Source organism: Psychromonas sp. B3M02, from assembly GCF_003318165.1.
Lineage (GTDB): Bacteria > Pseudomonadota > Gammaproteobacteria > Enterobacterales > Psychromonadaceae > Psychromonas.
This window is the reverse complement of sequence record NZ_QOCB01000030.1, coordinates 1-44,998: the sequence shown is the minus strand read 5'-3', so window position 1 is coordinate 44,998 and position 44,998 is coordinate 1. Positions and strand designations below refer to the sequence as shown.

28 protein-coding genes, 1 tRNA gene and 1 pseudogene are annotated in these 44,998 nt (G+C 38.9%); 9 read left to right on the top strand and 21 right to left on the bottom strand.

The window, feature by feature from the left end; translation table 11 throughout:
- Positions 1-429 precede the first annotated feature (429 nt).
- The 4 genes from DS885_RS04370 to rpmE form a co-directional block, all read right to left on the bottom strand.
- The gene (locus DS885_RS04370; protein ID WP_113818187.1) at positions 430-1,182 is read right to left on the bottom strand and encodes a class I SAM-dependent methyltransferase; all 753 of its coding nucleotides are present in this window, start codon (positions 1,180-1,182) and stop codon (positions 430-432) included.
- Positions 1,182-4,331, bottom strand: coding sequence for a bifunctional diguanylate cyclase/phosphodiesterase (locus tag DS885_RS04365; protein ID WP_181817693.1), 3,150 nt, complete (start codon positions 4,329-4,331; stop codon positions 1,182-1,184). Before DS885_RS04365 ends, DS885_RS04370 begins: the two co-directional genes overlap by 1 nt.
- 162 nt (positions 4,332-4,493) lie before the next feature.
- On the bottom strand, positions 4,494-9,062 hold the full coding sequence (locus DS885_RS04360) for an ATP-binding protein (protein WP_113818185.1): 4,569 nt from the start codon (positions 9,060-9,062) through the stop codon (positions 4,494-4,496).
- A 556-nt stretch (positions 9,063-9,618) separates the two neighbouring features.
- Positions 9,619-9,834: a 50S ribosomal protein L31 gene (gene rpmE / locus DS885_RS04355; RefSeq protein WP_113818184.1), complete on the bottom strand. Its 216-nt coding sequence runs from the start codon at positions 9,832-9,834 to the stop codon at positions 9,619-9,621.
- Positions 9,835-10,168: 334 nt separating this feature from the next.
- On the opposite strand from rpmE, the gene priA reads away from it, so the two are divergent.
- The gene (gene priA / locus DS885_RS04350; protein WP_113818183.1) at positions 10,169-12,403 is read left to right on the top strand and encodes a primosomal protein N'; all 2,235 of its coding nucleotides are present in this window, start codon (positions 10,169-10,171) and stop codon (positions 12,401-12,403) included.
- Between the two features lie 78 nt (positions 12,404-12,481).
- On the opposite strand, the gene relA is transcribed toward priA, so the two are convergent.
- Positions 12,482-14,695: a GTP diphosphokinase gene (gene relA / locus DS885_RS04345; protein ID WP_113818182.1), complete on the bottom strand. Its 2,214-nt coding sequence runs from the start codon at positions 14,693-14,695 to the stop codon at positions 12,482-12,484.
- Between the two features lie 244 nt (positions 14,696-14,939).
- Complete coding sequence (rlmD, locus tag DS885_RS04340; RefSeq protein WP_113818181.1) at positions 14,940-16,274, bottom strand: 23S rRNA (uracil(1939)-C(5))-methyltransferase RlmD; 1,335 nt, start codon at positions 16,272-16,274, stop codon at positions 14,940-14,942.
- A gap of 115 nt (positions 16,275-16,389) precedes the next feature.
- Here rlmD and barA point away from each other — a divergent pair, with 115 nt between their 5' ends.
- Positions 16,390-19,179: a two-component sensor histidine kinase BarA gene (gene barA, locus DS885_RS04335; protein ID WP_113818180.1), complete on the top strand. Its 2,790-nt coding sequence runs from the start codon at positions 16,390-16,392 to the stop codon at positions 19,177-19,179.
- Between the two features lie 93 nt (positions 19,180-19,272).
- Here the strand turns inward: barA and DS885_RS04330 are convergent, their stop codons facing one another.
- From DS885_RS04330 to rplU, 5 genes are all read right to left on the bottom strand, one after another.
- Positions 19,273-20,382 (bottom strand): mechanosensitive ion channel family protein, encoded by a 1,110-nt coding sequence (locus tag DS885_RS04330; RefSeq protein ID WP_113818179.1) that lies wholly within the window; start codon positions 20,380-20,382, stop codon positions 19,273-19,275.
- A 255-nt stretch (positions 20,383-20,637) separates the two neighbouring features.
- Positions 20,638-21,504 carry a mechanosensitive ion channel domain-containing protein gene (locus DS885_RS04325; protein WP_113818178.1) on the bottom strand — a complete coding sequence of 289 codons (867 nt, stop codon included), beginning with the start codon at positions 21,502-21,504 and terminating at the stop codon, positions 20,638-20,640.
- 186 nt (positions 21,505-21,690) lie between these two features.
- Complete coding sequence (gene cgtA, locus DS885_RS04320) at positions 21,691-22,860, bottom strand: Obg family GTPase CgtA (protein WP_113818177.1); 1,170 nt, start codon at positions 22,858-22,860, stop codon at positions 21,691-21,693.
- 152 nt (positions 22,861-23,012) lie between these two features.
- Entirely contained in the window at positions 23,013-23,270 is a 258-nt protein-coding gene (rpmA, locus tag DS885_RS04315; protein WP_113818176.1) for a 50S ribosomal protein L27, read from the bottom strand.
- A gap of 16 nt (positions 23,271-23,286) precedes the next feature.
- The gene (rplU, locus tag DS885_RS04310; protein WP_113818175.1) at positions 23,287-23,598 is read right to left on the bottom strand and encodes a 50S ribosomal protein L21; all 312 of its coding nucleotides are present in this window, start codon (positions 23,596-23,598) and stop codon (positions 23,287-23,289) included.
- A 561-nt stretch (positions 23,599-24,159) separates the two neighbouring features.
- On the opposite strand from rplU, the gene ispB reads away from it, so the two are divergent.
- Positions 24,160-25,131 carry an octaprenyl diphosphate synthase gene (gene ispB / locus DS885_RS04300; protein ID WP_113818173.1) on the top strand — a complete coding sequence of 324 codons (972 nt, stop codon included), beginning with the start codon at positions 24,160-24,162 and terminating at the stop codon, positions 25,129-25,131.
- A gap of 373 nt (positions 25,132-25,504) precedes the next feature.
- Here the strand turns inward: ispB and DS885_RS04295 are convergent, their stop codons facing one another.
- The 9 genes and pseudogenes from DS885_RS04295 to tsaE all read right to left on the bottom strand — a co-directional run bounded on the left by DS885_RS04295 (position 25,505) and on the right by tsaE (position 37,003).
- Entirely contained in the window at positions 25,505-26,821 is a 1,317-nt protein-coding gene (locus tag DS885_RS04295; protein ID WP_113818172.1) for an adenylosuccinate synthase, read from the bottom strand.
- Positions 26,822-26,994: 173 nt separating this feature from the next.
- Entirely contained in the window at positions 26,995-27,861 is an 867-nt protein-coding gene (hflC, locus tag DS885_RS04290) for a protease modulator HflC (protein WP_113818171.1), read from the bottom strand.
- Positions 27,861-29,048, bottom strand: a complete 1,188-nt coding sequence (gene hflK, locus DS885_RS04285) for an FtsH protease activity modulator HflK (protein WP_113818170.1) — start codon at positions 29,046-29,048, stop codon at positions 27,861-27,863. The genes hflC and hflK overlap by 1 nt, the downstream gene beginning before the upstream one ends.
- Before the next feature lie 138 nt (positions 29,049-29,186).
- Positions 29,187-30,518 (bottom strand): ribosome rescue GTPase HflX, encoded by a 1,332-nt coding sequence (gene hflX, locus DS885_RS04280; RefSeq protein ID WP_113818169.1) that lies wholly within the window; start codon positions 30,516-30,518, stop codon positions 29,187-29,189.
- 181 nt (positions 30,519-30,699) lie between these two features.
- Positions 30,700-30,927: an RNA chaperone Hfq gene (gene hfq / locus DS885_RS04275; RefSeq protein WP_113818168.1), complete on the bottom strand. Its 228-nt coding sequence runs from the start codon at positions 30,925-30,927 to the stop codon at positions 30,700-30,702.
- 154 nt (positions 30,928-31,081) lie between these two features.
- Complete coding sequence (miaA, locus tag DS885_RS04270; RefSeq protein ID WP_113818167.1) at positions 31,082-32,017, bottom strand: tRNA (adenosine(37)-N6)-dimethylallyltransferase MiaA; 936 nt, start codon at positions 32,015-32,017, stop codon at positions 31,082-31,084.
- 1 nt (position 32,018) lies between these two features.
- Entirely contained in the window at positions 32,019-33,899 is a 1,881-nt protein-coding gene (mutL, locus tag DS885_RS04265; RefSeq protein ID WP_113818166.1) for a DNA mismatch repair endonuclease MutL, read from the bottom strand.
- A gap of 1,296 nt (positions 33,900-35,195) precedes the next feature.
- A pseudogene (locus DS885_RS04250) lies at positions 35,196-36,467 on the bottom strand (N-acetylmuramoyl-L-alanine amidase); the annotation flags it as partial.
- 77 nt (positions 36,468-36,544) lie between these two features.
- Positions 36,545-37,003 carry a tRNA (adenosine(37)-N6)-threonylcarbamoyltransferase complex ATPase subunit type 1 TsaE gene (gene tsaE / locus DS885_RS04245; RefSeq protein ID WP_113818165.1) on the bottom strand — a complete coding sequence of 153 codons (459 nt, stop codon included), beginning with the start codon at positions 37,001-37,003 and terminating at the stop codon, positions 36,545-36,547.
- 284 nt (positions 37,004-37,287) lie between these two features.
- Here tsaE and queG point away from each other — a divergent pair, with 284 nt between their 5' ends.
- Positions 37,288-38,466, top strand: a complete 1,179-nt coding sequence (gene queG / locus DS885_RS04240; RefSeq protein WP_113818164.1) for a tRNA epoxyqueuosine(34) reductase QueG — start codon at positions 37,288-37,290, stop codon at positions 38,464-38,466.
- 90 nt (positions 38,467-38,556) lie between these two features.
- On the opposite strand, the gene tsaD is transcribed toward queG, so the two are convergent.
- Positions 38,557-39,576, bottom strand: a complete 1,020-nt coding sequence (tsaD, locus tag DS885_RS04235) for a tRNA (adenosine(37)-N6)-threonylcarbamoyltransferase complex transferase subunit TsaD (RefSeq protein WP_113818163.1) — start codon at positions 39,574-39,576, stop codon at positions 38,557-38,559.
- 289 nt (positions 39,577-39,865) lie between these two features.
- On the opposite strand from tsaD, the gene rpsU reads away from it, so the two are divergent.
- From rpsU to DS885_RS04210, 5 genes are all read left to right on the top strand, one after another.
- Positions 39,866-40,081 carry a 30S ribosomal protein S21 gene (gene rpsU / locus DS885_RS04230; RefSeq protein ID WP_025563760.1) on the top strand — a complete coding sequence of 72 codons (216 nt, stop codon included), beginning with the start codon at positions 39,866-39,868 and terminating at the stop codon, positions 40,079-40,081.
- Between the two features lie 18 nt (positions 40,082-40,099).
- Entirely contained in the window at positions 40,100-40,543 is a 444-nt protein-coding gene (locus tag DS885_RS04225) for a GatB/YqeY domain-containing protein (protein ID WP_113818162.1), read from the top strand.
- A gap of 217 nt (positions 40,544-40,760) precedes the next feature.
- A complete protein-coding gene (gene dnaG, locus DS885_RS04220; protein WP_113818161.1) occupies positions 40,761-42,509 on the top strand; it encodes a DNA primase in 1,749 nt (582 codons plus the stop codon).
- 97 nt (positions 42,510-42,606) lie between these two features.
- Positions 42,607-44,451: an RNA polymerase sigma factor RpoD gene (gene rpoD / locus DS885_RS04215; protein ID WP_113818160.1), complete on the top strand. Its 1,845-nt coding sequence runs from the start codon at positions 42,607-42,609 to the stop codon at positions 44,449-44,451.
- Between the two features lie 232 nt (positions 44,452-44,683).
- Positions 44,684-44,760, top strand: a tRNA-Ile gene (locus DS885_RS04210).
- Positions 44,761-44,998: the final 238 nt, after the last annotated feature.

Sequence of the window (44,998 nt, the reverse complement as noted above, 5' to 3'; positions counted from 1 at the left end):
GTTGAATAATACCAATCATAGTAAGTAACTGATCTATTTTACTTGTTAAAACAACTTATTTTTTCGTTGTAAGTTTCGTATAGGGAACAACCATTTACATCAACTTACGCCTCAAACTAAGCCATTTTTCCGGCGCAAAATTTAGATCAGTTATTTAATACAATTGGTATGATACGATGCACATATTTACCCAATCAATTGTACAATAGATAAAACAAGTCCAACTAACTACTAGAACGTGTGCAATAGAACGTACATGTTATATCTTTGCAAAAACTAACAGTATTATTAAATGAAGCTATTACGTATTTTCAATGTGTATATATTAAGTTACCTATCTGAACATATATATTTACTGGTTTCAGCTAAAGTTTAAGGGTTCGCAGGTTGTAGAGATAAACATAAACCCTATAATATCAACAACTTAACCTAAACTCCAATCGCCTGTTTGACGTATACGTCAAAACGATTTTTCTTTGTCTTAATACTCATAGAAGGTTTTTTATCGTTTAGGAATGGGGCGTAATCTGGGCGCTTTACCACGACTCTATATTTCGCGGCATTTAATGCAACATCTAATAAATCATCGGCATCGAGATCGGCTCCTACCACACCTTGGAATACACGCATCTCTTTTTTTACTAATGCGGATTTCTTTTTATGCGGGAACATTGGGTCTAAATACACAACATCAGCTTGATGCTGTTGCAGATAATCATAGCCACTGGCATGGGTTAAGCGCATGCGTTGTTGCATCCAATCACCGATTTCAGCATCTAAATAAGCACGCTCTAGGCCATCTTCTAATAATGCGGCGGCAACAGGGGAACGTTCTACCATATCGACGTTACAACCTAGTGAGGCTAATACAAAGGCGTCTCGACCTAAACCTGCTGTTGCATCAATAACATGTAATTCTACGCCGGCTTTCATTCCCACAGCTTTAGCGATCGATTGGCCTTTACCACCACCAAACTTTCGGCGGTGTGCGACGGCACCAGAAGCAAAATCAACAAACACTAAACCTTGTTGTTTATCATCTAGTTGTTCTAGCGCTAAATGTTCAGGCAACAGGCGTAATTGAAACTGTTCACTTTTTTGAGCGGTAAAGCCCCATTTCTCGCGTAATTTTTTAGCTTTTGGCGCTAGAATATTTTCATTACAAACTAATGCGATATCCATTACATATCCTCGGTTAATGAAGTGGATAATAATGCCATCATATCTATCGGCATAGGCTTACCTAAGTGGTAACCCTGCGCAAAATCGACACCAATTTCATTTAACTTTTCAATTATCGCTTCGTTTTCTACATATTCTGCAATGGTCTTTTTACCAAACAGATGGCTTAGTTCATGGATTGTTTTCACAATACCAAAGTCTTGCTCGTCGGTGGCCATATCTTTTACAAAAACACCGTCAATTTTTAAGTAATCAACATTAAGTCGTTTTAAGTAACCAAATGACGATAACCCAGTACCAAAGTCGTCTAGGGCTAATTGGCACCCCAGCTGTTTTAATGAGTTAATTAATTTAGAAGCATTACTGAAGTTACCAATGGCGACGGTTTCGGTTATCTCAAAACATAACTTCTCAAGTGGTAACGATGAGTGCATTAACAGCTCTACCAGATCTTCAATAAACTGCGGGTCACCTAATGACTGACCAGACAAATTAATAGAGCACATATTGAGTTGTAACACATGCTCAGGGTGATTTTTCAGCCAGTTTAAGGTCTTAGTGATGATGATCATATCTATCTTATCCGCAAGATTATAACTTTCTGCGATTGGGATAAATTTAGCAGGCGGCGCTAGCTCACCGTTTTCATCAATCATGCGGGTTAATATTTCGTAATGTAGGTAGTTTTCATCGCCATCAACAGGTTTTATAACTTGTGCGTACAAGCAGAAACGCGTTTCATCACGCAGTGCATCTTGTACTTTATTCACCCATACCACTTCTTCTCGGCGTAACTCTTCTTGGATGTCTTCTTCGTAGATATGAATGCGGTTTCGACCTGACTGCTTAGCCGTATAACACGCACTATCCACACAACTTAATGCATGTACACCATCACGGAAGAAGTTGGATAATTCGGTTAAACCAATACTAATACCTAGAGAGAAGTGATGACCTTCCCATAAGAAGTAATGTTTGGCGATGGCAGCAATGATTCTTTCTGCCGCTTGTTTTGCTTCTTCCAGTTTTGTATTAGGTAAAATAATAGCAAACTCATCCCCCCCTAATCGTGCCACCATGGCTCTTGCTGAAACACTTTCCGTTAAGATAGTGGCAATTTGGCGTAATACTTCATCGCCCGCATGGTGACCGCAGGTATCATTGATGATTTTAAATTTATCCATGTCCAGATACATCAAACAACAGGGTAAGTTCTGCTGTTTAACTTCATCTAAATTTTTATCTAACTGGCTTTCAAAGAATAATCTATTTTTCAATCCCGTTAAGTAATCATGTGATGCGCGATAATTTAACTCTTTGGAGAGTTCATAACGCTCAGTGATATTTTCACAAACCAGGAAGTATTGATCATGCCCTTCTATTTTACGTACTCTTTCATTGATCCATACTTTTCTACCATTCTTGGTCGAATATGATATTTCACGGGTACGCAACATGTCCTCTTGATCGGCACATTCAGCTAAGTAGCTTTTTAGGTCTTCAATGTTAACTAACTGCGAATACAGAGTAACTAGGTTACGCCCTACTAATTCACCGTCGCCATAACCTAGCAAGTTACAACCAAACTTATTACATGACAGAATCAAGCCTTGCACGTTTAACATTAATAGCATGGAAGGACTTTCATCCAACAACAAGTTAGAACGCTTATTGGCTTTTTGAATCTCTTCCTCAACCGCTTTAATAGAGCTTATATCCCTTGCTTCAACGATGATTGAGGTGATCTCATGACGTGGGTTATTAACACTACGCTCATTTTTAACAGGTTGAATAAATACATCAAAGGCATTGCTCTGATGGTTTTTGTCGATTAAACGACATTCAAAGCGCGCGGTTTTACCCACTCTCGCTTGTCCCATGGCAGATTTTAATTTTTTCTTACTGGCCGCGTCATGTTGCCACCAAGGGGTTTCCCATAAGATCTCACCATTGATGTCATTTTCATGCATATTGATAAAGTCTAAAGCGGTTTGATTCGCCATCTTTATTTCACCTACTAGGTCCAAAATAAAGATGAAATCGTAGGAAACATTAAAGATGTTATTTACACGCTCATGCTGTGCTTTTAAGGAAGTATTTGATGTTGAAAGGTGACTATATTTACGCCATATTAAGATAATAATTAAACTTAAAACCGATAACATAAAAAACAAAATCATGGTTCTGAAATCGGTTTCTGTCTCTAAACTAGGCTCATTAATGATCTCATAACCATTAGGTAAATCTGTGCCTTTTAGTCCCCATCTAAGGAGCTCTGTATATTGTATAAGGTGCTTATTGGTTAAGCTTAATTCTGCAGGTAAATCCTCTAAAGGAACACCCTGTAATAATTTTAATACTTTTGCACCTGCTGCTTCCCCTTGAGAAAAACCACTGGTTACCACACCACCTAATACCCCTTCAATTAAGTCATGTTGATGAATAACAAGCAGCGGGATCCTAGCAATAGCGGTTAGTGACTTTAAGACTTCGTCACGGTTAACTGCAGAGCCACTATTGTCTTTTGAAAAATCACTAAAAACTAACAAACCATTACTAGGCGATTGACTGATGGTTTTCTTTAACGATGCTTCATTTTCATTGTTTAAAATGATGAAGCTTTGTTGGTCATATTCTAATAACCCACGTTTATCGTGGTCAGTAAGCTGACTACTGATTTCATTACCGGTCACGATATACACATCGATGGTATTCGGGAAAAGCTTTAAACCTAATGAGACAGTATCTAGAATATTTTCAGGCTCAACCACCGCTGAAATAGCATGGCTAAACTGAGAAAGTTGGGGGCTTTTTAATTGAGTACCCGTGAAAATAACCGGAATATCAGCAAATAGTCGTTGTCCATATTGCCTTACCAGTTGCAGTGCGTGTTCACCACTAACAATGATCGCATCAAAGCTTTTAATATCATACTTGCGCGATAAAAAATCGACCTGGCGAGTTAACGCTTGGTCTGACATCAGTTGATTGCTGTCTAAATAGGACACATACAAGGCGATATTGCTATCGGTAAAAGCATGCTCAATCCCCTTTTGTATTTGTCGTGTTTCTTGATCCCCTTGATATTCAGAATGCAGCACTAACACATCAGCAGCGAGCACATTAAAAGAGACCAAACAGGACAACAAAATATAGCACTTTACTATAGTCTTTCGAAAGGTGGATTGTAAAAGCGTAGACAAGATAATTTCCATATAAAAACAAATGCTAATCGAGCTATCATATACTTTATTAAGGATAAAAAAAAGCCAGTCAATAGACTGGCTTTCGCTTCTCTTAAGGTAACAAGCCTATAGAGGAGTTATGATGTATAACAAGTCACCACTTGACACTTGTTGTCCATTTGTATTGATAATACGCTCAATACGGAACTTAGTATTTGCATCATATAACACGGCATCTTTACGGTTAAAGCTACCTAGTGTTACTGGTGAGAACATCTTCATCGCTTCCATTAAACCTAATGTTTGCTCAGTACCAACGATATCACCTTCTAATACAAAATCAGGTTCAGCTGGAGATGAAGCACGGTAGAAGATACCTGCACTTTGTGCAATTACTTTCAGCTCGTTACTGCCATCAACTTGAATTGATTCAGCTACGCCTTCAAGACCAGATGCAGCAGACGCTTCCATCTCATCAATCATTACTTGCTGATCAAGTTTAGCCATAAACTTAGGTAAGTAAGTTGTATCGTAATCACCATTTAAGAAAGTCTCATCTTTTAAGATACGTTGTAATAATGGAATGTTTGTTGCAATTCCTTTAATACTTACTTTTTCTAAGAAAGCTAACAGCTTCTGAACAGTATCGTTACGGTCTTTACCGTGACAAATAAACTGTGCTACTAAGCTATCGTAGTAAGGCGATACTTCTTTACCCGTTGCAATCATAGACATTACTTCAACATCATCTTGCTCAGGAATAATGCATTCAACTACTTTACCAGGATGTGGTAATAACTGCATTACACCATCAGAATCGATCCCCGCTTTCTCAGCTGTTACACGAACTTCAATTGCATAACCTTCTTTCTTAGGTGTTAGCTCAGAAATATCTGCGCCTGATGCAATGTCATATTGTGCTTTAACGATATCGATACAAGAAGTTGCTTCAGTTACTGGATGCTCTACTTGTAGACGAGTATTCATCTCCATAAAGTAGATATCATCAGCATCTAGGTCGTAAATGAACTCAACCGTACCTGCGCCCATGTAATCAACAGCATTAGCTAAAGCAGCTGTGTGTTTTAATGCTTCTTGCTCTAGTTTCTCAGGCAGCATAGTTGATGCTGATTCTTCAACCACTTTTTGGTTGTTACGTTGTACAGAACAATCACGAATACCCAATACTTTTGTATTACCGAATTTATCACGTAATAACTGTACTTCGATGTGACGAAGAGATGTAATGTATTTCTCTAGGTATAAATCACCGTTACCAAATGCGCTACGTGCTTCAGCAGATACCTGGTTGAAACCAGCGAACATATCTTCAGCTTTATTGATAACTAAGATACCTTTACCGCCACCACCATTTACCGCTTTAAGCAGCACTGGGTAACCCATTTCATTTGCAATATCTAACGCTTGCTCTGCACCACTTAAGATACCGTGAGAGCCAGGTACTACTGGTACACCGTTCGCTTGTGCTGTTTTGATTGCGTTCGATTTGTTACCCATAGTTAACATACTGTTCATGCTTGGACCAACGAAGTTAACGTTATGGCTAATACATAAATCAGCAAATTGTGGGCTTTCTGATAAGAAACCAATACCAGGGTGTAATGCGTCTACTTGCTCGTATTCAGCAACTTTTAATACTGAACTTGCGTTTAAGTAACTTTCATCAGATGTGTTACCACCTAAACAAACAAGTTTATCGCCTTCACCTAACATATCTGCTGGTACAGCTGTCATATCAGGGTCAGATGCTACTAACACTACGTTGATGTTGTTTTGTTTAGCGATACGAATCAATTTAACCGCAGTACAACCACGTGCGTGAATCAGTACCTTCTTCACTGGATGCATTAATTGACGTGGATCTGACTTAGTGAAGTTATCTTCATCAGCTAGGTTACAAACTGGCACAAAACCAGACAGTGCACGTTGAATAGTTTCTTCAACCGTTGCAACAGGCATTGGCATGTTTTCATCAATTTCACGTAACTTACTATTTAAATCGTCAGAGAATGGGTTGATAACTAAACCATCCATTGCACCTGGTACACGAGATAAGTAGTTAGACAGTGTTGATGTCGATGGTAAGTACGCAGGTACAACCATTTGACCAGCAAACGGCATATTAGTACCTGATAGGTAATAAGTTTGTGCCATTGGGTGTGTTACAAAACTCGCTTGTGCACCACCAGTACAGTCACCGTAACCAAACATAACAACTGGTAAGTCGTTATCACGGATGAAACGTGTAATACGGTCATTCACTACCGACATTGAGAATAGTGCAGCAGCACCCTCTTTAGTTTGCATACCACCAGAGCTGATGAACGCAATAACCGGTAAATGTTGTTTTGCACATTTAACTAATAACGCACAGAATTTCTCAGCACTTGCCATATCGAAGGCACCTGCTTGGAAAGATAGGTTAGATACCGCAACACCAACACGTTGAACTTCACCACTTTGTAACGTGAAGTCACCAGTACCAGTGATTAAACCACAAGGTTTGATATTTTTATCTAATGCATCTTCAACAGATAAACGGAAACCAGGGAATTCTAGTAGGTTAGCTGTCATCAAGTCTGCACGAGACTCTTTGAAGTTAGCAAAGAATTTTTCAATGATTGCTTGATGTGAATTGTTCTTTTTGTTTTTCTCAGAACGTAATACAGCTTGAATCAATAGATCTTGGTAACCCATAGTTAAACGGTTCCAGAAGTCTTTACGACGACCGATACGCACTGGGTTAATCGCACCATTGTATGAGCTTTCATCTTCACGGCTGTTGTAGTATTCAGGCAACAGTTTTTCGAATAGGTAAGTCAGGATCACAAATAAACTAGAGTTCATTTGTGGTGCACCGATACTCTTCCACTCTTCAACTTTTGCTAGGATTTCACCACGCTCAGATTGTTCAGTGAAGTATTGTAACCATGCATTGAAAGTCACTTTCAATTGTTCGTAATCATCATCACTTACTTTGCTTAATGCTGCTTTAAGTGAACTACGAACTAGAGAAGATACTGATTCACGAGATAGCTCTTTAGTTGCCATCGCTTCTTTAGCAATAGATGCTAAGTTACCCATTGTATTGTCGTATAGTGCGTTAAACACTAACATGTGACGACAATGTAGAATAAAGCTTTCACGAGTTTCAACGTGAGAAACAGCATCAATAATGTTCAGGTCAGCAAGTTCAGGCCAAGAATCCGTTAGCGGTGCTTTCTCTTCATTCTCTAAATGTTTGATTAGTGAATGAAAATTATTTTCAGCACTGGTTTTCCAACGATTGTATAAAGACCATGTTAGGTTGATCATTAAGGTACTACGTGCATTATCGTAGTTTGCTTTTGGCTCACCTAGGATAAGTTTAGTCAGTACATTACGCTCAACGCTTTTATCTTCACGTTTTTGTAGGAATGATTTCCAGTTTTTGTTTAGTGTGTCATCGTAGATTAACTTATCTGGGTTTTCTAACCAGTTTAAGAAGATCTGTTTACGATCAGCTTCAATACGTGCTTTTAAATCACCTTCAGGTACAGTCAGTTTTGATAAACGACCGTATTCGTTCTTCTGAATCGCTTTGATACGAGAACGTAATGTTAAATAACGCATATAACGGTAAGTAGTACCGAATGCATTGTTATGTGATGTTGGGTTTTTAGCAAGTAGACGTGCTTCAGTTGCATTCTCGATTGCAGCTAGTTTGCTTGATGGCTCAAGGTAACGAGATAAACTGCGGTTGTAATGCTCAAGTAATGCTGGGTAATCACGAACGAAATCTACAGATTTAGCTTCGATAGATAAAATACCAGATACAATTGCTTTTTGAAGGTTATGTTGACGCTCATCTTGGTCTACAGGAGAGTAATCAACAATACCATCGATACAGCCCATCGTTAGTAGCTCTTCAGGAGAAACACCTACAGATTGAGCACATTCCTGCCATGATAGGTTGTACTTACGCGCAATGCTTTGTAAACCTTTAGGCTGGATTGTATTAAAGATACCGTCACGAACAGACAGTAGAATGTTAGCTGTTGCTAATGGGATTGCACCACCAGAGTAACCAACACCCACAACGATACCGATCGTAGGGACATCAACGTTCGCACTTTCAGTGATCATTTGAGAAATGGTATGCGCTTGATTTTGGCTATTCGCTTCTTCACCAGCGTCAGCCCCTGGCGTGTCAATTAAGTACACAATAGGAAGTGATAAATCAGCAAATTTACGAATCGCTTTACTTGCTGCTAGGTGATGTTCTGGCATCCACGCGCCATTGTTTGAGCTACGCTCTTGCGCAATAAAACCAACACGACGGCTGTAGCCGCCGAAATCTAGTTCCATTTCTGCAGAGTAGAAAGCACCGTTAACTTGCTCAGTAACGATTTTACCATTGAAGCCTTCAACAATGCTCTTAGCACCTGGACGTTTGTTACTTTCAGCCGGCGTGACTGTACGTGCAATATAAGCATCTACATCTAGCTTTTTGATTGTCGCTAAATTTGATTTAATTCGCTTACTTTCAATAAGACCTTCTACACCATCTGTTTTCGATGGTAATGAATTGTCTGGAAATAAAGAAAAATCTTTTGCGATATGCTCAGCATGAATAAATAGCGGATCTGCAATATTATTCACTTCAAACTGAGAAGATGAAGGTTTTCCTGTCATATAATTACCCTTGCAAGAAAGTGATGGAAAAAATAAATGCCGTAATTTACAACTTATTAGCAGATGATTCCAGTATTCAACTCTATTCAACATGAATCATTTGTTAATAAATTGTATATTTTTCAGCTTGGGGGCAATAGTAGCCCAAATATACAACTATTCTGATCTATTAAGATTAAAAAAACAACAAAATAGCAATAGTTCCACTAAGTTGTGAAGTCAACCCGATATCAGATAGCTTTTAATGGTCTGCTATAAAATTTAACGAGCCTGTTAGACCAACCAAGCTTGGAAAAGTTTATGATGCAAATACATTATTTAATGACTTAATACAGTTCATCTCTATAAACCGATCTCTAAACCATTTATTTAATAATTTTTATTAAAATTATGTTTATTAAATAAGCAGTTTTTAAATGTTATCACTAAATCATGACTTATTATGCCACATAGCAAATTAAATTATGAATTTGATTAGCTCACATAATCGCTATTACTTACTTTTAGAAACAAAAAAAGCACCCTAAGGTGCTTTTTAAAAACGGGGTAATTTATCTTATTTAGAAGATAAAGCACCGAAACGTTTTTTGAACTTGTCGATACGACCGCCAGTATCAACAACACGTTGAGTACCAGTGTAGAACGGGTGACAAGATGAACAGATATCTAAAGTTAACTCTTCTTTACCAAGAGTAGAACCAACTTTGATCACGTTACCACATGAACAAGTAGCAGTAACTAATTTGTATTCTGGATGAATTTCGTTTTTCATTGGGAAAACCTCATATTAGGCCGTGTCGCTGCTCAGCTTGAATGAATTATTTCATTCAACAAAGTACCACACGTATTTATCATTAAATTTCAGGTTGCGAATTGTATAGTAAGGTTTAATAAAAGTACAACTGTAAATCATTTAAATATTGAGCTTTATTTTTAAAGCAATTATCTCCTATCCAACCCTGCTATAAAAGGGCTTAGCCTAATCAACAACTCTCTATATAAAACAACTACTAACGCACATTTTAAAAATAATAAAGGAGAACAAAGCAGTTACGCTATAAACAGGATACAATACCATTTTTCATTCTCATGCATCAACTTCACTTATGGCTAACGCATTAATTTGTAGAATTGCACTGGCAATTCCACTACATAAACAATTTGATTACCTGTTAAACGATGATTTAGTGCCTGATGATCCACGCACATTAATTGGTCGACGTGTTGTCGTCCCTTTTGGTGGTGGTTATCGTAAACAGGTTGGTGTCATAACCGAACTACCTGAAACATCGGATTATGCGATAGAAAAGCTGAAAGGTATAACTGAACTGCTCGACCACCAGCCATTATTAAGTGATTCCCTTTACAAATTACTGCAATGGGCCAGTGTTTATTACCAACACCCTTTTGGTGATGTATTTCAACAAGCCATCCCAACATTATTACGTAAAAGTAAACCCGCTACCTTTAATAGTAAGGAGTATTGGAAATGTACAGATAAAGAGATGGATACTGCACCTTTAGTTAGAGCTAAAAAGCAACTAGCAGCATTTAACTTATTAATAGAGCAAGACTTATCTTACGAAGCTTTAAAGCAACAAGGCGTTAGTCGAGCAACACTTAATAGTTTACAAGAAAAGCACTTCATTAACAGTTATCAACAATTACCGAGCAGCAACTTATCTTGGACAGAATCAACACAAACGATAGAAGAAACGCCACAACTGAGTACTGAACAAGCATTAGCCGTGACCAGCGTGACACAACAATTAAACCACTTTAAATGCTTTTTATTAGAGGGGATCACGGGCAGCGGTAAAACCGAAGTGTATTTAAATATACTTAAAGCGGTATTGGCTGAAGGGCAACAAGCATTAGTGGTGGTGCCTGAAATTGGTTTAACCCCACAAACCATAAAACGCTTTCAAGCACGCTTTAACGTGCCTATTTATTTAAAACATTCTGCATTAAACGACCAACAACAATTAGAAACTTGGTTACATGCACAACAAGGCTCTGCCGCTATCATCATAGGTACACGCAGTGCTATTTTTAGTGATTTTAAAAACTTAGGTGTGATTATTTTAGATGAAGAGCATGATGCTTCTTTTAAACAGCAAGATAGCTTCCGCTACCATGCTAGAGACTTTGCTATCAAACGTGCGTCGCAATTAAATATTCCGATTTTATTAGGCTCCGCAACACCAGCTTTTGAATCATTAAATAATGCCTTAAGTGGACGCTACCATCACCTACGTTTAACGCATCGCCCAGGGAATGCACGACCACCTAAAAATGACTTGATCAATTTAACAGGCTTACCACTTAAATCGGGGTTATCACCGCAACTGATTACATTAATGCAACAACATTTAGCCAAAAATAACCAAGTGATTTTGTTTCTTAATCGTCGAGGTTATGCCCCTGTATTAATGTGCCATGAATGTGGTTGGCTAGCTAAATGTCAACGATGTGATGCTTTTTACACTTATCATAAAAGTGCTAACTACCTTCATTGTCATCATTGTACTGCGACTCACCCTGTACCAGAGCAATGTCATGATTGTGGTTCAACCAACTTACACTCCACAGGTGTCGGTACTGAGCAACTTGAGGAAACGCTGCAACAACTTTTCCCAGATCACCCAACCGTGAGAATCGACCGCGACAATACAAGAAAAAAAGACAGTTTTAATACCTATTTAAATGATATTAATAGCGGGAAATATAAAATTTTACTCGGGACACAAATGCTAGCAAAAGGCCACCACTTTCCCGATGTGACTTTGGTAGCCTTGATTGATGTTGATGGCGCACTATTTAGTAATGACTTTAGAGCCAGTGAACGTTTAGGACAGTTATTTACTCAAGTTGCGGGGCGAGCAGGACGAGCTGAGAAAAAAGGACAGGTTGTTTTGCAAACTTTCCACCCAGAGCACAATTTATTACAAGAGCTAGTGAATAATGGTTACGCAGACTTTTCACGTAGCGCTTTAACGGAAAGGCGTCTAGCACAATTACCGCCCTTCTCTTATCAAGCCTTGATTAGGGCTGAGTCATTAAATGCCACACAAGCAGAAAACTTTCTTACCTTGTGTAAGCAAACATTACAACAGATAGCCGATAACAATAAAGTCAATGAACGTGTACTTATATTGGGCCCTATTCCAGCCTCGATGGAACGAAGAGCTGGCAAGTACCGCTTCCAACTTTTATTACAAAGCGAGCAAAGAATACTAGTAACCAAAATGCTAAATACCGCTTTAGCGCACTTCGATAAGATGCCAGAAAGTAGGAAAGTGCGTTGGTCAATTGATGTTGACCCTATCGACTTTATTTAAGAAAGGTTAATTAAAAAATATAATGTCACACCTTTTCCCCCCGCCACCTGAATATTTGATTCAGGTGGCGGGAAAAAGTTAAAGTCGATGCGCGTCAGACACATCTTTTAACTGTTTTAACTTAGCTAACAGCTTTTTAATCTCTTTATTACTATCCACTTCCAGAGAAAGGTCAATGGTTGCAGTTAAGGTTTTGGTATTGGTTTGGCTGTTCACCCCTAACAAGTTGACCTTCTCATTAGATAACAAGGTAGTGATATCTTTTAGTAAACCATTTCGATCATCAGCAATTAAACGTAAGGTTAATGCGTAACCAGAAGATTGAGAATCCCCCCAGTTAGCAGTGATAATACGCTCTGGATGTGCATCTTCTAAATCAGCTAGTTGCTCACAATTTTTTCGGTGAATAGAGATACCGCGTCCTTGTGTAATATAGCCAACAATATTCTCACCTGGTACTGGCTGACAACAACGAGCAATGTGATGCATCAAGTCAACCACACCATCGATAATAATATCTTTACCGGTATTTTTAGGAGCAGCTTGGACTTTACGGTTTTGTAACTCTAATAAAGCTGCGGCATCTTGTTGCTCAAGTGTTTGTTTATGATAGAAACCATCTAGAAAATGGACTAACTGATTAATACGTAAGTCACCATTACCTATGCCTGCATAGATATCATCAGCCGTGCCCACATTAAAGCGGGTAATCGCTGGTGTTACGTCGGTTAGCTTCAGCTCTACTTTGGCTAACTCGATTTCTAACAGTTCACGTCCTGCAATAATATTCTTATCGCGGTCTTGTTTTCTAAACCAAGTTGCCACTTTATGCCTTGCGCGTGGTGCATTGATATAACCCATCTGTGGGTTTAACCAATCTCGACTTGGATTAGGCTCTTTCTGAGTTAATATTTCAATCTGGTCACCGGTTTTTAATTGGTAGGTAAAAGGCACAATATGATCCGCGACTTTTGCACCAATACAACGATGGCCAATTTGACTATGGATATAATAAGCAAAGTCTAACGGTGTTGAGCCAGCTGGCATGTCTATGACTTCACCTTTAGGTGTAAATACATAAACACGGTCATCGAATACCTGGCTGCGGATCTCTTCTACTAGATCATCGCCTTCACTCATATCTTCTTGCCAAGCAAGCAGTTTACGTAACCAAGCTATTTTCTCTTCATAGTTACTTGCGGCCTTACCACCAGCACTGCCCTCTTTATACTTCCAGTGTGCAGCCACACCCAGTTCAGAGTCTTCATGCATCTGCTGAGTACGAATTTGTACTTCAACAGGTTTACCACTATCCCCTAAAACAACCGTATGAATAGATTGGTAACCATTAGGCTTAGGATTAGCAATATAGTCGTCAAACTCACGAGGGATATGGTGCCATTTAGTATGAATAGCACCTAACGCGGCATAACAGTCCTGTAATTTTTCAACCACAACTCGCACTGCGCGCACATCGTAGAGCTCATCAAACTTTAGATCTTTGTTTTGCATTTTACGGTAGATACTATAAATATGTTTCGGACGACCATATGCCGTGCCTTCAATATTCATCTCTTTTAAAGAGGACTTAACCGTATCAACAAAGTCTTGGATATAGTTTTCACGGTCAATACGCTTTTCATCAAGCTGTTTGGCAATGTTCTTGTACGTTTCCGCTTGTAGGTAACGAAAAGAGAGGTCTTCTAGCTCCCATTTTAATTGCCCAATGCCTAAACGGTTCGCTAATGGTGCATAAATAGTAGAGATTTCATGTGCTAGTTTTACTTTTGTTTCTTCGTCGGCAATTTTAACCTGGCGCAAATAACATATTCTTTCAGCAAGCTTAATAACCACTGCTCGCACATCTTCTACCATGGCTAATAACATATGACGTAGGTTATCAACCTGAGATTCTGCACCTTTTTTGCTTCCTCGGCTTTGTAGAGCACGAATACCTTCCATCTCCATCGCGCCTTTGGCCAATTTAGCAATACGTTTTGGCCATAATTCGTCAACTTTCTCGGTACTTAAGACTTCTTGCGCTAACAAAGGGAAGATTAATGCGGCATTTAAGGTATCCATATCCATGTTTAAAGTCACTAGGATCTCTACCATCTCACAGCCTAACTGCAAGGCTGCTACCTGTTGCTCTGAGTCGCACAGGCCACTTACTTTATTATAATTTTCGAACAGATTATTTTGATCTTGCTTACTTAAACCAAATGTTGTCACCCACTTATCTGGGTCGTTTAATGCACTTTGGTAAAAGTGTGTATCACGAACTGAAACCATCTAACACTCCAAAAATGAGCTAACGATAAAAAGTGATAAAACAACAATTCATCCTATACATTACTGAACTGAGTCATAGGAAAAATCTCATTGCTACTTTATCCTTTTTAACTGGGAAACTACCCACCCACTATCAATATTGTGAATTTTAAATCACCTGATTAAAAACTAATAATACTTAAAATTACTAACTTATAAAGTGATAGTCTAGTTATTCTTAGGAAACTCTAGACTAGTAATCACTTCATCGCGTAAACAATGCCATTGACTCCATATGTGCTGTCTGAGGGAACATATCAATCAAACCCAACTTGCTTACTTTATAGCCTGTACTTAATAACTGCTCACTGTCACGCGCTAAGGTCACAGGATCACAGGAAACATAAACAATATGAGATGGTTGCTTGTTGATGACATAACTCATGCATTCAGCAGCACCAGCTCGTGCAGGGTCTAATAACACCTTATCAAAACCTTCCTGAGCCCATTCAGCTTTTAACGCATTTAAATCACTTAAGTCTGCTTGATAAAATTGCACGTTATTAAGCCCACAACGTGCAGCATTATCGGTACCGCGATCGACCATTTTTTGCACACCTTCCACGGCAACCACTTGTTGAGATAGCTTGGCCATCGGTAAACTGAAGTTACCTAAACCACAAAATAGATCCAACACACGATCCGTGGACTTCAATGCAAGCCACTCGATAGCCTGTGCCACCATCTTCTCATTCACACTGGCATTAACTTGTACAAAGTCATTGATATTAAAATCATATTGGCAATCTTGTTCAGTTAATGCATAACTTAATCGAGCATTATTTGTTAAACATTCAATATCTGTCGGGCTGCTTTGTGCATAAAACTGGATATTTTGCGTTGCAGAAAAGTCGATAATTAACTGTTTATCCTGTGTCGATAAGGGTTTTAGATGACGCAACAATAGGGCAACCGTATTATCTGCCTCTACCATTTCAACATGTCCTAGCGCCATTTTCCCCTGTAACTGATTAAGCAAACCTTTAACCGGTAAAATCAAATCTGCTAAAGCTGGTTTTAATACCGGACAAGTTTGCTGATTAATTAGCTCACTGCTTCCAGAGCGACGAAAGCCCATCTGCACTTTTTTACTTTTTTTATCGTAAATCACACCAAATCGAGCACAACGACGATATGCCCAAGGAGAAGAGGTAATAGTCGGTGCCAGTTGTTGTGGTGTGTATTTTGCAAATCGCTCAAATAAACTAATCAAACCTTGTTGTTTTACTTCAATCTGGCTGGCTTGCTCAATATGTTGTAAATGACATCCACCACACTCTTGATAATGTTGGCAGCTTGGTTCAACACGTAATTCACTGGCTTGATGTATCTTAGTAATACTGGCTTTTTTATAGCGTTTTTTGTCTTCATCAACACAAACATCAAGAACTTCCCCCACTAATCCACCTTCCACGAACATGGCTTTATTTTGGTGGAAAAGCATGCCTCTTCCTTGATGATCAAGCTTTTCAACCTGACAATGTTTAATTATTCTATTATTTTGCTTATTTGTGCGTGATGCTTTGAAGAACTGGGCCATAAATATTTCACAGGTGAAGTAAGCTATGCCATGATAGCGGGTATGTTTATCGGAACGCTATTGTCACACAAAAAATGCAAGCATTCATTACCCCATTTAAATTAGATTTTACCTTATGACTAAATATGGCCTACGCGCACAAGTTATTGCTTATACCGTTTTACCCACCGTTCTTATTGGCGGCATATTAGCTGGATACTTCTCATTTCATCGTTTCCAACAGGCAGATGAATTCTTAATCGATAGAGCACTTAATATTGCTGATGCATTATCTATTGCCAGTGAATACGGTATGCAAGATGAAACTCGTACCATTTTACGTCGTTTAATTGGCACGACTCACCGTAAAAACAGTCCGATGATCAAAAGTATTGCGATTTTCACCGCTGATAATGAACTGTTTGTTATCAGTAACTATCATCGTGACTATCAAAAATTACGTTTAGATAACAATCAACCAATCCCCGATTTGCCGCAAATAAGCCACGCCGGCGACAGTATTGTTATTCATAGTCCGATTATCGATGAAACCAATTATTTGGAATACCAACTTACCTTTGATCAACCCCGTAAAGTAGTCGGTTATGTTGCCTTAGAGATCAATAAGGATCAGGTTGAGTTATTACTGTATCGCGATGCAGCAATCTCATTATTAGTGGTATTGATGGGTATCCTCGGCAGTTTATACCTAGCATTCAAACAAGCGAAACGTATTACTGCACCTATTTCAGATATGGCGTCTGTGGTTGAAAAAATCAGTTTAGGTCGACTTAACTCTCGTGTAGAAGGTGAGTACACCGGTGAGATAGGCTTATTACAACACGGTATTAATGAAATGGCGCTTGCTATGTCTAAGCACCATGAAGAGATGCAAGATAGTATTGACCTAGCCACCAGTGAGCTGCGTGAAACCTTAGAGCAGATGGAAGTGCAAAATATAGAGCTAGATATCACGCGTAAAGAAGCACAACAAGCCGCATCAGTTAAATCTGAGTTCTTAGCAAACATGAGTCATGAATTACGTACTCCACTGAATGGTGTCATTGGTTTTGCAAGGCAACTATTGAAAACTAAAATGACCAACAACCAAGTTGATTATTTACAAACGATTGAACGCTCGGCGGGCAATTTACTTAATATCATCAATGATATTCTAGACTTCTCTAAATTAGAAGCGGGTAAATTGGATCTTGAATATATCCCCTTTGATATTAGAGACAGTGTTGATGAAACCATGCATCTTTTGGGACAAAGTGCCCATGAGAAGAATATTGAATTAAGCATGATTGTTGCGCCTGATGTACCACAGGAATTAGTCGGTGATGCAATGCGTTTACAACAGGTGCTCACTAACTTGATTGGTAATGCAGTTAAATTTACCGAAAAAGGCAATATAGAGGTCAAAATAGAGCGCACTGAGCCTGAAAACGAAACAGAAAAATGCATTAAACTTAAGTTCACTATTACAGATACCGGTATTGGTATTTCTAAAGAGCAACAAGACCAACTATTTAAAGCCTTTGGTCAAGCGGATAGCAGTATCACGCGTCAATATGGCGGTACTGGTTTAGGCTTAGTAATCACTCAAAAACTAGTGCGTCAAATGAAAGGTTCCATTGACCTGAGCTCAACACCTAATGTGGGCTCAACCTTCTGGTTTACGATTGAAATTGAGAAATGTAGTCGCACACCATTAAACACTTTACCATTAGACAGATTAGCAAGCCGCTCAGTGCTAGCCTACGAAAGTAATGCTTATGCGTTGCGTGCATGTTCAGAGTTATTAGAAGAGTGGAAGACTAACGCCACCATCATAGACAATGAAGAGCAATGGCAGCAGTCCTTGAATAAGTGCTATGACAGTATTGTGATCGGCCATAGTAATAACATGGATCTTAGCCCGCTGCTCAAAGCAATTAAGCAAGCGAAGAAATACACAGATAATATTATTGTACTGATCAACTGTAGTGACCCAAGTACCTTTGAAACGGTAATGAATACCGGAGTCACGCACTGTTTAGGTAAACCGATCAATCATAAGAACTTTGCCAACGCGTTAGTTTCAAATGAAACGGTACCAGCACGAGTGCAAATCACTACCCCATTAGAGCGTAAAAAAATTAATGTCATGGCGGTAGATGATAACCGAGCAAACTTGAAGCTGATCTCTGCTATGTTAGGTGACCGAGTACATCACGTAACAACCTGTAAAAATGGTCAAGAGGCCGTAGACCATGCCAAAACCACGCCTTTTGATATCATCTTTATGGACATACAAATGCCGGTATTAGATGGGATCAGTGCCTGTGCGCAGATTAAGAAAGACTCAATCAATAAAAACACCCCTATTATCGCGGTCACCGCACACGTATTACCCGGTGAAAAAGAGCAATTCCTACAAAAAGGCATGGATGACTGTTTAGCAAAACCGATTGATGAATTAGCATTACAGTCCATTATCAACAAATGGGCACCAGCTGCTGAAGTTATTGGCACCATTCAACAAACTAATATAGAAGATATCACTCCTCAAATTGCGTCAATAATCACCAAGGTGAAAAAATCTTTTGATAAGGAGTTAGCGTTACAACAGTCAGCAGGCAAAGAAGACTTAGCAAAAGAGATGCTAGGTATGCTGTTAGAAGAATTTGACGCACTGCGTAAAATAGTCAATGAAGCCATGGTTGATGAAGTTGATAAACAACAGTTCACACAAGCAATCCATAAATTCCACGGTGGTTGTAGTTACAGTGGTGTACCTAAACTGAAAGACATTGCCGGTTTAATCGAAAAAGAGTTAAAAAGAGACATCAGCCCAGACCACCTAGAGCCTGAATTTCTAGAGTTATTAGATGAGCTGGACAATGTAGAGAAAGAAGCAAAATCCTACTTAGCAGAGTCATAACTCGTTAAGTGCTCAGTCACTTGCTAAATAAAAAATGGCGTAGACCTCCAGGTCTGCGCCATCTATCAATTAATCATTCCCCATAAACAAAGATTATTTCACACTATCAGCGCTTTCTAATAAACGTTGATGATCTTCACGATCTAAGTGAAGCTGCCGTGTTGGGAAGGCAAATTCCGCACCGTGATCTGTGACAATTTTAGCCACTTTCAGCAATACATCTTGTTTCACTTCATGGAATAAAATCCAATTAGTGGTTTTAGTGAAGGTGTAGATAAAGAAATCTAATGATGAGTTATTAAACACATCAAAATTCACAATCAAAGTCTGTGATTGGTCAATATCATTGTGTTCCTGCAACATGCTACGTACTGCTTTGATAATCGCCTCGACCTGACTAATATCTTTATAACGTAAACCAAAGTTCTCTTTAATTCGTCTATTGCTCATTCTAGAAGGGTTTTCTACAACAATGTGCGTAAATAAACTATTAGGCACATACAAAGGACGTTTATCAAAAGTACGAATTCGAGTAACACGCCAGCCAATCTCTTCCACTGTACCTTCTATGGATTTATCTGGGCTACGTATCCAGTCCCCTACTTTGAAAGGTTTATCCATATAAACCATGGCTGCACCAAACAAGTTAGACAGTAAATCCTTCGCCGCCATACCGACGATTAATCCCCCCATACCACCAAATGCCAATACACCTGAGATGCTAACACCTAATGTTTGTACGATAGATAATGTAACAAAGGCTAAAATGGATAGTTTAGCTAACTTAGCGAGTGCTGTGACAGTGGTTGTATCTCTTTTCTCATCGGCAACAAAAGTATGCTCCGCTTTATAAACTAAACGCCAGAATACCCAACCCAGTAAAAATAAAGCGGCGACTTTTTGTCCAATAGGGAGATACTCAGAAATAGCTAACTCTTCACTTTCCGCTATAACACGAAGTGAGGTAGAGGTCCCCATTAACAAAATCAGCCAATTAACTGGTTTATTAATAGCGAAAAAAACAATATCGTCCCAGTTATTTGCAGTTTTTGAAATCGCATTTTCCATTTTATTGGCAAAGTAACGCCAAATGAATTGTATTAAAATGGTGACACAAAGTAATAGCGAGAAATTGACAACCCAACTCTCAATATTCAATGAGGTCAACCAATCGCCGATATATAACTCAACTTTATCAAGCATAAAAACCCTCAAAATAAAAAATAGACATATACCAATCACTTAATGTGATTGATAATAATATATTTACGATATCGAAAATGATCACATAAATAAAAATACCCATGATGAATACATCATGTTACAAAATGACCCCTTCCCTATAAATCATTATCTTTAATGACACAAAGTGTAAGATTAAGTTTCAAAAAAAGGGTCGCACAAAACTTGGTTACATTCATCCAAGTTAATGAAAGTAATGACTTAAACCTTCTTCTATTAGGCTTTACAATGCAACTGTAGCTGAGCATAGGGAATATTAATACTCGCTTCATCTAGGGCGACTTTAATTGCTTCTATTAACGCAAAACGTACCGACCAGTAGTCCGAAGATTTTACCCAAGGGCGCACTACTAGATTAACACTTGAAGCCGCCAGCTCTGAGACTGCAATTTGCAGTTTTGGAGTAGATAAGACTTTTTCATTAGCTAACACCACCTCTTCCAATAAAGCTTTGACTTGCTTTAAGTCACTTTTGTAATCAACACGTATCACTAGGTCGATTCTGCGTTCAGGCTTGCGAGAAACATTCACTATGTTGCTTTTAAGAATACTGCGATTTGGCACAACTATATATCGGTTATCGCCCGCTTTTAAAATACAGTTGAAAACTTGAATCGACTCCACAGTGCCCGATGTACCCGCAGCTTCAATAAAGTCCCCCATTTTAAAGGGGCGTAATACAATTAGTAAAATGCCTGCCGCAAAATTAGATAAAGCCCCTTTTAATGCCAAACCAATGGCTAAACTGGCCGCCCCTAAAAGAGCAATTAAGGAAGCAGTTTGTACCCCAACATGCGCCAAACCAGCAATAATACTCATAGCGATTAATGCATAACGAAGAATCAAACAAACGAAATCTCGAAGTGTTTGCTCTACCCCTTTTTTAATCAGGGTTTTATTCATTAAATAAGTAGATAAACGCGCCACAGAGAGGCCCACAGCGATGATTAATATAGCAACGACTAAATTGATAATAGAATGCGAGATAATCGCTTGGTGCTGTTGAATCCACTCAACTAATGGCATCAACATATTTAATATGGCATTACTTTTTTCTGATACAACAGGGTCAACAGAGGACATGGTTACTCCCAATTACGAACAAACTAATTTATAACAAGATAAAAACCAGCGTATTATCAATAGCAATAACGCTAATGAACAGATCTATTTTTCCTATTAAACAAATTTATTATTATCAGCTAAAAACAAAAAACCGCTTAGATTACTCTAAACGGCTTTTTAATGTTTATTAACAAAGAGAAGAATTTAATCTCTGACGTAAATGACTTCCATCATTTCATCTTCATCATCCCAGTCATCATCGTCATCGAGGTGCACAGCACCTTCAACAGCATCAATGGCAGATTTATGGTAATCATCCCATTGGAACTCAACCTGTTGACGCTCTTCTTCTGGTGTTGCTTCTACTGGTAACTCTTCAATGTATGCAACTAGCTCTTTACATAGTTCAGTTGTACCCGTTTTAGAGATAGCAGCTACTTTATAAACGGGTCCATCCCACTCTAGTGCATCTTTAACACGTTGCATCACTTCTTCAGCTTCTTCTTCTAATAACAAGTCTGTTTTATTGAAGATTAACCAGCGTGGCTTTTGCGCTAATTTTGGACTGTGTTTTTTCAACTCATCTAAAATAACCAGTGCATTCTCAGCAGGATCACTACCATCAGCAGGTAAAAGATCAATCATGTGCAGTAATACACGACAACGCTCTAAGTGACGTAGGAAGCGAGTCCCTAAACCAGCGCCATCCGAAGCACCTTCAATTAGACCAGGAATATCAGCAATTACAAAGCTGTTACCATGACCCATACTTACTACACCTAGATTAGGGATAAGAGTCGTAAATGGGTAATCAGCAACTTTAGGTTTAGCCGCAGACACACTTCGGATAAACGTTGATTTACCTGCATTAGGTAAACCTAACATGCCCACATCGGCTAGCAGCAATAACTCTAATAACAGGTTACGTACTTCACCTGGTGTACCTTCAGTCTTTTGACGAGGCGCACGGTTAGTAGAGGTTTTGAAACGTGCGTTACCTAAACCATGGAAACCACCTTTTGCAACCATTAGTTTTTGACCATTTTTAGTCAAATCACCTACGATTTCGCCAGTGTCATCATCACGACAACGTGTACCAACAGGTACTTTAATGATCTTATCTTTACCACGAGAACCGGTACAATCTGATACTTGACCATTTTCACCACGCTCTGCGCTGTAAAAGCGAACAAAACGGAAATCAATCAGTGTATTTAAGTTTTCGTCGGCTTCTAGATAAACATCGCCACCATCACCGCCGTCACCACCATTAGGGCCACCACGAGGAATATATTTTTCAGTACGAAAGCCGACTACGCCGTTACCGCCGTCTCCAGCGTCAACTTTAATTCTTGCTTCATCAACAAACTTCATTACAACCTCCAAAAAACATAGCCGCTACTTAAGAGCGACGATTATACCTATTTCTATTGATCATAGATCACATTTCTTATTTTCAATAGAAATAGATAGACAAAAAAAAACCTCGCATTTGCGAGGCTTTTTAAACTTTGCTTCGAAATAGATTATTCAGCTACGATGCTCACGAATGAACGAACAGGCTTACCTTTCTTTTCGAATTTAACAGTACCAGTCGCTTTAGCGAATAGTGTGTGGTCTTTACCTAAACCAACATTTAGACCAGCGTGGAATTTAGTACCACGTTGACGAACTAAAATGTTACCAGCTAAAACAGACTCGCCACCGAAACGTTTAACACCTAAGCGTTTACTTTCTGAATCGCGACCGTTATTAGTACTACCACCAGCTTTTTTATGTGCCATTTTTAATAACTCCTAATTAAGCGTTAATCGCAGTAATTTTAATTTCTGTAAACCACTGGCGGTGACCAGCTTGCTTACGAGAATGTTTACGACGGCGGAACTTAACGATTTTAACTTTTTTACCACGACCGTGAGTTACTACTTCTGCAGTAACTTTACTACCTTCAACGTATGGAACACCAACTTTAACGTCTTCAGCACTTGCTACTAATAGAACTTTATCAAATTCTACAGTTGCACCAGCTTCAACATCAAGTTTTTCCAAACGAAGAGTTTGTTCAACAGCAACACGGTGTTGCTTGCCACCACTCTGGATAACAGCGTACATGTTTCTTACTCCGTTCAGGCATCTCGTGTTGTTTTATTTCAAACAGAACATCGAGAGCGCACTAATTAATCACAATGGACGCGGATTCTACAGAGAGATTGTCACTTTGGCAATGGCTTTTAGGTAAAATATTGCAATTAAATGATAGATTTTTGTTAGTCGCGAAAAACACCCAGCAAGCGACTAAAAATCAACAAGTGATTCTTAATCATTTAAACCACATAAAATCAAAGTTGATGATTCTGGTTCAAAAATTATTTGCGCAAATACCTCACTCTACAAAGAGTGAATAACAATCAATATTAACACCTCCCCTCTCTCACTCTTTGTCTCTTTTATTAATAAGAACAAAGAGAGGTAAGTATTCTCAACTTACCTAAAAACAACAAAAAAAGTATTAAAAATAAGCAAAATATAATCGCAAAAATCAACTTAAAACAGCATTAATCAAGAGTTGATTATTAAATGATGATTAAGGCTTCGTAAATACCCCTATAGAGTTGAGATATCGTCCAGAAACGGGAATAATACACCCACTCTTTCCAATGGGACTATTTAGGCATGGATATTAAACAAATTCAGCAGCTTTCTTCTACTGATATGACTCAAGTTAATCAATTGATTACTGAGCAACTAAGCTCTGATGTTGCATTAATTAATCAACTCGGTTTTTACATCATCAACAGTGGCGGTAAACGTATTCGCCCTTTGATCACAGTATTAGCAGCCCAAGCCCTAAAAGTACATTCTCCAGAAACTACAAAACTGGCTGCTATTATAGAGTTTATTCATACGGCCACATTATTACATGATGATGTTGTTGATGAATCTGAGCTACGTCGCGGCGAGAAAACAGCCAATGCTCTGTTTGGTAATGCAGCTAGTGTATTAGTGGGTGACTTTCTTTATAGCCGTTCTTTTGAAATGATGACTGAGCTAGAAAATCTAAAAGTCATGAAAGTACTGGCTAGCGCAACCAATGTGATTGCCGAAGGTGAAGTATTACAGTTAATGAACTGTAATAACCCAGACACCACTGAAAAAGTGTATATGGATGTTATCTACTTCAAAACCGCTAAATTATTTGAAGCAGCAACGCAGTTAGTGGCTGTATTAGGTAAACAACCAAACGATATCGAAAATGCATTATTAGATTACGGTAAATACTTAGGTACAGCATTCCAACTAACGGATGATGTAATGGATTACGCATCTGATGCTAAAGAGATGGGTAAAAATACCGGTGATGACCTTGCTGAGGGTAAACCAACCCTACCACTACTTTATGCAATGCAACATGGTACAGAGGCTCAAGCTAGCTTAATTCGAGAAGCAATTGAAAAAGGTAACGGTCTTGAAAACTTTGATGCGATCATGCAAGCGTTAACTGAGACTAAAGCATTAGAATATACCAAAGCACGTGCCATGGAAGAAGCGGATAAAGCGATTAACGCTATTGCTATCTTACCTGATAGCGATCATAAGCAAGCACTGATTAGCTTAGCGCACATTGCCGCGAATCGAAAAAGCTAATAGCTAACTGTCATATCGCACTCCCCTAAAACAAGAGTGAAGATATAGAATAAGAGAAGGGACAATATGTTTATGTATTGTCCCTTTTTTGTCACTTGATTTCTTAGCATTGCTAAAAAGTGTCAACCTTATACCAATTGTATTAAATAACTGATCTAAATTTTGCGCCGGAAAAATGGCTTAGTTTGAGGCGTAAGTTGATGTAAATGGTTGTTCCCTATACGAAACTTACAACGAAAAAATAAGTTGTTTTAACAAGTAAAATAGATCAGTTACTTACTATGATTGGTATTATTTAGAACGAGTCATATTGCAGGATCAAAAAGGCCCGCGCTATTGCAACAATAACGCGGGCCTTTTTAAACAATTAAACTTATTCGCTAAATGGATTAACGCGGATAATTGTTTCGTTACGATCTGGGCCAGTTGAGATTAGGTCCATTGGGATCCCAGTCAACTCTTCTAGACGTTTGATGTAAGCTTTTGCATTAGCAGGTAGTGCATCATAAGTAGTCACACCAAATGATACTTCAGACCAACCAGGCATTGATTCATAAACAGGAACAGCCTGCTCATAACCGTCAGCACACATAGGTGGTACATCAACAACTTTACCGTCAGGCATAGTGTAACCAGTACAGATTTTGATCTCTTCTAAACCATCTAGTACATCAAGCTTAGTTAAACAAAAACCCGTGATACTGTTTAGTTGTACTGCACGTTTGATAGCAACTGCATCAAACCAACCTGTACGACGTAAACGACCTGTTGTTGCACCAAATTCATGGCCAACTGTGCCCATATGGTGACCAGCAGGATCTAGGTGGTCAACACCATCATAAAGCTCAGTTGGGAAAGGCCCCGAACCAACACGTGTAGTGTAAGCTTTAACAATACCTAATACGTAATCAAGGTGTGTAGGACCAAAACCACTACCAGTAGCAACACCACCAGCTGTCGTGTTTGACGATGTCACGTATGGGTATGTACCGTGGTCGATATCCAATAACGTACCTTGTGCACCTTCAAATAAGATAAGATCACCACGTAAACGTGCTTTATCAAGCTCATCTGTTACATCGATAACCATGCTAATTAATAGCGGAGCCATTTCAGTCATTTGTGCTAATACATCTTCGTAACTTACTGGGTCAGTCTTATAGTAGTTAACTAATTGGAAGTTATGGAATTCCATTACTTCTTTAAGTTTAACCGCAAACTTCTCCATGTTGAATAAGTCATCTACACGCAAACCGCGACGTGCAACCTTATCTTCATAAGCTGGACCGATACCACGACCAGTTGTACCAATAGCTTTATTGCCACGTGCTTTTTCACGCGCAACATCTAGTGCTACATGGTAAGGAAGAATTAGAGGACAACCTTCACTAATTGAAAGACGCTCTTTGGCTGGAATGCCTCGCTCGATAAGCATGTTCATTTCTTTGAACAATGCATCTGGTGCTAATACCACACCATTACCGATGACACATTTTACGTTTTCACGCAGTATGCCTGATGGAATCAGATGAAGTACTGTTTTCTCTCCATCGATTACTAGTGTATGACCCGCATTGTGGCCGCCTTGATAGCGAACAACCCATTGCGCTTTGTCTGTAAGTAGATCAACTACTTTCCCTTTACCTTCATCACCCCATTGAGTGCCAAGAATTACTACATTTTTTCCCATCAGAATCACATATCTCTAGCGAATTGAGCGGGGATTTTAGCAAAGTTTAAACAGTTCGATCAATATCTTTGTGAGTTTATCGCTAGTTATATAATTTAAAATAAAAAAAAGGCCGATAAATCGGCCTTTTTACAATCACTTAGTATTTAAACTCGAACTAGAAATAATAAATATTACTTCTTATCCGTCATATATTTAAAGAAGTCGGAATCCGGGCTTAATACCATTACATCTTGTTTGTCTGCAAAGCTTTTTTGGTAGGCTTGCATGCTACGCATAAAGGCATAAAACTCAGCATCTTTAGAGAAAGCTTCAGAGTAAATTTTAGATGATGTTGCATCACCACGACCACGTATCTCAGCTGACTCTTTGTTTGCTTGAGCTAGCATAATCGACACTTTACGGTCGATATTAGCGCGGATCACTTCAGACTTCTCTTGACCTTCTGAGCGATGTTCTCTTGCTACCGCTTGACGCTCAGCACGCATACGCTTGTAAACACTATTACTCACACCATCAGGTAAATTAATTTTCTTAATACGTACATCAATTACTTTAATACCTAACTCAGATGAACGTGCCATACGCTTCAATGCTGTTTCCATTACTTCGCCACGCTTACCAGATACAATATCTTTAATCGTGTGAGAACCAATTTCATTACGTAAACCATTATTAATTTTACGCTTCAATAACGCTTCAGCTTGCATTTTATTACCCCCAGTTGCTAGGTAATAAACGGCTAAATCATCAATTTGCCACTTAACATAAGAGTCGATAATTAAATCTTTTTTCTCTGATGTTACAAAGCGATCTGGTTGATCATCTAACGTTTGAATACGTGTATCCATCACTCGAACAGTATCAATAAATGGAACTTTAAAGTGTAACCCTGGTGCATAAACCACTGGGTTATTATCACTATCACGTTTCACTTTACTAAACTGTAAAACAATACCATTTTGTCCTTCAGAAACAACAAACGCGCTGCTAATGAAAGCGATAAACAAAATGGCTGGTAGTATTAATAATTTTTTCATTAGTAGTCTCTCCCCGTTGTACGACTGCTACGCGAAGCTCTCTCATTAACTGCAGCACGTTCATCTTGGTCTGCTTTTTGATCTGCACGTGAACGTGTTTCGATCTCAGTTTCCACCGGTAAGCGTGTTGTGTTGTTAGACTTATCCATCAATTTATCAAGTGGAAGGAAAGTTAAGTTACCTCCAGCTTTATTATCGATTAACACTTTAGATGCATTACCTAGTACTTTTTCCATTGTTTCAATGTAAATACGTTGGCGAGTCACTTCAGGGTTAGCTTTGTATTCTGGTAGTAATTGATTAAATTTAGCTACCGCACCCTGTGCTTCTAGGATAATACCTTCTTCGTATGAACGAGCTTGTTGCTCGATACGTTTAACTTGACCACGTGCAATTGGCTCTTTCTCGCGCTCATAAGCTTCTGCTTCACGAACAAAACGCTCTTCATCTTCTTGTGCAGCAATTGCATCATCAAAGGCATCTCTAACTTGTTCTGGTGGACGTGTTTGTTGTAAATTCACATCTAAAATCTGAATACCTAGATGGTAGCTTTCAATGATTTTATTAAGCATTTCCCAGGTTTCTTGACGGACCACTTCACGACCGGTTGTTAATGTATCATCCATGGTTGAATGACCGACAACAAAACGTAACGAGCTGTCTAATGCTTGTAATAAACTATTATCAGCGTTAGTAACACTAAACAGATACTTTTCTGGCTCAACAATACGGTATTGAATTTCCATTGACACTTGTACGATATTCTCATCTTCGGTCAACATGAATCCCGACGTTGGTAAGGTACGGAAAGCTTCTACGTTAATTGGAATTATTTGATCAACAAATTTTGGATTCCAGTGTAAACCAGGCTCAACCTGTGAATGATAAGCACCAAAGCGCAGTACTACACCACGGTCTGATTCTTTAATGGTATACCAACCACTTGCAAACCAAACAATAGCAATGATGCTAAGCACAGCAATAGCAACAATCTTTCCGCCATTACCACTGTTGCCGCCACCAGAAGGACCTTGCGTTGATTTTTTTCCAAATAAGCCACCTAAGAATCCAGATATTTTTTGAAAAACAACGTCTAAGTCTGGTGGTCCCTGTTCATTCTTTTTATCGTTTTTGTTCCACGGGTCTTGATCTTTTTTATCATCTTTACCCGGTTCATTCCAAGCCATGTTAGCTCCTGATTTACTCATAAATTGAATTAATAAAATCTGTTTAATAATGAATCATTTAAAAGAATTTACCAAACACTTAAACTATTACTGCAATGTAACAATGTTCAGTCTAATAATAAAGTGCTTAATGACATATTAGGTCCAATCTTCTTTTTCTAATTCAGCGACACTTTGATAATTGTTATCTACCACAAATTCCTCTATGTAGTCGCCCTCTTGTTTTATCAAACGTTGCCAGTCGGTGTTATTTAAACGGATATCGATAACACAATGACCATTTTCAGCGTACGCTTCATTTTCAATGCACTCTAACTGATAGAATAAGGCGCGTAATTTACCCTGTGCAGGTGGTATTGATAATTGTAATGAACGAATCTTACCCGATAATAAACTGCTTAAGGCATTAAATAATAGATCCACGCCAATATTTTTCTGCGCCGATAACCAAACTCTGGTTGGCACGCCTAAATCATCATAGTCTATTCTTGGTTCCGCTTCTTCTAGTGCATCAATTTTATTCATCACCATTAAATGCGGTACTTCACCGGCATCAATTTCCGATAATACTTCTTCAACGGCTTCTACATTAGCGAGGTAATTTTCATCGGAGCAATCTACAACATGTAACAACAGCGTTGCTTCACGGGTTTCTTGTAATGTTGCTTTAAATGCAGCTACCAAATCATGCGGTAGATGACGAATAAACCCTACTGTATCAGCTAAAATACAAGTACCTACATCATCTACAGATATTTTGCGTAAGGTTGGGTCTAAGGTCGCAAATAATTGGTCAGCGGCATACACTTTTGCTTCGGTTATTTGATTAAATAAGGTCGATTTACCAGCATTGGTGTAACCAACTAAAGATACTGTTGGTACTTCATTGCGTAAACGCGCTCGTCGTCCCTGCTCTCGTTGTTTTGATACTTTGCTTAATCTTGATTTAATCGTAGTAATACGTGCACCAAGTAAACGTCTATCTGTCTCTAACTGGGTTTCACCAGGACCACGCATGCCGACACCACCTTTCTGTTTATCAAGGTGACTCCAACCGCGTACTAATCGACTCGACATATAATGAAGCTGAGCAAGCTCTACTTGTAACTTACCTTCATAGGTACGAGCACGTTGTGCGAAGATATCTAAAATAAGTGCTGTTCTATCAAGTACTAAACATTCACACTTTTGCTCCATATTACGCAATTGGGCAGGAGACAAAGCATGGTTAAAGATAACGATATCAGCACCCATGGTGTGTACTGTATCAGCAATTTCTTGGGCTTTACCTGTACCAACAAAAAAACGTGCATGAGGTGACTTACGAGGACCTGTCACTGTGGCAACAGGCGTAACACCGGCAGAGCTAACTAACAGCTTTAATTCATCAATATCTTCTTTATTATTTTCATCTGAAAAAGAGACATGAACTAAAACAGCCTGTTCACCGGCTTCATAACGATCAAACAAATAATTCTCCAATAAGTAAGTAAAGGTAATAGATGGTGCTTAGTAACGTAATTTCAAGGCTAAGCAGCAAACTTAATCCTAACACAGCTATTTAATGATTATACTGATTACCTTCAAGAAGTGATGCGCTTGGATAAAAAAATGGCCTGCATAAGCAAGCCATTTTATTCTTATGATAAGACTACTCTTCGTGAGTAATACTAGGTAGAGCTCTACTAGGCACAACAGTAGAGATTGCATGTTTATATACCATTTGACTGACAGTGTTCTTCAATAAAATGACAAATTGATCAAAGGACTCTATTTGCCCTTGTAGCTTAATTCCATTCACTAAATAGATTGCGACTGGGATTCGTTCTTTACGCAAGGTATTTAGGAAGGGATCCTGTAATGATTGTCCTTTTGCCATTAGCGATTCCTTAAGTGTTCTTTATTATTATATTCAAATATAAGTATAACTAAGGAATAGAAAAAAACCGACAGAAAACGTAAAATTTTGATCCGTACCTCCTTCTATCCTCTTGTAATTTAAATAACTAACGGTTTACACTAGATTTGCTCATCTATAAGATGCTTTTAATTTTTTCAAAGTTATCTGGATCGGCACTTTCTAACCATTGAATATCTTGTTTCCAGCCTCTTAACCAGGTCATTTGACGTTTCGCTAATTGACGAGTGGCGACCACGCCTCGAAAACGCATCTCTTCATAATCCATCTTACCTTCAATATATTCCCACATTTGGCGATAACCAACACAGCGCATAGAAGGTAAATCTAGGTGTAAATCACCACGTTCATATAAGGCTCTTACTTCTTGCTCAAAGCCACCGACTAGCATTAAATCAAAACGACGTTCGATACGTTCATGTAATACAACTTTTTCAGCGGGAGCAATGGCAAACTGCTTAACATCAAAGGGGATGGGTTCGCTTTTTACTTCAGTCAGCTCAGTCATGCTTTTACCCGTGATGCGATACACTTCAATAGCACGTGCTAAACGTTGTGGATCGTTAACATGAATACGAGCAGCAGAAACCGGATCTATCTGTTGCAGCTCTTCATGTAATGCTTGCCAACTACTTTCATTAACTTGCTTTTCTATCGCAGCACGTACTTCTGGGTCTGCACTTGGTAAAGGAGATAACCCTTCGACTAAGGCTTTATAATAAAGCATGGTGCCACCCACTAATAAAGGTGTGTTACCTCTTGCAACGATTTCACTCATCAAACGTAATGCATCATCTCGAAAGTTGCCAGCTGAATAGCTGTCTATAGGGTCAATAATATCAACTAACATATGTGGTGCTAATGCTTGCTCTTCGGCGCTAGGCTTAGCAGTGCCAATATCCATCTGTTTATAGATCAGTGCAGAATCCACACTGATAATTTCACAACGACATTGTTGAGCCAATTTGATGGCTAAGTCGGTTTTACCTGAGGCCGTTGGCCCCATTAAAAAAATAGCTTTAGGGAAAGCTGTGCTGCTGGTGTCGGTCATTCTAATGAATACCCTGTAATAATAATGACAAATTAGGTTGTTTAAAGCAGTGTTGAAACGCCTCATTAGACAAACTACTTAACGCGTCAAATAATGGTGTTACCTCAGTTGCAGAGAAGGCTTTCTCTTGCTCTTGAGCGTGTAATAGATGGCTTAACTTATCGCACACTTGCTGAACTTGCTGCTCACTACTCAGGTGCTCAGCTTCATTTGAAGTGTCAAACAGTTGCGGCAAAATAGTCGCAATGGGCGCATGCCTGAAAGCGGCTGGCACTTGGCTAACAATCACAAATTGTGATTGAAATTTATAAGTAAAACCTAAGCGAGCTAATAATGAACTTGCTTGTTCAGCCACCACTAACATTTCAGGACTTAGTTTAAAGCGTACCGGCAGTAATAAAGGCTGTGAGATCACTTCGCCATCTTGCCAAGCATTAAACAATTGTGAAGCAACAATCTGTTGACGGGCTCGAGGCAAAGACATAATCAACAAACCATTCTCAGATAACGCACTTAGCGACTCAATCTGTGGTTGAACCAATAAATGATGCTGGTCAATAACACTGATTAATTTAACAATAGCAGAAGACTTTGATGTTTCTGAAGTACCAACTGTTAACCCTATATCTTGCTGAAATGCTTCAGCAACAAAATCACAATACGCCCCTACTTTTTGCTGATCTAATACTGGACGCGTTGGCATCGCCGCATAACCGCCAGTCCCTCCAGAGTATTCATTACGACGAGGACTAGCTTCACTGTTATGAGCGTGATTATAATCTCCCCCCTGCCCTTCTGATACCTGGCTTGGTGGCTGATAAGCATGTTCTGCCACACGAGGCTGCGCCATATTTTGCTGCGCTTCAAGATCATGGCTTAATAACGAACTATCACTTAACGTTGAGTTGAGTGTACTGCTAATAAAGTCATGCACCCAACGCGCTTGATGGAATCGCACTTCATGCTTAGCAGGGTGAACGTTAACATCCACCTCTTTAGCATCACATTCAATATAGATAATATAACCAGGAAACATGCCCTGCGGGATAAAGTGTGCAAATACCTGTTTGATTGCATGGTTCACCAATTTATCGCGAATCATTCGTCCATTGATATAACAATATTGTACGTCGGCTAAAGGACGTGGTGATAAACGGTCCGATACCCAGCCAGATATTTTTAAAGACTGGTCGGCATGCTCAAAAAATACAGCATGTTGAATGAATTGTTCACTACAAATAGCCGCAATACGTTTTTCCTGCTGTGCTTGTTCTGGCGCAGCTCTATATTGCCTTACTATTTTTTTATTGTGCTTTAAGGTGATGGCAATATCAAAACGACTCAGCGCAATACGCTTGATCAGCTCATCGATATGTTGGAATTCAGTTTTTTCTGTTTTTAAAAAACGACGACGTGCAGGCGTGTTAAAGAACAGATCCAACACTTCAACCGTGGTGCCCTGCGGATGAGCAGCAGGTTGCACATTCACTTGCATATCTCGACCTTCAGCAACGGCCTGCCAAGCTTGATCTTGGTCTGCAGGCTTAGAAGTAAAGGTTAAACGAGAAACTGAACTGACACTGGCTAACGCCTCGCCCCTGAAACCTAAGCTTACAATCGCTTCTAAATCATCAAGGTGACTTATTTTACTGGTGGCATGGCGGCTTAATGCTAGGGTCAACTCTTCTTTGCTGACACCTTTACCATTATCTTTAATGCGAATGCACTTAGCGCCGCCCTGTTCAATCTCTATCTCGATACGGGTCGCCCCCGCATCTAAACTGTTTTCCACTAACTCTTTAACCACGGAAGCTGGACGCTCCACTACTTCACCGGCCGCAATTTGGTTAGCTAATCGTGCAGGTAATATCTGAATTGCCATGATGATAAACTCGTTAAACTAGCTCACAGGAATTGTTAACACTTGGCCAACAGCTAAGGATTTACTGCGTAATTTATTGGTCGAAATAATCGCACTGGTTGTTGTCCCATAACGTTGTGCAATCACCGATAGTGATTCACCACTACGCACTTTATGCTGAGTTTTCTGCGCACTCGCCGTTGGAATTTTCAAACGCTGACCAATATTTAATGCGTTAGATCGTAATCCATTAAACTGCTTTAACTGTTGTGTAGACACGCCATATCTACTTGCAATAACAGACAGAGATTGGCCTTTTTGTACCGTATGCGTAGCAGGTCGAACCGGCGCACTATAATTCGCACTTGGGATTTTCAATACTTGTCCAACCGATAAACGCGTCGAGCTAAGTTTATTGTATGCTTGAAACTGTTTTGCACTTCTATCGTATCGTTGTGCAATGACAGATAAGGATTCACCGCGTTTTACTTTATGCTCAGTAGGCACTACCACTTTTTTAGCGACTGGCGATTGATAGTTGGAGCTATCAGCCCCAGGTATTTTAATCTTTTGTCCAACACGTAAAGAGGTCGACTTAAGGTTATTGTAGCTTTTTAAGGTCGATATACTGGTGTCGTACTTTTTAGCAATCAGCGATAAAAACTCACCTTTTTTCACCACATGAAGGCGTTCAGGCGCTGCTTCAACTTGCCCTGCTGGCACTTTTAATTTTTGCCCTACATAGACACTGCTAGATTTTAAATTATTGATTCGTTTCAAATTAGACATATTGGTCGCATATCTTTCTGCAATAACCGATAAAGAGTCACCTGAACGTACCGTATAAATTTGATTTTTAACAACTGGCGCAGGTGCTTTAGGTGCGACCTTTGGCTCAATTACTCGCGTTTTAGTCGTTTCCGTATAGGCACCAGGAATCTTAATACGCTGACCAATTCGTAATGTCGTTGAGCTTAATTTATTATAAGAAGTTAACTGCTTAATACTTTTATTGTATTTTTTAGCAATAGCAGAAAGGTATTCACCGCGTGCTACAGTATGAACTACGGGCGTTTTAACCACTATGGTTTGGGTATTTTGCGCATTGCCGCCTACACCTGGGATCTCGATTTTTTGCCCCACTGCTAGCGTCGTATTTGATAAGTTATTGTAAGCGACTAATTGCGCTGTGGTTTTACCATATCGACTGGCGATCACAGATAACGATTCACCTCGTTTAACAGTATGTGTCGTTGCTTGTTGTACTAAAGGTCTCGCAGAGGTAACCTGAGATTCTGGCTCAACCACCACTTGATAGTTTTCAGGAATACTTAATACCTGACCAATCTTCAATGAACTAGATTTCAAATGGTTAAAGCTTTTTAACTTCGCGGCACTAACACTGTAACGCTTAGAAAGTATCGATAACGACTCTCCGCTACGCACCGTATGTTTAGTTGCATGTTTTTTCTGAGCAAACAAAGTGCCCTGCGGTGGTTTTAAACTAAAGTGTTTATAAATACCTTTAAACACGGCATTAGCAATTTTGTTTTGGAAAGCAGCTTGATTAAGCAAACGCTCTTCCGTTGGATTAGTAATAAATCCAGCTTCCACCAAAATAGAAGGAATATCAGGTGACTTTAATACCGCAAGGCTGGCATGCACAGGCTCTTTTTTATGCATGGTGGTGACTTTAGAAAGCTCGCTCGTTACCAAACTACCAATATTATAACCAACCCCCATGGTATTCCCCATGGACATATCTAGCAGCATTTTATTTAAAAATGGCACACTGTCAGAGTCTTGAATTAAATCGCCCGCACCACCTAATAACTGTGATTGCGCTTCATTTTTTTCCATCCAGCGACCTAACTCTGTGGTCGCACGACGATTTGATAATACCCAAACAGAAGCGCCCTTAGGACGACTAGAGGTAAAACCATCGGCATGAATAGACACCAAAAAGTCAGCTTTACCTTTACGCGCAATTTCAGAGCGTTTATTTAAATTTACAAAGTAATCACCCGTTCTAATCAAAAAGGATTGCATACCACGTTGCGCATCGATGGTATTTTTTAAGCGCTTAGCGATTTGTAGTGTGACTTTTTTCTCGTAACTATATTTACCTAAAGCACCGGGGTCATCACCACCATGACCAGCATCGATCGCCACAATAATATTACGGCCATTAGGTGTTGCTGCTATTTTAGTGGGTACTTTAGTAGCAATAGTTGGTAAATCAATCACTAAACGGTGCCCGTAAGGTTTAGCAGGTGGTAGGCTGAAAATTCTTGCTTTACTGGCGGTGGTTAAATCAATAACCAATCTAAAGGTATTCGCTTTTGCGGTTTTACTTTCACGAATTCTAGTGATCAATTTACCTTTATTAGTAATTGCACTTAAATTCGCTTTATTACGCGTCCCGGTCAAGTCAATCACTAAACGATCTGGCTTACTCAGGTAATGTGTTTCGTATTGTGGTTTGTTAGCAAGGTCAAGTACAACCCGAGTATTGTCAGGTGAAGGCCAGGTACGCACACCTTTTAACTCATTTTGTGCGGCAGCTACACTTAAACTGATACATTGCATGATCAGTAAAGTGCAAAATAAAGTCACTTTATTAGAGAATAACGGCGTTAATAACCTGCTTGGATTGTACTTATTCATCATAAATTCTTTAATACTCTTAAGCCATTTTCGGTATTTGCTTGTAACGTAATTTCACGCTGCTCACCGACATAAACAATAGTTAAATCTATATCTGGGTTAGGTAAAAAGCCAACACCGCGCTCCGGCCACTCCACTAGACAATGGCTAGTTTCACCAAAATAATCACGGATCCCCATAAACTCTAACTCTTCAGGATCAGACAAACGATATAAATCAAAATGATAAACTTGCCACTCTGCTAACTCATAAGGTTCCACTAAAGTATAAGTCGGGCTTTTTACATTACCAACGTGCCCTAAACCTTGGATAAAACCGCGCGTTAAAGTGGTTTTACCAGCGCCAAGGTCACCATGCAGATAAATACAGGTTGCTGTTTGACAAGCTTTACTTAAACGGTCACCAAATTGTACGGTTTGTTCAGCATTGAGTAACTTTTCTTTTAATAGATTCGACATTGAGATTTATTCATTCCAATCATGAGTTGAGTATATTGACAGCGAAATTCGTTAAATAGCATAAAAAAACACTCTGAAATTGCGCTATTAGCACAGATAATAACAGAAAGCAGATGCTTCACACTAGTGCTAGCCTACTACAGAGCATAAACAATCACTTCAGAAAGTAAATCAATTTACTTAAAAGTGAATTAAAGAGAAGCATTCAAGCTGAGTAACTTATGCTAAACTGCCTGCATAGAAAATAGATAAAAATAGACCTTTCGCAACGAAATATACGGCAAATGAAAATAACTCAAGAATCTACCAGTTCACAAATCAATAGCACACCTCTCTCTTCAACGGTATTAAGCGAGTTAGCAGAGAATATAAAAGTGTGGGGAAAAGCGCTAGGTTTTCAAGGAGTGGGGATCAGTGATGTTGACTTAACTGACCAAGAAGCAAATTTACAAGCTTGGTTAGATAACCAATACCACGGTGAAATGGATTATATGGAAAGGCATGGCATGATGCGCGCTCGACCAAACGAGTTATTACCGGGTACATTACGTGTTATTTCCGTAAGAATGGATTATTTACCAGACGATGCACAGTTTGCAGCAAATTTAGAAGACAAAGATCTCGCCTATATAAGTCGATATGCATTAGGCAGGGATTACCATAAAGTACTGCGCAAACGTTTAAAGCAATTAGGTGATAAAATAAAAAATGAAGTGGGCGAGCTAGGTTTCCGTCCCTTTGTTGATAGTGCCCCTATTTTAGAACGCCCGCTCGCTGAAAAAGCGGGATTAGGTTGGGTAGGTAAACACTCACTGCTACTAGATAAAGATTCTGGATCTTGGTTTTTTCTTGGCGAACTATTAATTGACCTTGCTTTACCCGTTGATCAAGCACAACCAAATCAATGTGGGCAATGTGTTGCCTGTATGAAGATTTGCCCTACTCAAGCAATTGTAGCTCCCTATGTGGTCGACGGACGACGTTGTATCTCTTATTTAACCATTGAGTTACAAGGTGCTATCCCTACCGAATTTCGTAAAGCGATCGGTAATCGTATTTATGGCTGTGATGATTGCCAATTGATTTGTCCGTGGAATCGTTTTGCTGACACCACTGAAGAATCCGATTATCAAGCCAAAGACTTTTTACAAAACCAGTCATTACTGAGTTTGTTTGCTTGGTCTGAAACCACCTTTTTAAAAAATACTGAAGGTTCTCCGATACGTCGTATTGGTTATCAACGTTGGTTAAGAAATATCGCCATTGCGTTAGGTAATGCACCAAGTAGTATTGACGTTATCACTAGCTTACAAAATAAGTTAGTTGAAAGTGAAGATGAGCTAGTCAATGAGCACATTGAATGGGCATTGGCCGAGCAGCAACAAAAATTACCAATTAATATAGACAGATTAAACCAGCGTTTAATCAAAGCAGTAAAAAAAGGTTTACCTAGAGACGCTTAATAGCATACCAATCAAACCATCAGTTATAAAAAAGCCGTTACTCAGGTTAATGAGCAACGGCTTTTAATATTCATAACAAAGAGTTAAGACTTAACTCTTCACACTCTCTAATTGATCTAATGGCCAACGAGGTTTGGCTTTAATCTCTAAACCTTGTATGTGCCCTGCTTTCAAGCGTTGCATACCTGCATAGGCAATCATCGCACCATTATCGGTACAAAACTCACCACGTGGGTAGAATGCTTTACCGCCTAGCTTTTGCATTGTTTCAGCTAACTGCTCACGTAATGCAGTATTGGCACTCACACCACCTGCAACCACTAAACGCTTCAAGCCGGTTTGTTTTAAAGCACGCTTACATTTAATAGCAATGGTATCGATTACCGCTTCCTGGAAAGCATAAGCGATATCAGATTGAGTTTGTAAATCATCACCTTCACGCGCAATGGTAACAGCTGCAGAGGTTTTTAAACCACTAAAGCTAAAATCTAAACCAGGTCTGTCAGTCATTGGACGCGGGAATTTAAAACGCCCTGCTACACCATTTTCAGCCATTTTAGCCAGACGAGGTCCACCAGGATAATCTAAGCCAAGAAGTTTAGCCGTTTTATCAAAGGCTTCACCAGCGGCATCATCAATACTTTCACCTAATAAAGTATATTCACCAATATCATCTACTTGCACTAATAATGTATGTCCGCCAGACACTAATAAAGCCACAAAAGGAAAATCAGGCTTATCATCTTCTAACATAGGCGCTAAAAGATGCCCTTCCATATGATGAACAGCAATCGCAGGTTTATCCCAAGCAAACGCAATACTACGGCCAATACATGAACCCACTAATAATGCACCCACTAAACCAGGCCCTGCTGTATAAGCAATCGCATCAATATCATCTTTGGTACAATTCGCTAAGGCTAATGCTTCTTTAATAAGAGGAATGGTTTTACGCACATGGTCACGTGACGCGAGCTCAGGAACAACACCGCCGTAATCAGCGTGTAACTTCACCTGACTATATAGCTGGTGCGATAACAAACCTTGTTGATCGTCATAAACAGCAATACCTGTTTCATCACATGACGTTTCAATGCCTAAAATTCGCATACTAAACAACCTTATAACTAAAATAATTAGCTTTTGATTAACGCTAATTAAATAAAATAGAGAACAAAATAAAAAATGTAACGCATTCTAACGGAAAATACAGCCAAGATGGATTTTTTTATCAAGCGTGATTATAAGCACGGATCTAAAGATCATTAAGATCTTTCTGCTTTTTTAATGAAAATTAATGCGGAATTTCTTTACATCATGCCCCAAATAGGATTAAAATTCGGCACCAATTTAAATGCACTGGTCAATTTACGACCGTAACCATAAAGGTAAGAGGCATATGCCAGTAATTAAACTTCGTGAAAACGAACCATTTGACGTAGCATTACGTCGTTTTAAACGTTCTTGTGAAAAAGCAGGTATCTTAGCAGAAACTCGTAAACGCGAATTCTTCGAGAAACCTACTACAGTTCGTAAACGTGCTAAAGCAGCAGCTGTTAAACGTCACCTGAAAAAACTTTCTCGTGATAACGCTCGTCGCGTACGTTTATACTAGAATAGATAAAGGTCTCCGATGTCTATAAAAACAAGATTACAAGAAGAGCAAAAGCTTGCAATGCGTGCAAAGGATAAAGTCCGTTTAAAGACTATCCGTTCATTGATTGCAGCTGTTAAACAAATTGAGATTGATGATAAAATTGAACTTGATGATGACGCTGTTACAACAGTTGTTGTGAAATCAGTTAAACAACGTAAAGAATCAATTACTCAATTTGAAAAAGCTGACCGAGCTGATCTTGCAGATATAGAAAAAACGGAACTTGCTATTTTAGAGGAGTTTTTACCTCAAGCACTAACTGCTGAAGAAGTAGATGCTCATATCAAACAAGCTATTGCATCTGTTGATGCACAAGGCATGCAAGATATGGGTAAAGTGATGGGAATACTCCAAAAAGAGATACAAGGAAGAGCAGATATGGCTGCAGTAAGTGGGCTTGTAAGAGCTAGCTTAAAATAGTCATCTCGCTTTCTTTATTAAAAAACCTCAGCCTTTCATTAAGTCTGAGGTTTTTTTGTTTTAATGAAAGCAACTTTATCAGTTAATATTAATTATTAACTTTAAACACCCTGATATTTTTGAAAAAGATAGCATCTAACCTGAATTAAAAACACAATATCTGTGTCGTATTAAATACTGTGAGTATAGTACTCTCATTTCTCCATAGGACTCTTAAATGGCAGGCCGCATTCCAAAGAATTTCATTGACGACTTAATTTCTCGTAGCGATATCGTTGATATAATTGATAGCCGTCTTAAGTTGAAGAAAAAAGGCAAAAGCTATCGTGCCCGCTGCCCTTTCCATAATGGTAATAATGATTCCACATTTTCAGTCAGCGAAGAGCAGCAGTTTTACCACTGCTTTAACTGCGGTGTTAGCGGTAATGTGGTTACCTTCTTAATGGAATATGATGGTATTGAGTTTGTTGATGCCATTGAAGTACTAGCAGAACAACTTTCCATTGAAATACCACGTGAAGAATCAAATAGCAATCAAGCCCCTACTAACTATGTTGATAGAAAAGACTTATATCAATTGATGGGTGATATTACGCGCTTTTACCAACAGCAATTACGCACACATAAAAACAGTGAAAAAGTCATTAACTACTTAAAAAGTAGAGGCTTATCTGGCGCTACTACTAAACATTTTCAAATTGGTTACGCTCCTGATGGTTGGGATGAAGTGCGTAAACAATTTGCTATCAACAAACACACTGAACAACAACTAATTGATGCAGGTATGTTAATCAGTAAAGATAGCGGCGGTAGCTATGATCGTTTTAGGGACCGTTTAATGTTCCCTATTTTAGATAAACGTGGTCGAGTGATTGGATTTGGTGGCCGTGTATTTGATGATGCAACACCAAAATATCTAAACTCTCCTGAAACCCCAATTTTTCACAAGGGTAAAGAGCTATACGGCTTATACCAAGCAAAACAACATAACAAAGATATTCAACGTATTTTAGTCGTTGAAGGTTATATGGATGTTGTAGCACTTGGACAATTTGATATCCACTATGCAGTGGCGTCTTTAGGTACAGCCACCACACCCGATCATATCCAACTTTTGTTTAGACAAACCAGTGAAGTTATTTGCTGTTTTGATGGTGATGAAGCCGGTCGTACCGCGGCTTGGCGTGCATTAGAAAATGCCCTACCTGCGATTCAAGATGGGCGAACATTACGCTTTATGTTCCTACCTGATGGTGAAGATCCAGATAGTTTAGTGCAAAAAGAAGGTAAAGTTTTCTTCGAAAAGCTCGTTGATCAAGCGATGCCATTATCTGACTTTTTGTTCCAGCAATTGTTAACACAAGTTGATATGACCAGTGCTGATAGTAAATCAAAACTTGCACAATTAGCGATTCCGTTATTAACTAAGTTACCTGATTCAGTTTTTAGACAGATGATGGAAACTCGTTTAATCAGTCTCTTAGGGATTGAAAAAGAAGGTTTACAAAAGTTATTACCCGCGGCACAAACGGTAGAGAAAAAACCTACCTCGCAAAAGATAACACCAATGAGACTAGCTATTTCGTTATTGCTGCAACATCCGCAAATGGCTTATCAATTGGATGAAATACCTGAATTTAAAGAGATAGAAATACCTGGCATAACTCTTTTAAATACACTACTTGAAATTTGTAGAAAGACACCCCATCTCTCTACAGGACTGTTATTGGAACATTGGCGTGGTCAACCAGAAGAAAAACAATTAATTACGTTAGCAACTTGGGAAAACCAAGTCGATAAAAACAATTACGAAGAAGTATTCTTCGATATTTTAGATAATTTTTTATCTTTACACCTTACACAACGTATTGAATTTTTAAAACAAAAATCAAGACAAGGTGAGGTTTTAACAATACAAGAGACGGTGCAGTTAGCACAACTTCTTAAAGAACAAAAACAACATTAATGGGATTGGCATAAAATTCAATTTAGGCGTATAATCGAGCGCTCAGATTTTTTCCCATTTACACCACATTTTACGACTAATTTTTTGGATGGTACCTATGGCCCAAACACCTCAATCGCAGCTTAAAGAGCTGATCATTAAAGGTAAAGAAAATGGTTTCTTAACCTTCGCAGAAGTGAATGATCACCTGCCGCAAGATATCGTTGAGTCAGAGCAAATTGAAGATATCATTCAAATGATCAACGACATGGGTATCCGTGTTGTTGAAACAGCACCTGATGCTGATGATCTAATTTTATCTGGTACAGATAATGATGAGCCAGATGAAGATGCTGTAGAAGCTGCTGCGCAAGTATTAGCAACGGTTGAATCTGAAATTGGCCGTACTACAGACCCAGTACGTATGTACATGCGTGAAATGGGTACTGTTGAACTACTGACACGTGAAGGCGAGATTGTTATCGCTAAACGTATCGAAGAAGGTATCAAAGAAGTACAAAATTCTGTTTCTGAATACCCAGCAACGATTCGTAACCTATTAGATAACTACGATAGCTATGAAGCAGAAGAGATGAAACTAACTGACCTAATCAGTGGTTTTATTGATCCAAATGATGATATGACACAAGCGGTAAGTGCAACTAACATCGGTTCTGAATTATCTGAAGCAGACCTAGATGACGACGATGAAGATGCAGAAGACGTTGAAGATGAAGAGGAAGGTCCAAAAGGTCCATGTCCTGAAGAAGCAGCAGAAAAATTTGCTGAATTACGTCGTTTAAATAACATCGTAGAAAAATCTATCACTAAAAATGGTCGTAAACATGCAGAGACGTTAGCAGCCATTAACGAACAAGCAGAATATTTTCAACAGTTTAAACTAATCCCTAAACAGTTTGACCGTATGGTGAAATTGATTCGCGGTAATATGAATGCAGCGCGTGTACAAGAGCGTTTAATTCTAAAAATCTGTGTTGAACAATGCAAAATGCCAAAAGCTGAATTCATTAAATTATTTAAAGGTAATGAAACAAGCAGCGCATGGTTAGAAAAAGTACTAAGTGGCGACCAAGCTTACGTTGCAGGTATTAAAGAAGCTGAAGAAGATCTAGAGCGTTGTATTCGTAAAATGCTGGCTATCGAAGTAGAAAGCACATTAAGCATTACTAACTTGAAAGAGATCTCTCGTGCAATGAGCATTGGTGAGACAAAAGCTCGTCGTGCAAAGAAAGAGATGGTAGAAGCCAACTTACGTCTGGTTATCTCGATTGCTAAGAAATACACCAACCGTGGTTTACAATTCTTAGATTTAATCCAAGAAGGTAACATCGGACTAATGAAAGCCGTTGATAAATTTGAATACCGTCGTGGTTACAAATTCTCAACTTATGCAACATGGTGGATCCGTCAAGCAATCACTCGTTCAATTGCTGACCAAGCGCGTACTATCCGTATTCCAGTACACATGATTGAAACGATTAACAAACTTAACCGTATCTCTCGTCAAATGTTACAAGAAATGGGTCGTGAGCCACAGCCTGAAGAGCTAGCTGAACGCATGATGATGCCTGAAGATAAAATTCGTAAGGTATTAAAAATTGCTAAAGAGCCAATCTCAATGGAAACACCTATCGGTGATGACGAAGATTCGCACTTAGGTGACTTCATTGAAGATACAACGATTGCCCTACCGGTTGATAGCGCAACGAGCGAAAGCCTTAAAAATGCAACAAACGATGTATTAGAAGGTTTAACAGCGCGTGAAGCTAAAGTATTACGTATGCGTTTTGGTATCGATATGAACACTGACCACACTTTAGAAGAGGTTGGTAAACAGTTTGATGTAACACGTGAGCGTATTCGTCAAATCGAAGCTAAAGCACTTCGTAAACTACGCCATCCTAGCCGCAGTGAACAACTACGCAGCTTCCTAGACGAGTAATCGACGTTTAGTGAATGACTCTAAAAAAATCCTACTTCGGTAGGATTTTTTGTATCTGCACCCCAAACAATTTTTTGTTCCTTCATTCCAAAAAAATGTATAACTCCTTAATAAAAACCATATAAAAGAAATATTTAAGAATGCTAAGTAAATAGCGCTGATTAAATAAGCAATCAAACTGAATATACTAGACAGCGAAATGAGTAGCTTATATAATCAGCGCACAAATTAAGGCCCTTTAGCTCAGTTGGTTAGAGCATACGACTCATAATCGTCAGGTCCCCCGTTCGAGTCGGGGAAGGGCCACCATATATAGAAGGTTAGTAAGTGTAGTGCTTACTAACCTTTTTTTATGTGTGCTACATCTGTGCTACAAAACTTATACCAATTGTATTAAATAACTGATCTAAATTTTGCGCCGGAAAAATGGCTTAGTTTGAGGCGTAAGTTGATGTAAATGGTTGTTCCCTATACGAAACTTACAACGAAAAAATAAGTTGTTTTAACAAGTAAAATAGATCAGTTACTTACTATGATTGGTATAAGT

Excerpts from the sequence above, each read along its gene's own strand:
- rpsU (WP_025563760.1), top strand. The coding sequence starts at position 39,866 with ATGCCAGTAATTAAACTTCGTGAAAACGAACCATTTGACGTAGCATTA.
- DS885_RS04295 (WP_113818172.1), bottom strand. The coding sequence starts at position 26,821 with ATGGGAAAAAATGTAGTAATTCTTGGCACTCAATGGGGTGATGAAGGT.
- DS885_RS04330 (WP_113818179.1), bottom strand. The coding sequence starts at position 20,382 with ATGCTTGATAAAGTTGAGTTATATATCGGCGATTGGTTGACCTCATTG.
- rplU (WP_113818175.1), bottom strand. The coding sequence starts at position 23,598 with ATGTACGCTGTTATCCAGAGTGGTGGCAAGCAACACCGTGTTGCTGTT.
- DS885_RS04360 (WP_113818185.1), bottom strand. The coding sequence starts at position 9,062 with ATGACAGGAAAACCTTCATCTTCTCAGTTTGAAGTGAATAATATTGCA.
- miaA (WP_113818167.1), bottom strand. The coding sequence starts at position 32,017 with ATGACCGACACCAGCAGCACAGCTTTCCCTAAAGCTATTTTTTTAATG.
- mutL (WP_113818166.1), bottom strand. The coding sequence starts at position 33,899 with ATGGCAATTCAGATATTACCTGCACGATTAGCTAACCAAATTGCGGCC.
- dnaG (WP_113818161.1), top strand. The coding sequence starts at position 40,761 with ATGGCAGGCCGCATTCCAAAGAATTTCATTGACGACTTAATTTCTCGT.
- priA (WP_113818183.1), top strand. The coding sequence starts at position 10,169 with ATGGCTAACGCATTAATTTGTAGAATTGCACTGGCAATTCCACTACAT.
- queG (WP_113818164.1), top strand. The coding sequence starts at position 37,288 with ATGAAAATAACTCAAGAATCTACCAGTTCACAAATCAATAGCACACCT.
- tsaD (WP_113818163.1), bottom strand. The coding sequence starts at position 39,576 with ATGCGAATTTTAGGCATTGAAACGTCATGTGATGAAACAGGTATTGCT.
- rlmD (WP_113818181.1), bottom strand. The coding sequence starts at position 16,274 with ATGGCCCAGTTCTTCAAAGCATCACGCACAAATAAGCAAAATAATAGA.
- DS885_RS04370 (WP_113818187.1), bottom strand. The coding sequence starts at position 1,182 with ATGGATATCGCATTAGTTTGTAATGAAAATATTCTAGCGCCAAAAGCT.
- DS885_RS04225 (WP_113818162.1), top strand. The coding sequence starts at position 40,100 with ATGTCTATAAAAACAAGATTACAAGAAGAGCAAAAGCTTGCAATGCGT.
- ispB (WP_113818173.1), top strand. The coding sequence starts at position 24,160 with ATGGATATTAAACAAATTCAGCAGCTTTCTTCTACTGATATGACTCAA.
- relA (WP_113818182.1), bottom strand. The coding sequence starts at position 14,695 with ATGGTTTCAGTTCGTGATACACACTTTTACCAAAGTGCATTAAACGAC.
- rpoD (WP_113818160.1), top strand. The coding sequence starts at position 42,607 with ATGGCCCAAACACCTCAATCGCAGCTTAAAGAGCTGATCATTAAAGGT.
- rpmA (WP_113818176.1), bottom strand. The coding sequence starts at position 23,270 with ATGGCACATAAAAAAGCTGGTGGTAGTACTAATAACGGTCGCGATTCA.
- hflK (WP_113818170.1), bottom strand. The coding sequence starts at position 29,048 with ATGGCTTGGAATGAACCGGGTAAAGATGATAAAAAAGATCAAGACCCG.
- cgtA (WP_113818177.1), bottom strand. The coding sequence starts at position 22,860 with ATGAAGTTTGTTGATGAAGCAAGAATTAAAGTTGACGCTGGAGACGGC.
- tsaE (WP_113818165.1), bottom strand. The coding sequence starts at position 37,003 with ATGTCGAATCTATTAAAAGAAAAGTTACTCAATGCTGAACAAACCGTA.
- hflC (WP_113818171.1), bottom strand. The coding sequence starts at position 27,861 with ATGAAAAAATTATTAATACTACCAGCCATTTTGTTTATCGCTTTCATT.
- rpmE (WP_113818184.1), bottom strand. The coding sequence starts at position 9,834 with ATGAAAAACGAAATTCATCCAGAATACAAATTAGTTACTGCTACTTGT.
- barA (WP_113818180.1), top strand. The coding sequence starts at position 16,390 with ATGACTAAATATGGCCTACGCGCACAAGTTATTGCTTATACCGTTTTA.
- DS885_RS04325 (WP_113818178.1), bottom strand. The coding sequence starts at position 21,504 with ATGTCCTCTGTTGACCCTGTTGTATCAGAAAAAAGTAATGCCATATTA.
- hfq (WP_113818168.1), bottom strand. The coding sequence starts at position 30,927 with ATGGCAAAAGGACAATCATTACAGGATCCCTTCCTAAATACCTTGCGT.